Source organism: Nonomuraea sp. NPDC049141 (assembly GCF_040648415.1).
Lineage (GTDB): Bacteria > Actinomycetota > Actinomycetes > Streptosporangiales > Streptosporangiaceae > Nonomuraea.
On sequence record NZ_JBEZDR010000010.1, the window covers coordinates 393,291 to 450,961 of the forward strand.

At 69.5% G+C, this 57,671-nt stretch carries 41 protein-coding genes (2 of these 41 cut by a window edge); 22 read left to right on the forward strand and 19 right to left on the reverse strand.

The window, feature by feature from the left end; all coding sequences use genetic code 11:
• Positions 1 to 275 carry the 5' end (the start) of an FAD-dependent monooxygenase gene (locus AB0B91_RS30895; protein WP_358326994.1) on the reverse strand. The gene continues 784 nt to the left of window position 1, outside the view, so 275 of the gene's 1,059 nt are visible here — the first part of the coding sequence; its start codon is at positions 273 to 275; its stop codon lies beyond the left edge, outside the window.
• A gap of 85 nt (positions 276 to 360) precedes the next feature.
• On the opposite strand from AB0B91_RS30895, the gene AB0B91_RS30900 reads away from it, so the two are divergent.
• Positions 361 to 852, forward strand: coding sequence for a TetR/AcrR family transcriptional regulator (locus AB0B91_RS30900; protein WP_358326996.1), 492 nt, complete (start codon positions 361 to 363; stop codon positions 850 to 852).
• A gap of 171 nt (positions 853 to 1,023) precedes the next feature.
• Here AB0B91_RS30900 and AB0B91_RS30905 read toward each other — a convergent pair whose 3' ends face one another.
• Complete coding sequence (locus AB0B91_RS30905; RefSeq protein ID WP_358326998.1) at positions 1,024 to 4,077, reverse strand: S8 family serine peptidase; 3,054 nt, start codon at positions 4,075 to 4,077, stop codon at positions 1,024 to 1,026.
• Between the two features lie 386 nt (positions 4,078 to 4,463).
• Here AB0B91_RS30905 and AB0B91_RS30910 point away from each other — a divergent pair, with 386 nt between their 5' ends.
• Entirely contained in the window at positions 4,464 to 5,384 is a 921-nt protein-coding gene (locus AB0B91_RS30910) for an ATP-binding cassette domain-containing protein (RefSeq protein WP_358327000.1), read from the forward strand.
• Positions 5,381 to 6,190 (forward strand): ABC transporter permease, encoded by an 810-nt coding sequence (locus AB0B91_RS30915; RefSeq protein WP_358327001.1) that lies wholly within the window; start codon positions 5,381 to 5,383, stop codon positions 6,188 to 6,190. Before AB0B91_RS30910 ends, AB0B91_RS30915 begins: the two co-directional genes overlap by 4 nt.
• A gap of 3 nt (positions 6,191 to 6,193) precedes the next feature.
• Here AB0B91_RS30915 and AB0B91_RS30920 read toward each other — a convergent pair whose 3' ends face one another.
• The 3 genes from AB0B91_RS30920 to AB0B91_RS30930 are packed head-to-tail and all read right to left on the reverse strand — an operon-like array spanning position 6,194 to position 11,351.
• A complete protein-coding gene (locus AB0B91_RS30920; protein ID WP_358327003.1) occupies positions 6,194 to 9,253 on the reverse strand; it encodes a glycoside hydrolase family 38 C-terminal domain-containing protein in 3,060 nt (1,019 codons plus the stop codon).
• A gap of 8 nt (positions 9,254 to 9,261) precedes the next feature.
• Positions 9,262 to 10,602, reverse strand: a complete 1,341-nt coding sequence (locus tag AB0B91_RS30925; protein ID WP_358327005.1) for a 6-phospho-beta-glucosidase — start codon at positions 10,600 to 10,602, stop codon at positions 9,262 to 9,264.
• Entirely contained in the window at positions 10,599 to 11,351 is a 753-nt protein-coding gene (locus AB0B91_RS30930) for a DeoR/GlpR family DNA-binding transcription regulator (RefSeq protein WP_358327007.1), read from the reverse strand. Before AB0B91_RS30930 ends, AB0B91_RS30925 begins: the two co-directional genes overlap by 4 nt.
• A 142-nt stretch (positions 11,352 to 11,493) precedes the next feature.
• Between AB0B91_RS30930 and AB0B91_RS30935 the strand changes: the two genes are divergently transcribed.
• The 14 genes from AB0B91_RS30935 to AB0B91_RS31000 all read left to right on the forward strand — a co-directional run bounded on the left by AB0B91_RS30935 (position 11,494) and on the right by AB0B91_RS31000 (position 32,495).
• Positions 11,494 to 12,474 (forward strand): carbohydrate kinase family protein, encoded by a 981-nt coding sequence (locus tag AB0B91_RS30935; protein WP_358327008.1) that lies wholly within the window; start codon positions 11,494 to 11,496, stop codon positions 12,472 to 12,474.
• A 2-nt stretch (positions 12,475 to 12,476) separates the two neighbouring features.
• Entirely contained in the window at positions 12,477 to 13,766 is a 1,290-nt protein-coding gene (locus AB0B91_RS30940) for an extracellular solute-binding protein (RefSeq protein ID WP_358327010.1), read from the forward strand.
• A gap of 14 nt (positions 13,767 to 13,780) precedes the next feature.
• Positions 13,781 to 14,782: a sugar ABC transporter permease gene (locus AB0B91_RS30945; protein ID WP_358327012.1), complete on the forward strand. Its 1,002-nt coding sequence runs from the start codon at positions 13,781 to 13,783 to the stop codon at positions 14,780 to 14,782.
• Positions 14,782 to 15,609, forward strand: a complete 828-nt coding sequence (locus AB0B91_RS30950) for a carbohydrate ABC transporter permease (protein WP_358044082.1) — start codon at positions 14,782 to 14,784, stop codon at positions 15,607 to 15,609. The genes AB0B91_RS30945 and AB0B91_RS30950 overlap by 1 nt, the downstream gene beginning before the upstream one ends.
• Positions 15,602 to 18,688, forward strand: coding sequence for a glycoside hydrolase family 2 TIM barrel-domain containing protein (locus tag AB0B91_RS30955; RefSeq protein WP_358327014.1), 3,087 nt, complete (start codon positions 15,602 to 15,604; stop codon positions 18,686 to 18,688). The genes AB0B91_RS30950 and AB0B91_RS30955 overlap by 8 nt, the downstream gene beginning before the upstream one ends.
• Positions 18,685 to 19,839: an alpha-L-fucosidase gene (locus tag AB0B91_RS30960; protein WP_358327016.1), complete on the forward strand. Its 1,155-nt coding sequence runs from the start codon at positions 18,685 to 18,687 to the stop codon at positions 19,837 to 19,839. The genes AB0B91_RS30955 and AB0B91_RS30960 overlap by 4 nt, the downstream gene beginning before the upstream one ends.
• A 17-nt stretch (positions 19,840 to 19,856) precedes the next feature.
• Entirely contained in the window at positions 19,857 to 19,997 is a 141-nt protein-coding gene (locus AB0B91_RS30965; protein WP_358327018.1) for a hypothetical protein, read from the forward strand.
• A 77-nt stretch (positions 19,998 to 20,074) separates the two neighbouring features.
• Positions 20,075 to 20,953, forward strand: coding sequence for a hypothetical protein (locus tag AB0B91_RS30970; RefSeq protein ID WP_358327020.1), 879 nt, complete (start codon positions 20,075 to 20,077; stop codon positions 20,951 to 20,953).
• A 375-nt stretch (positions 20,954 to 21,328) separates the two neighbouring features.
• Entirely contained in the window at positions 21,329 to 23,698 is a 2,370-nt protein-coding gene (locus tag AB0B91_RS30975) for a TIM-barrel domain-containing protein (RefSeq protein WP_358327022.1), read from the forward strand.
• Positions 23,695 to 25,002, forward strand: a complete 1,308-nt coding sequence (locus AB0B91_RS30980) for an extracellular solute-binding protein (protein ID WP_358327023.1) — start codon at positions 23,695 to 23,697, stop codon at positions 25,000 to 25,002. Before AB0B91_RS30975 ends, AB0B91_RS30980 begins: the two co-directional genes overlap by 4 nt.
• Entirely contained in the window at positions 24,992 to 25,858 is an 867-nt protein-coding gene (locus AB0B91_RS30985) for a sugar ABC transporter permease (RefSeq protein WP_358327025.1), read from the forward strand. The genes AB0B91_RS30980 and AB0B91_RS30985 overlap by 11 nt, the downstream gene beginning before the upstream one ends.
• Positions 25,855 to 26,667 carry a carbohydrate ABC transporter permease gene (locus tag AB0B91_RS30990; protein WP_358327027.1) on the forward strand — a complete coding sequence of 271 codons (813 nt, stop codon included), beginning with the start codon at positions 25,855 to 25,857 and terminating at the stop codon, positions 26,665 to 26,667. Before AB0B91_RS30985 ends, AB0B91_RS30990 begins: the two co-directional genes overlap by 4 nt.
• 11 nt (positions 26,668 to 26,678) lie before the next feature.
• On the forward strand, positions 26,679 to 29,606 hold the full coding sequence (locus AB0B91_RS30995) for a glycoside hydrolase family 3 C-terminal domain-containing protein (protein ID WP_358327029.1): 2,928 nt from the start codon (positions 26,679 to 26,681) through the stop codon (positions 29,604 to 29,606).
• 177 nt (positions 29,607 to 29,783) lie between these two features.
• Positions 29,784 to 32,495, forward strand: coding sequence for a cellulose binding domain-containing protein (locus AB0B91_RS31000; protein WP_358327031.1), 2,712 nt, complete (start codon positions 29,784 to 29,786; stop codon positions 32,493 to 32,495).
• 44 nt (positions 32,496 to 32,539) lie between these two features.
• On the opposite strand, the gene AB0B91_RS31005 is transcribed toward AB0B91_RS31000, so the two are convergent.
• The 3 genes from AB0B91_RS31005 to AB0B91_RS31015 are packed head-to-tail and all read right to left on the reverse strand — an operon-like array spanning position 32,540 to position 36,091.
• Positions 32,540 to 33,430 (reverse strand): carbohydrate ABC transporter permease, encoded by an 891-nt coding sequence (locus tag AB0B91_RS31005; protein ID WP_358327033.1) that lies wholly within the window; start codon positions 33,428 to 33,430, stop codon positions 32,540 to 32,542.
• Positions 33,431 to 33,432: 2 nt separating this feature from the next.
• Positions 33,433 to 34,449 carry an ABC transporter permease subunit gene (locus AB0B91_RS31010; protein WP_358327035.1) on the reverse strand — a complete coding sequence of 339 codons (1,017 nt, stop codon included), beginning with the start codon at positions 34,447 to 34,449 and terminating at the stop codon, positions 33,433 to 33,435.
• Positions 34,436 to 36,091 carry an extracellular solute-binding protein gene (locus AB0B91_RS31015; protein WP_358327037.1) on the reverse strand — a complete coding sequence of 552 codons (1,656 nt, stop codon included), beginning with the start codon at positions 36,089 to 36,091 and terminating at the stop codon, positions 34,436 to 34,438. The genes AB0B91_RS31010 and AB0B91_RS31015 overlap by 14 nt, the downstream gene beginning before the upstream one ends.
• A 303-nt stretch (positions 36,092 to 36,394) precedes the next feature.
• On the opposite strand from AB0B91_RS31015, the gene AB0B91_RS31020 reads away from it, so the two are divergent.
• From AB0B91_RS31020 to AB0B91_RS31030, 3 genes are all read left to right on the forward strand, one after another.
• On the forward strand, positions 36,395 to 37,579 hold the full coding sequence (locus tag AB0B91_RS31020; protein WP_358327039.1) for an ROK family transcriptional regulator: 1,185 nt from the start codon (positions 36,395 to 36,397) through the stop codon (positions 37,577 to 37,579).
• A 157-nt stretch (positions 37,580 to 37,736) separates the two neighbouring features.
• Positions 37,737 to 40,598: a glycoside hydrolase family 3 C-terminal domain-containing protein gene (locus AB0B91_RS31025; RefSeq protein ID WP_358327041.1), complete on the forward strand. Its 2,862-nt coding sequence runs from the start codon at positions 37,737 to 37,739 to the stop codon at positions 40,596 to 40,598.
• On the forward strand, positions 40,595 to 41,707 hold the full coding sequence (locus AB0B91_RS31030; RefSeq protein ID WP_358327043.1) for a LacI family DNA-binding transcriptional regulator: 1,113 nt from the start codon (positions 40,595 to 40,597) through the stop codon (positions 41,705 to 41,707). Before AB0B91_RS31025 ends, AB0B91_RS31030 begins: the two co-directional genes overlap by 4 nt.
• Before the next feature lie 8 nt (positions 41,708 to 41,715).
• Here AB0B91_RS31030 and AB0B91_RS31035 read toward each other — a convergent pair whose 3' ends face one another.
• Both AB0B91_RS31035 and AB0B91_RS31040 read right to left on the reverse strand, forming a co-directional pair.
• Positions 41,716 to 42,399, reverse strand: a complete 684-nt coding sequence (locus AB0B91_RS31035) for a TetR/AcrR family transcriptional regulator (RefSeq protein ID WP_358327044.1) — start codon at positions 42,397 to 42,399, stop codon at positions 41,716 to 41,718.
• 44 nt (positions 42,400 to 42,443) lie between these two features.
• Positions 42,444 to 43,631 (reverse strand): cytochrome P450, encoded by a 1,188-nt coding sequence (locus AB0B91_RS31040; RefSeq protein ID WP_358327046.1) that lies wholly within the window; start codon positions 43,629 to 43,631, stop codon positions 42,444 to 42,446.
• Between the two features lie 216 nt (positions 43,632 to 43,847).
• Here AB0B91_RS31040 and AB0B91_RS31045 point away from each other — a divergent pair, with 216 nt between their 5' ends.
• A complete protein-coding gene (locus AB0B91_RS31045; protein WP_358327048.1) occupies positions 43,848 to 45,233 on the forward strand; it encodes a glycoside hydrolase family 43 protein in 1,386 nt (461 codons plus the stop codon).
• A 100-nt stretch (positions 45,234 to 45,333) separates the two neighbouring features.
• Here the strand turns inward: AB0B91_RS31045 and AB0B91_RS31050 are convergent, their stop codons facing one another.
• From AB0B91_RS31050 to AB0B91_RS31080, 7 genes are all read right to left on the reverse strand, one after another.
• Positions 45,334 to 46,566: a transposase gene (locus tag AB0B91_RS31050; protein ID WP_358327050.1), complete on the reverse strand. Its 1,233-nt coding sequence runs from the start codon at positions 46,564 to 46,566 to the stop codon at positions 45,334 to 45,336.
• Positions 46,567 to 46,835: 269 nt separating this feature from the next.
• Complete coding sequence (locus tag AB0B91_RS31055) at positions 46,836 to 48,338, reverse strand: Ig domain-containing protein (protein WP_358327052.1); 1,503 nt, start codon at positions 48,336 to 48,338, stop codon at positions 46,836 to 46,838.
• Positions 48,335 to 50,245 (reverse strand): Ig domain-containing protein, encoded by a 1,911-nt coding sequence (locus AB0B91_RS31060; protein WP_358327054.1) that lies wholly within the window; start codon positions 50,243 to 50,245, stop codon positions 48,335 to 48,337. Before AB0B91_RS31060 ends, AB0B91_RS31055 begins: the two co-directional genes overlap by 4 nt.
• Positions 50,246 to 50,258: 13 nt before the next feature.
• Positions 50,259 to 51,161, reverse strand: a complete 903-nt coding sequence (locus AB0B91_RS31065; protein ID WP_358327056.1) for a carbohydrate ABC transporter permease — start codon at positions 51,159 to 51,161, stop codon at positions 50,259 to 50,261.
• Positions 51,158 to 52,039, reverse strand: a complete 882-nt coding sequence (locus tag AB0B91_RS31070; protein ID WP_358327058.1) for a sugar ABC transporter permease — start codon at positions 52,037 to 52,039, stop codon at positions 51,158 to 51,160. The genes AB0B91_RS31065 and AB0B91_RS31070 overlap by 4 nt, the downstream gene beginning before the upstream one ends.
• Positions 52,039 to 53,403, reverse strand: a complete 1,365-nt coding sequence (locus tag AB0B91_RS31075; protein ID WP_358327059.1) for an extracellular solute-binding protein — start codon at positions 53,401 to 53,403, stop codon at positions 52,039 to 52,041. The genes AB0B91_RS31070 and AB0B91_RS31075 overlap by 1 nt, the downstream gene beginning before the upstream one ends.
• A gap of 14 nt (positions 53,404 to 53,417) precedes the next feature.
• Complete coding sequence (locus AB0B91_RS31080; RefSeq protein ID WP_358327061.1) at positions 53,418 to 55,331, reverse strand: beta-L-arabinofuranosidase domain-containing protein; 1,914 nt, start codon at positions 55,329 to 55,331, stop codon at positions 53,418 to 53,420.
• Between the two features lie 115 nt (positions 55,332 to 55,446).
• On the opposite strand from AB0B91_RS31080, the gene AB0B91_RS31085 reads away from it, so the two are divergent.
• Positions 55,447 to 56,460 (forward strand): LacI family DNA-binding transcriptional regulator, encoded by a 1,014-nt coding sequence (locus tag AB0B91_RS31085; protein ID WP_358327063.1) that lies wholly within the window; start codon positions 55,447 to 55,449, stop codon positions 56,458 to 56,460.
• A 307-nt stretch (positions 56,461 to 56,767) separates the two neighbouring features.
• Here AB0B91_RS31085 and AB0B91_RS31090 read toward each other — a convergent pair whose 3' ends face one another.
• Positions 56,768 to 57,112, reverse strand: coding sequence for an Lsr2 family protein (locus AB0B91_RS31090; RefSeq protein WP_214643165.1), 345 nt, complete (start codon positions 57,110 to 57,112; stop codon positions 56,768 to 56,770).
• A 124-nt stretch (positions 57,113 to 57,236) separates the two neighbouring features.
• Positions 57,237 to 57,671 carry the 3' portion of an Lrp/AsnC family transcriptional regulator gene (locus AB0B91_RS31095; RefSeq protein WP_358327065.1) on the reverse strand. The gene runs 42 nt beyond the window's last position, so the window shows 435 of its 477 coding nt (coding positions 43-477); the start codon falls outside the window, past its right edge; it ends in the stop codon at positions 57,237 to 57,239.

The following is a 57,671-nucleotide window of genomic DNA, read 5'->3' on the forward strand; positions in this document are numbered from 1 at the left end:
AACGCCGCTGCGGGCAGTCGCCCGGTCTCCACACCCCGCTCGTCCACCAGGACGGTGCCGCTCATCTTCGTGTCGTGCCCGCGAAGCTCGGCGAGGGTGCCCATCTCCTCCAGCACGTCGAGCGCCTCGCCGCGGAAGTCCACCGCGTAGCCGCTGTCGCGAAGCTCCGGCGCGCGTTCGACCACGGTCACGTCGTACTTGTCGCGGTGCAGAAAGTAGGCCAGGGCGGGTCCCGCCACGCTCGCGCCCGAGATCAGAACTTTCGTCTTGGTCATGGGTACGACCGTAGCCATTTCTTGTCCATTTGGTCAAACCATATGGATAGACCGTTTGGTCAAGCACTCCGATATGCTGCTCTGCATGGGAAACCGAGAGGATCTGCTGGCCGGCGCCAAGCGGTGCCTGATCGAACGCGGCTGGGCTCACACGACCGTCCGGGACATCGCCTCGGCCGCCGGAGTCAGTCACGCCGCCATCGGCTATCACTTCGGCTCCAAGGACGCCCTGCTCACCCAAGCCCTGGTGGAAGCGGTCGACGAGCTCGGCGATGAACTCGCCCGGCGCACCCCGTCCGACGAGCCGGACCAGCGCTGGCAGGCGCTGATCGACAGCTTCACCACCCATCGGGCGTTGTGGGTGGCCCAACTCGAGGCCGTCGTGCAGGCCGAGCGGTCACCGGAGGTACGCGAACACCTCGCCAAAGGGCAGCGCGAGGCACGCCAGGGACTCGGCGGCTCGGTACCGCTCGCCTTGCTGACAGGCCTGATGCTGCAGTGGCTGGTGGACCCGGACCATGCGCCCAGCGGCGCGGATGTGATCGCCGAGCTTCGATCACTCGCCACCGAACTCTGACAGCGGAGCGGTGGGCGTCCTCCTCTCATCGATCAACGGCGCCTGCTCCAGCTTCGGCAAGCACGCCGTACCGGCCCCCGCCAAGTACGGCGTGCGCATCCACCGGAAGGTCGGATGGGCGGGTTCCCAGGCCCGGCCGGTGAGGGCAGGACCTGGGGGTGTGGTCGCCGGTCAGCCGACGGCGTAGGCGCGGGTGATCGTCTGGGTCACCCCGTTGCCGGCGCTGTCGGTGACCACCGCGCGCAGGGAGACGAACCCGGCCGTACGGGGGTTCGGCACCCCGGCGGTCCAGCCCGACTCGGTGCGGGTGACCGGGACGGACCGCCAGCTCTTGCCGTCGTCGGTGGACATCTCCAGCCGGATCGACTTCGCCTCCGCCTTCGCGGCGCCGGGATTGCGCTCAACCCACAGAGGCATGCTGGTCACGCTGCCCGGCTTGGCGCGGTTCGAGGTGTCCAGGCCCTGCGGGCTGTAACGGACCGCGGTCAACGGCAGCGGCTGCTCCTTGGCGGTGGTCGCGGACGGGAACGTCCAGGCCGTGCTCACCTCCGTGGAGAGCGTGGCCTGCCGACGCATCGATGCCGTCAGCGTGTAGGACCCGGACCCGGCGGGCAGGTCGGCGCGCAACTCGCACCCTTCCGGCTCGTAGACCGCGCAGTTGGCGAGGTCGGCGGTGGCCAGCACCTGCCCGTCCTTGGCGAGGGTGGCGGTGCCGGTGGCGCCGGTGTCGAAGCCCGATCTACCAGGCTGCCCGTCGGCGAACAGTCCCGCCGCGGAGAAGGTCAGCTTGTCACCGGTACGGTTACCGCCCGGCAGCAGGAACGACGGCCCGATGACCGCGGCGTTCCAGACTTCGCGGGTTTCGCCGCGCTTGGCGAGCCGGCCGACGTCGAAGATCAGCGAGGTGCCGACCTCGAGCCCACTCTGGTAGGTCATCCCGGGGGTGCGGTAGTGGATGAGCGTGCCGGGCAGGGGGATATTTTCGACCAGCGCTGTCAACGAGCTGGCAGAGGCGTTGTCGCTCCCCAGCGAGACCATCGCCGAGCCCGTCGCCGTCGCTCCCAGGGCTCGGTAGGTTGTGGTGACCTTCGCCAGATCCTGCTGCTTGGCGCGATAGGTGGGATCGTCGGGAATGCCGCCGGTGCGGTGGTCGACGATGCTGTAGACGTACGGGCTGGGCGAGATGTCCTTGCTGAGCCAAACAGTCTCCAGTGTGGAGTCCAGACCCGGCAGACGGATGGGAACGACGAAGAGCTCGCTGTTGGCGTCTCCGTTGGTCGACGCCGAGTCGTTCCAGGCGCCATGCGTCAGCTCGAAGGTGTAACCGCTCTGGAGCGCGGCGCTCGGGTCGTCGAGAGCGACCTTGACCTGCTTGCCCTGGCGCGCGTCCACCGTCACTCGCCGGCCACCGCCGTCGACCTTGAACGGGGAGACGGCGACCGTCCTGATCCGCTTTCCGTCGACCGTCTCCGCGATCTTGGCGAAGAGGTTCCAGTCGCCCTTGGGCAGCCGTACCGTGGCAGATCCGTCGGCGAACAACAGGTCATACTTCTTCCCGGTCTTCGCGTCGTAGATCTGGCTGTCCCTGGGGTTGATCGGCCGGCCCTGCTTGCCGATGACGGTGAGGGTGACGTCGTAGGACTCGGGCTCGACGTAGGCGCCGGCGAGCGTGCGGATCACTGTGTCGCCTGCTTTGGCGGTGACGGTTCCCGGGTAGTCGCCCGGGGCCTTGCCGGTGGCGTCGATGGTGAGCGTGACCGAGGCCTCGCCCTTGGCCGGGACCGTGACCTGATCGGCCGGCAGCTTCAGCGCCTCGCCCTGGGCCGACAGGTCCAGGGTCACCGGGGTGTCGCCCGCGTTAGCATACGTGATCGTCTTGGTGGCCACCCGCTCGCCGGAGGCATTCCAGGGGAAGGCCGCCCAGACGTTGCCCTGCGCTGCCACGACCTGCTGCTTCAGCACCCGCGTCAGGTCGGCCAGCCCGGCGCCCTGCCGGTAAAGCGGGACGCCCTCGGCGGGCGCGGCGCTGCCGATCAGCGCGGCCTTGAGCTGCGCGCCGGTCCAGTCCGGATGGCGCTGCGCCAGGATCGCCGCCGCCCCGGCCACATGCGGGCTGGCCATCGAGGTGCCGCTCTTCGATACGTAGCCGCCCCCGATGGCTGCCGCCGTGATGGCCACACCGGGCGCGGTCACCTCGGGTTTGATCGCGTGGTCGCCCACGCGCGGCCCCGCGCTGGAGTCCGGCGCCATCACGCGCTGCTTGTCCACCGAGCCCACGGCCAGAGCCGCGTCCGCACTGGCGGGGCTGTACATCGACTGCTCGCGGCCGTCGTTTCCGGCCCCCGCGACGAACAGCGTGCCGTACCGCTCCGACAGCGTGTTGACCGCCTGCTCCACCAGGTCCAGCTCGGGGGTGTCCGGAGCGCCGAAGCTCATGTTGACGACCTTGGCCTTGACCTCGGCGGACGCCCACTCCATGCCGGCGATGATGTCCGACTCGATGAGCCCCGCGGCGGTGCCCACCTTCCCGATGGCCAGCGTCGCCTCCGGTGCCACGCCTCGGTACTTCTCGCCCCGGCCCGCCACGATCGAGGCCACATGGGTGCCGTGCCCCTTCGAGTCGCGGATGTCGGGGTCTTTGGTGAAGTTGCGCTCCTGCGCCACCGCGTCCTTCAGGTCCGGGTGGTCGGGGTCGTAACCGCCGTCGAGCACCGCGACCGTGACGCCCTTGCCGGTCATGCCCTGCTGCCACGCCTGCGGGGCGCCGATCAGCTTGACGCTCTCATCCAGCAGGTACGTTCTGCGGCCGTCCAGCCATAGCTTGGTGCGTCCGGCGGCCAGGGCGCGGGTGCTGCCGCCGGTCAGGTCTTTCCAGGTCTGGGCGGCGTTCGCCTTCGGCACGCGGGCCGCGCTCATCCCGAGACCGGATAACTGCCGGACCCGCTGGGCGCCCTGCGGTGCGATGGCCTGCCCGGCGATCGCCTGAGAGATGACCGGGATGTCGGGGGTGTCGGCGTCGCCGTACTTCCAGGCCAGGAGCTGGGTGACGTCGAACAGCCGCCGGTCCAGCACACCCTGGGCGATCAGCGGCGTGGCGTCGGCGGGAATCACGTACAGGTGGCCTCCGAGCACCTGACTCGAGAAATCCACCTGCCTGCCGGGCCCGGGCTTCACCAGGTGCCCCCGCCCGGTGACCACCACCCGATCACCGGTGATCAGAGTCACCCCGTCCCTCTGGGGAGGCGAGGCCGGCGCCGGTGTGGCACTGATTGCCCCCGCCGCGAGAACGGCGATGAGCGACTTGCCTAAAGTCACGAGCTACCTCATAGACGTAGGAGAGCGATCTTCCTCTCCTGTATTCGCCGAAGGCCGCATTCGGGTTCATGGGCGCCGTTTGCACCTGCTAGGGTCGGCTGCGACATCTCACCGTAGGGTTCCGCCCTCGCCATCAAGCCTCCTCGTGTCCAGTGACACCAGGAAGGTGGGAGTCACACCAGATTCTGAAAAGGTGTGCGGCGATGGTTGCGTTTCGGCGAGCAGAAATGGCTTTGGAAGCCGTTGATCTTGTCAAGAGCTACTCGGCAGGCAGGAACAGGCCCCCGGTCACAGCGTTGCGGGGGCTGAGCTTCTCCGCTGCGAAGGGGACCGTCTTCGGGCTGCTCGGCCCGAACGGGGCAGGTAAGTCCACCACGGTGAAGATTCTCTCCACGCTGTCGGTCGCCGACTCGGGATCGGCACGCGTCGCCGGCATCGACGTCGCGGCGAGGCCGGACCGGGTACGCCAGGCGATCGGGTTCGTCGCCCAGAAGCCCGGCACGGACCCGATGGGGACCGCGACCGAGAACCTGGAGCTCGCGGGCCGCCTCCACGGCATGTCCCGCCGGGACGCCAAGGCGCGGGCTCGTGAGCTCATCGAGAAGTTCGGTCTGTCCGAAGCCGCGGACCGGCTGGTGCGCACGTACTCCGGTGGCATGGCGCGCAAGCTGGACGTCGCGCTCGGGCTGATGCACCGCCCGCAGGTGCTGTTCCTCGACGAGCCGACCACGGGCCTCGATCCCCAGGCCCGGAGCGAGATGTGGCACGAGATCGCCAGGATGGCCGGTGACGAGCAGATGACGGTACTGCTCACCACGCACTATCTCGACGAGGCCGATCACCTCGCCGACCGGCTCGCGATCGTCGACAACGGCGCGGTGGTCGCCGCGGGCACTCCGGAAGAGCTCAAGAGCGACCTGCGCGGCGACGCGGTACTGGTGGAGCTCGCCGAGGCCGACAGCACGGCGCCGGCGGTGCTGCGACGAGTGCCGGAGCTACGTGAGATCACCATGGACGGGTGCACGGTCCGTGGCCGGACCGATGACGGAGCGCGGGCGTTGCCGCCGGTGCTGGCCGCGCTCGAAGAAGCAGGCATCGTCGTGACCTCCGCGACGCTCGCCCGCCCCTCGCTCGATGACGTCTACCTCCGGCACACCGGCCACAGCCTTGAGACCGGTGACGCAGAGGGCCCCAAGAGCCTGGAGGTGGCGAAATGACCACGGCGAACGTCTTCGACACGCGTCCGCTGAGCGTGATCACGCACTCCGCGTTCCTCACCGGCCGTCTGCTGCGCACGTTGTGGCGGATGCCCACCTTCCTGGTGATCGGGCTGGTACAGCCGGTGATCTGGCTGCTGCTGTTCGGGCAGCTGTTCCGCTCGGTGGTGAACCTGCCGGGGTTCGCGTACGGCGGCGGGTTCCTGCGGTTCCTCACACCGGGCGTGGTGATGATGACCGCGCTGTTCGCGAGCGCGTGGGCGGGGACGACCTACCTTCAGGACATCGACCGCGGCGTGATGGACCGGCTGCTCACCTCACCTGCCAGCCGAAGCGCCATGATGTACGCGACCATGGCCTACCAGGCGATCCAGACGGTCATCCAAAGCCTGATCATCGTGGTCATCGCGCTGGTCGCCGGTGCCCGCTTCCCTGGTGGCATCGCCGGCGTCGGCGTCACCGTCCTGGCGGCGGTGCTGCTGACGCTGATCTTCTCGGCACTGTCCAATGCCGTCGCCCTGCTGACCCGTCAGCAGGCGACGTTGATCGCGATTTCCCAGTTCACCACGCTGCCGCTGATGTTCCTGAGCTCCGCCGTCATGGACCTCCATCTCGCACCGGGCTGGGTCGGGGACGTCGCCAGGTACAACCCCATGGAATGGGCGGTCGTCGCGGCACGGCAGGCGATGCTCGCGCGCACCGACTGGAGCACGGTCTGGACCCATTTGGGGCTGCTCACGGCGGCAGTCCTCGTGATGGGGTTCCTGGCCACACGGGCGTTCCGGACCTACCGGAAGGCGACATAACGGTCACCGGGACAGCCGCAGCGTGAGCACCTGGAACGGCCGTAGGGAGATCGGAACGGCGCCGTCGGCCGCTACGGCGACCGGCTGTCCGGGCAGCGGACGTTCCAGCAGGTCGGTGATCGTCACACCGGTGACCGGGAAGGAGGCGCGCAGCCGGGTGGTGGCCCGGCCGCCGAGCGCCTCGTAGACCCGGACGATGACATCACCGGACCGGTCGTCGGCGAGCTTGACCGCCTCGACGCAGGCGGCGGTGCCGTCGAGCGTGACGAGCGGTGGCGGCGGCGTGACCGCGCCGCCGCTCGTCACGCGGAGCGGGAGGTTCAGCGCGTAGCCGGCCGCCACGGCGTCGCCGATCGTCGCGCCGGGGACCAGCGAGTAGGTCATCTCGTGGCGGCCCTGGTCGGCTTCCGGATCGGGGCAGCGCGGCGCGCGGACCAGGCTCAGCCGGGCCGTGGTCGTGGTGCCGCCATCGGCCCGGGTGGTGCGCGTCACGTCGTGGCCGTAGGTGGCGTCGTTCGCCAGCGCGACGCCGTACCCCGGCTCCCCGAGATGGATCCAGCGGTGGCAGGAGATCTCGAACCGGGCCGCGTCCCAGCTGGTGTTGGTGTGCGTGGGCCGGAAGATGTGGCCGTACTGGATCTCGGCGGCCGTGCGGTCGGCATGGACGTCGAACGGGAAGGCGACCTTGAGGATCTTCTCTCGCTCGTGCCAGTCGATCTCGGTGGTGATCTCCAGCCGGGAACCGCCCGCCGCGAGGCGGACCGTCTGGACGACCCTGGACGCTCCGAAGGAACGCTCGACGCGTACCGCGCCGATGAGCGGGCCCGACTCGACGATGGTGATCGCGTCGACGTCGGTGAGGTCGGTGCGCTGACGGCGATAGTGCGCGTCGATGTCCCAGGCGTCCCACTGGTTGGGCAGGTCGGTGTGCAACTGCAGCAGATTGCCCCGGGTGCCGGCGGCGAGCAGCTCGCGGCCGGTCGTCAGGTCGAGGACCGACGAGAACAGACCGGCCGCGTCGAACTCGACGCGGATCAGACCGTTGTCGAGCACCGTGCCGGTCCCGCTGGTCGTCACGGTGACGGGAGCGGGAGCCGGGGACGGTGCCGCGCTGAGGCGGACCACGCCGGATGCCGGGACCTCGACGAAGACGGCCGAGCCGTCGGGGGCGGTCACCACTTCGGCGCGCGGCCGTGGCGCGGCGTTGCAGACCCAGGTCGCCTCGCCGTCGCCGGCGATGGCGGAGACGGCCGCGGTGATGATCTCCTCGAGCTCCGTGCGTACGCGGGCGTAGGTGGCCTCGGCCTCACGATGGACCCAGGCGATCGAGCTGCCGGGCAGGATGTCGTGGAACTGGTGCAGCAGCACCGTCTTCCACAGCCGGTCCAGGTCCGTGTACGGGTAGGGGAACTCCGCGTGCACCGCGGCGGTCGCCGCCCACAGCTCGGCCTCGCGCAGCAGATGCTCGCTGCGCCGGTTGCCGGCCTTGGTCCTGGCCTGGCTGGTGTAGGTGGCGCGGTGCAGCTCCAGGTAGAGCTCACCGGACCAGACGGCCGCGTCCCCCAGCTCCGCGCGGGCGGCGGCGAAGAACTCGTCCGGGCTCTGGATCACGACGGCCGGGGAGCCCTCCAGGTCGCGCAGCCGCCGTGCCTTCTCCAGCATCTCCCGGGTGGGACCGCCACCCCCGTCGCCGTGCCCGAAGGGCAGCAGCGAGCGGGTGCCCGCGCCCTTCTCCGCATAGTTGCGTACGGCGTGCGCGAGCTCGGCGCCCTCGAACGTGCCGTTGTAGGTGTCGGCCGACGGGAAGTGGGTGAAGATGCGGGTGCCGTCGATGCCCTCCCACCAGAAGGTGTGGTGCGGGAACTTGTTGGTCTGGTTCCAGGAGATCTTCTGGGTGAGGAACCAGTCCATCCCGGCGAGCCGGGCGATCTGCGGGTAGGCCGCGGTGTAGCCGAAGGAGTCGGGCAGCCACACGCCGCGGCATTCCACGCCGAACTCCTCCATGAAGAAGCGCTTGCCGTGCACGAGCTGCCGGGCCAGGGCCTCCCCGCCCGGCAGGTTGCCGTCGGCCTCCACCCACATGCCGCCGACCGGCACCCACTGCCCTGCCTTGATCGCCTCGCGCATGCGCTCGAAGATCTCCGGGTGACGCTCCTTGACCCACGCGTACTGCTGGGCCTGCGGCCCGGCGAAGACGAACTCCGGATAGTCCTTCGTCAGGGCGGTGACGTTGGCGAAGGTGCGCGAGGTCTTGCGCTTGGTCTCGCGGATCGGCCAGAGCCAGGCGCTGTCGATGTGCGCGTGGCCGACCGCCGAGATGGTGTGGGCGCTGGCATGGGCGGGAGAGGACAGCGCGGCGGCCAGGCGGGAGCGGGCGGCCCCCGCCGTACCGGCCACGTCGTGGAGGTCGAGGGCGTCCATGCTCCGCTCCAGCGCGCGGAGGATCTCGTGCCGCCGGGGATCGCCGATCGGCAGCTCGGCCATCAGTTCGCGCAGCACCTCGAGGTCCAGCCGCAGGTGCCAGACCTCCTCGTCGAGGACGGCGAGCTCGGCGCGGGCGAGGCGGTAGAGCGGCTCGTCGCCGGCCGTGGCCTTGTCGCCCAGGGGGGTCGGCAGGAAGCCGTTCGCGAGGATGTCGGGGTTGGCGGCCATCTCCAGCAGCAGCCCTGCCTGGTCCCCGGCGATCGGGACGTACTGGTTACGCGGTTCGATGCCCTTGATCGGCCGGCCCGTCAGGTCGTACACGAGCGCCTCGGCCTGGTTGCCCGGCCAGTCGCCGACGAAGCCCAGGTCGAAGACGGCCTCCACCCGCCGTCCCGCCCACCGCGCCGGAACGGAGCCGGTGGCCCGCAGCCAGGTCGTCGACCAGGGCCGCCCCCAGCGCGAGCCCACCTCGAACGGCTCGTAGCGGGCGGCCAGCGCCTGCGCGACGGGCACCGGCTCGTCGGGGACGTGCCAGGCGGCCAGCTCCAGCGGCCTGCTTTCGGCGTACAGGGCGGGTGTGACGCGTTCCCGGAGCACCCGGTCGATCCGCTCTTCGACGAGTTTCCTGTCGTCGTGCATCGGGGACGTCAGCTCCTTCCACGGAGGTAGTCGAGCTGGGGGTGCTCGCGCTGGTATCGGTCGAGGAGGCGCTCGGCCACCGCGACGGAGTCGACCAGCGGGTGGATGGCGAAGGCGCGCAGCGCCGCCGCCCGGGAGCCCGTGGCGGCCGCCTCGATGACCGCCTGCTCCACCGCCTTGACGGCGGACACCAGGCCGAGCGCGTGGCCGGGGAGCGGATCGACCGAGAGGGGGCGGGCGCCGTTGGCGTCCACGAAGCAGGGCACCTCGACCACCGCGTCCGGATCGAGGACGCCGATCGCGCCGCGGCCGCGGACGTTGAGGATGAGCGTGGTCCGTTCGTCCAGCGCGATCGCGCGCATGAGGGCCAGGGCGACCTGCTCGTAGCCGCCGGACTCAAGGTCGCCGGGCGCCCGCTCGCCCACACCCGAGGCCTCGCGGGCCTCGGCCATGTAGGTGACCTCCCGCTCCAGCCGGACGCTCTCCCACGCCGCCAGCGCCGGGCCGCCGGTGTCCGCGTAGAAGCGCCGCTGCTGCTCGATGAGCACGGAGCCACGGGTCTGCCGGGCGGCGCGCGCGGCGGCCACCGCCTCCCTGGTGAAGTAGTAGTAGTGCAGGTATTCGTTGGGGATGCAGCCGAGGGCGCGCAGCCACCGGGCGCCGAAGAGCTTGCCCTCCTCGAAGGAGCCCAGCGCGTCGTCATCGCGCAGGAGGCCGGGGAGCAGGTCGCGGCCCTCGACGCGGAGGCCGCGCAGCCAGCCGAGATGATTGAGCCCGGCGTAGTCGAGCCACACCGTCGCGGGGTCCACGCCGAGCGCCCAGGCCGCCCGCCGGCCCAGCGAGATCGGCGAGTCGCAGATGCCGATGACCCGGTCGCCGAGATAGTGGGACATCGCCTCGGTGACCATGCCCGCCGGGTTGGTGAAGTTGATGACCCACGCCTCGGGGGCCACCTCGGCGATGCGCTTCGCGAGCTCGCGGGCGACGGGGACCGTGCGCAGGCCGTACGCGATGCCGCCGGCGCCGACGGTCTCCTGGCCGGGCACGCCCTCGTCGAGCGCCACCCGCTCGTCGATGGCCCGGCCCTCGAGACCGCCGATCCGGATGGCGGAGAAGACGAAGTCGGCCCCTGTGACGGCTTCGGTCAGGTCGGTGGTCGCGTGGACTTCGGGCGCGTCGGGCACGCCCTCCGCCAGCTCGGACAGCACCCGCCGGATCGCCGCTGTCCGGGAGGAGTCGAGATCGTGGAGGGTCACGTGGGTGACCCGGCCCTTGCCACGATCGGCGAGCAGGGCGCGGTAGACGAGCGGGACGCGGAACCCGCCGCCGCCGAGAATGGTCAGCCTCATACTGTGATCACCTTGACTCCCGCCTCCCGCATGGCGGTGAGCGTTTCCTGGTCGCCTGGGGCGTTGGTGACGATGACATCGAGATCTTCGGGGCCGCAGACCCGGGCCATCCCGGTGCCGGGGAACTTTCCGACGTCCGCCACCAGGATCACCTGGTCGCTCGCCGCGATCATGGCGCGCTTGACCGGCACCTCCACCACGGTGGTGTCCATGACGTGCCCGCCGGGACGCACCCCGCTGGTGCCGAGGAAGAGCCGGTCGGCCTTGATCTGGCGGAGGTTGTCCTCGGTCAGGAAGCCCACCAGCGACCGGTAGTCGCGACGGACCATGCCGCCCAGCATGATGAGCTGGATGTCCTCCTCGTCCTGAAGCTCCTCGAAGACGGCGAGGCTGCTGGTGACGACCGTGAGGGACCGGCCGCGCAGGTGGATGGCGACGCGGTGCGCGGTCGTGCCGATGTCGAGTAACACCGTCTCGTCGTCCTTGACCATCTCTGCGCACCTCTGCGCGATCTTGTCCTTCTCCGCTCCGCGTACCGCCGCCACGTCGACGAACGGGTCGTCTCGCTCGTCGATCGGCATGGCGCCGCCGTACACCCGCCGGAGCAGGCCGTCTTCGTGCAACTGGACGAGGTCCCGGCGGATCGTCGCGGGACTGGCGTCGAGGCGCTCGGCCAGCGCCTCGACAGTGGCGGTGCCCTCTGAGCGAAGGATGTGCACGATCAGTTCGTGGCGTCGGTCCCGGAGCATGACACGGACAGTAGCGCGCAAACTCGATCATCTCCAGAGGGGATTGGAAAATTTTCGAGCGAACTCTTGCATAGTCGCTCACCGAGGGTGCACGATCCTGCCTAAATCGAAAGGTGCTAATGCGCCGGAAGTAGGCGAAGTGATGCCATACCACGCGCTCCAGCCACAGCTCGATGTCTTCGTGTCCGGCCTGCTCTTCTTCGACGTGGCCTTCGCCGGTCTGGAGCAGGGGCCCAAGCCGGGAACGGAGATCTGGACCACCGAAATGACCTCGGGACCCGGCGGGATCGCGAACTTCGCGTTCACGCTGGCCAGGCTCGGCCTGCGGACCGGTGTCGCGGCGGCCTTCGGCGACGATCCCTTCGGCCGATACTGCTGGACGGCACTCGGCGTGGAAGAGGGAGTGGATCTCAGCCGGTCCCGGCTGCTGCCTGGCTGGCCCACCCCGACCACCGCCTCCCTGGCCTACGAAGGCGACCGCGCGCTGGTGACCCACGGCTTCCCCCCGCCCATGGGGCCCGACGAGATGATCGGTGATCCTCCGGCGGCCCGGGCGGCGATCGTCCACCTGGGCCCGCAGCCCGTCGCGTGGCCGGCGAAGACCGGTGGTCTGGTCTTCGCCGACGTGGGGTGGGATCCCACGGAGGAGTGGTCGTCGGCGATGCTCGAACAGCTCGCCTGGTGCCACGCCTTCATGCCCAACGCCTACGAGGCCATGAGCTACACCAGAACGGACACCCCCGCGGCGGCGCTGTCCAGGCTGGGGGACCTGGTGCCGCTCGCGGTCGTCACCCGCGGGGGCGACGGCGTCCTCGCGGTCGACGCGACCACCGGCGAGGCGGCGGACATCCCCGCGCTGCCGGTGGACGTCCGCGACCCCACCGGCGCGGGAGACGTCTTCGGCGCCGGCCTCGTCGCGGCGACCCTGGCCGGCTGGCCGCTCGCCGAGCGGATCCGGTTCGCCAACCTCGTCGCGGCCCTGTCCGTACGGCGGGTGGGTGGCGCACCCTCCGCGCCCCGCTGGGCCGACGTGGCCGGCTGGTGGCGCGACCTCACCGACCAGCGGCTGCGCCGCGACTACGGCTTCATCCTCGATGTCATCCCCCATAACCCGGAGGGTTAGAAATGGAACTTTCGCGCAGAGGGCTGATTCGTGCCGGACTGCTCTCCCTCGCGGCGGCAGGCGCAGGGAGCACGGCCGCCTGCGGCGGCTCGGGGGGCAGCGCCGCGAGCGGTGGCGGCGCCGCGGAACTGACCCTCTGGTACTGGGGCGGCGGCCTGAGCGACAAGGTCGTGGCCGACGCCGTCAAGCAGTTCGCCCAGACCAAGATCAAGCCGTCGGTGATCGGCGGCGACTTCAAGCAGAAGCTGATCGCCACGATGAACGGCCGCAAGTTCGTGCCCGACATCACCGGCATCAAGGGCGAGAACATCGCCTCCCTGCTGGCCGAGCCCGACCGGTTCATCGACCTCAACAGCCTCGGCGCCGGCAAGCTGGCCTCACAGTACGTCGAGTGGAAGTGGAAGCAGGGCTCCACCACCGACGGCAAGCTCATCGGCTTTCCGATCGACATCGGACCCACCGCGCTGTTCTATCGCCACGACATCTTCGAGAAGGCGGGCCTGGCCGCGGACCCCGCCGAGGTCGGCACGTCCATGTCCACCTGGGAGGCGTTCTTCGAGGCCGGGGTGAAGCTGAAGAAGGCCAACCCGGAAGCGTTCATCATCGACTCGGCCGAGGGGCTCTTCGACAAGATGCTCGGCCAGGGGACCAAGCGCTTCATCGACGAGAGCAACAAGTTCATCGGCGACCAGGACCACATCCGCCAGGCCTGGGACATGACGGTCAAGGCCAATGAGATGGGCATCGTCGCCCCCAAATACGACGGCCCGGACTGGAACGCCGCCGCCGCCCAGGGCAAGGTGGCCGGCACCGTCGGCGCCGCCTGGTTCGCGCTGGACCTCAAGAGCGGCGTGGAGGCGACGTCGGGCAAATGGCGGGTGGCCCCCATGCCGGGAGGACCGGCGAACATCGGCGGGTCGTTCCTGGCGCTGACCAAGGACTGCCGGGACCCCAAGCTGGCGTTCCAGATCGTCACCTGGCTGCTCAACGCGGAGAACCAGGCCCGCGGCTTCACCGACGCGGCGCTGTTCCCCTCCACGCCGGCCTCCTATGACATGCCGGCGCTGACCGGCGGGGACCCGTTCTTCGGGGGCCAGAAGACGATCGAGGTGTTCGGGCCGGCCGCGAAGAAGATCCCGATCCAGTACGAGGCGCCCGCTGACACGGCCGTGGCCCAGCCCTTCAAGGACGAGATCGTCAACATCTGGACCAAGAACAAGGACTCCGCCACCGCGTGGAACGACGCGGTGAGCGCGGCCAAACAGATCGCCGGGCGGCAGGGCGTGAGCTGAGAAGGGTGTCACGCATGTCCGCCAGCACATCCGCGCCGGCGTCCGCCGGACTGCCGGACCCCGCCTCGGCCGCGTCCGGCCGCGGCGGCCCCGCCCATGCCCGGCGGGCCCGGCCGAAGGGGTTGTTGGGCCGGTACTGGCCGCAGTACCTGTCCATCTCACCGTTCTTCTTGCTCTTCGCGGTGTTCATGCTGGTGCCGGTGCTGTTCTCGTTCTATCTGGCGTTCCAGAAATGGAACGGCCTGGGCGAGATGAAGTTCGTCGGCCTGCAGAACTTCGAGTCGCTGATGCAGGACCAGACGTTCTGGCTCTCGCTGAAGAACACGTTCCTGATCTGGTTCATGTCCACGGTCCCGACGCTGTTCCTGGCCCTCCTCGTGGCGAACATGCTCAACTCGGCCGTCCGGCTGAGCGGGTTCTACAGGATCGCCTACTTCGTGCCGAACGTCACCTCCGTCGTGGCGGTCACGATCTTCTTCGGCTCGGTGTTCAGCACGAACTTCGGCCTGATCAACGCCATCCTGCAGTGGTTGTCGGCCTCGCCGGTCCCGTGGCTGGTCAACGAGTGGACGATCAAGATGGTCATCGCCGCGATCAGTTGCTGGCAGTGGACCGGCTACAACGCGATCATCTACCTCGCCGGCCTGCAGGCGGTGCCCAGCGAGCTGTACGAGGCCGCCAGGATCGACGGCGCGGGCCCCGTGCAGCTCTTCTTCCGCATCACGATCCCCATGCTGCGGCCGATCATCCTGTTCACGGTGGTCGTCTCGACGATCAACGGCATGCAGACCTTCACCGAGCCGCAGGTGCTGTTCGGCATCAACTCCGCCAACAACGCCAGTTCGGGCGGGCCGGGCAGTGCCGGGCTCACCGCGATCCTGTACTTCTACCGCGAGGCGTTCAACAACAACGACTACGGCTACGGCGCCGCGATCGCGTGGGCCGTGTTCGTGGTCATCCTGCTGTTCACCGCGATCAACTGGCGCCTCGTGCAGCGCCGGGAACGGGGCCTGTGATGACCGCCACGCGCCTCAGGGGCGCCGCCCTGCACCTCTGCCTGGTCGCGGGTGCGCTCATCTCGCTGTTCCCGTTCTATTGGACCGCCGTCATGGCGACCAACACCACCAAGGACATGTACCGGATGCCGCCGAAGGTGACCTTCGGCCCGGCCCTGTTCGAGAACATCGGGCGACTGCTCGGCTCCATCGACTTCTTCGGCTCGATGCTGAACACGTTGATCGTCGCGTGCGGCACGACGGCTCTGGTCCTGTTCTTCGACTCGATCGCCGCCTTCGCCTTCGCCAAATACCACTTTCCCGGGCGGCGGATCCTGTTCGGGCTGCTCCTGCTCACGTACATGCTGCCGATGCAGCTCGCCCTCATCCCGCAATTCGTGATCATGGTGGAGCTGGGCTGGGTGGGCACGCTGAACGCTCTGATCATCCCGGCCGCCGCGAACGCGTTCGGCATCTTCTGGATGCGCCAGTACATCACGGGGGCGGTGCCCGACGAGGTGCTGGCCGCGGCGCGCATCGACGGCTGCGGCTTCTTCCGGCAGTACTGGCACGTGGGGCTGCCCGCCATCCGTCCCGGCCTGGCCTTCCTCGGCATCACCACGTTCATCAGCGCCTGGAACGACTACACCTGGCCGCTCATCGTCCTGGTCGACCCGTCGAACCTCACCCTGCAGGTCGCGCTCTCCCAGCTGAACACCGTCCACGCCCTGGACTACAGCCTGGTCCTCACCGGAGCGCTGCTCGGCGTGGTGCCGCTCGCGGTGATGTTCGTCCTGTTCGCCCGAGGCTTCATCCGCGACGCCATGAAAGGCGCGCTGCGTGGGTGATCTTCATGCCGGAGGCCCGGTCCCACTGGCCCGCCCTTGGTCGGCGCCGGAGCTCACGGGCCTGCGGCGCCTGCCCGCCCACGCGGTCCCGCGCACGGGGACGTCGCTGAACGGCCGGTGGCGGTTCCAACTGCTGCCGTGCCCCGAGGCACCCTTGTCGGCCCACTGGACGTCGATCGAGGTGCCGTCCTGCTGGACCATGTGCGACTTCGACGACATTCACGGTGTCAGAGACCTGCCGCAGTACACCAACGTCACCATGCCCTGGCCCGAGCTGCCGCCGGCGCCGCCGCCCGCCAACCCGACCGGCGTCTACGAACGTACGGTGGAGGTGCCCGCCGAGTGGGCCGGGCGCCGGATCGTGCTGCACGTGGGCGCGGCGGAGAGCGTGCTCATCGCCCAGGTGAACGGCGTTCAGGTGGGGATCGGCAAGGACTCCCACCTCGCCGCGGAGTTCGACGTCACGCAGGTCGTACGACCTGGCGAGGTCGACACCGTGCGGCTCACGGTCGTCAAATGGTCCGACGCCAGCTTCATCGAGGACCAGGACCAGTGGTGGCACGGCGGCATCACCCGCTCGGTGTTCCTCTACTCGACCGACCCTCTCCATCTCGCCGACGTGCGCGTCACGGCCCGTTCCGACGGCGAGCTGTCGGTGGAGGCGACGGCGCGCTCGGCGGCCGGGTCGCTGCCCGAAGGCTGGTGGGCTGCCGCGTCGCTGACCGGTCCGGTTCGCCCCACGGGCCCATGTAACGCCGAGCGCGTGTACCTGCGGGTGGACGAGGAGTTCGCCGCGCTGCTCGCCGAGCGCGAGCAGGACTCTCCGTGGCTGGGGCGGACCCGGTTGCGCGCGGGCTTGCCCGGCGTCCAGCCCTGGTCGGCCGAGACCCCCGTGCTGTACGGCCTCACCGTGCGCCTGCACCGTCCCGACGGGACCGTCGCAGACGAGACCCGCCTGCGCGTCGGCTTCCGGGACGTCGAGATCGACGGCCGGGACCTGCTCGTCAACGGCACGCGGGTCCTCCTGCGAGGCGTCAACCGGCACGACTTCCACCCCGTCACCGGGCGCGTGGTGTCCGTCGAGGACATGCGGGCCGATCTGGTGACCATGAAGCGTTTCGGCTTCAACGCCCTGCGCACCTCGCACTACCCGAACGATCCGGCGCTGCTCGATCTGGCCGACGAGCTCGGGCTGTACGTCGTGGACGAGGCCGACATCGAGAGCCACGCCCATGCCGTCGAGATCGCCGATGATCCGGCCTATCTGCCCGCCTTCCTCGACCGGGTGTCCCGGATGGCCCTGCGGGACGGCAACCACCCGAGCGTCATCATCTGGTCGCTCGGCAACGAGAGCGACTTCGGAGCCAACCACGCCGCCGCGGCCGGCTGGTTGCGCCACCATGACCCGACGCGGCCCGTGCAGTACGAGGGCGCGATCAAGTACGACTTCACCGACGGCGCGGCGGCCAGCGACATCGTCTGCCCCATGTACGCGTCGATCGAGGAAATCGTCTGCCACGCCCGGTCAGGCCGGCAGAACCGGCCGCTCATCCTGTGCGAGTACTCCCACGCGATGGGCAACAGCAACGGCTCGCTCGCCGACTACTGGACGGCGATCGAGTCCACGCCCGGCCTGCAAGGCGGTTTCATCTGGGAGTTCTGGGACCACGGCCTGTCGCAGCGGCTGTCGGACGGCCGCCCGGGCGTCGAACCCGATGCCGGTGGAGGTGCCGAGGGCGTCGCGCCGCCCGGCCATCGCTGGGCGTACGGGGGAGACTTCGGCGACGTGCCCAACGACGGCGGTTTCTGCGCCGACGGTGTGGTGTTCCCCGACCGCACACCCAAGCCGGTGATGTACGAGCACCGGGAGCTGGCCACGCCGATCCGGTTGACGCTCGTCGGCGACGGCCTCGTGCGTGTGCACAATCGGCAGCAGTTCCGCGACTTGTCCTGGCTCGTGGGTGAATGGAAGCTGGTGACGGACTCACCCGACCGGCGAGGGGACGGCCTGACCTGGGCCGCCGACCTGCCGGCGATCCCGCCGGGCGCGTCCGCGGTCGTCGAGTTGCCCGCCCGGCTGATGGCCGCTCTGCCCGCCAGAGGCGAAGCCTGGCTCACGCTCGTGGCGACCACCCGCGATGACGAGCTCTGGGCGGGCGCGGGAAGCGTCGTCTGTATGCCCCAGATCCGCCTGCGGGCGGAGGATCGTGACCTGCTGACCAGGGCGGGGACGGTCCACGCCCGCGACACCGGGGCGGGGGCGGTCCACGCCCGTGACAGCGGTATTCCCTGGCAGCCGGTCGAGGTCGATCACGACGGGCTGATCGCGCATCCGCTGCTCGCGAGCCCTCCGATGCTCAGCCTCTGGCGCGCGCCGACCGACAACGACCGCCTCGGCGGGCACGCGGCCCGCTGGGCGGCACAGGGCCTGCCGGAGCTGTCCCGCTCGCTCGTCGAGGTCGTACGGCGGGACGGCCGGATCACCGTTCGTGCTGATTACCGGACCGGTGCCGGGATCGTCGTCCCGCACGAACAGGTCCTGGTCCCGCTGCGCGACGGCCTGCTCATCCATGAGCTCGCCATACTGCCCGGCGAGCTCGACGACGTGGCCCGCGTGGGCGTCGTCTGGGAGACGGTGGCCGGGTTCGACGAGGTCGAGTGGTTCGGACGGGGCCCGTGGGAGAGCTACCCCGATCGGTGCACCGGAGCGCCGGTAGGCGGCTACCGGGCCCGCGTCGACGACCTCTTCACGCCGTACCTCCGGCCGCAGGAGAGCGGTGGACGGCACGCCGTACGCCGGTTCGAGCTGAGGGGGAGCGGGCGGGGCATCGCGGTGCACCTTGACGAGCCGGGGCAGGTCGGCATCACCCGCTTCCGGGCGGCCGACCTCGACGCGGCCGCCCACCATGACGAGCTCGTCCGGCGCGAGCGGTGCGTGGTGCACATCGACGCCGCCCACCGCGGCCTGGGCACCGCCTCCTGCGGTCCCGACACGCTGCCGCCGTACCGTATCGGGCCCGGTGCGCACCGATGGTCCTGGATCCTGTCCTGGAGTGATGGAGAATGGGGCGCGCCATGACCGTTCCCGGCTGGTTCACCGACGCCAAGTTCGGGGTGTTCATCCACTGGGGTCCGTATTCGGTGCCGGCGTGGGCCGAGCCCACCGGTGAGCTGGGGGCCGTGGACCCGGAGAGGTGGTTCGCCCACAACCCGTACGCCGAGTGGTACTGGAACACCAGCCAGATCGAGGGCAGCCCCGCCTGCGAACACCACCGCGCCGTCCACGGCGGCCGCCCCTATGACGACTTCCTTGACGCGTGGCAGGCCGAGTCCTTCGACCCCGCGGACTGGATCGAGCTGTTCGCCCGCGCCGGCGCCCGCTACGTCGTGGCGACCACCAAGCATCACGACGGCGTGGCCTTGTGGGACGCTCCCGGCACCGGCACCCGCAACACGGTTCGCCGCGGCCCGCACCGCGACCTGGTCGCCGATCTCGCCACCGCCGTCCGGGCCCGGGGCCTGCGTTTCGGCGCGTACTACTCCGGCGGCCTCGACTGGTACGCGGGACGCCGGGCCGTCATCCGGCACGAGGATCGGATCGACGACTACGGCCGTCCCCACGAGGCCGCCTACGCCGCCTACGCGCTGCGTCAGGTGCGCGACCTGATCGACCGCTACCGGCCGGACGTGCTGTGGAACGACATCGGCTGGCCCGACATGGGCATGGCCGACCTGCCGGACCTGTTCGCCCACTATTACGCCACCGTCCCGGAGGGCGTGGTCAACGACCGCTGGGACGGTGCCCACGCCGACTACCTGACCAGCGAATACCAGGCGAACCGCCAGAACGAGGCGGCCGCCCACTGGGAGAACTGCCGGGGCATCGGCCTGTCCTTCGGCTACAACCGCAACGAGGGCCCAGAGCACCTGCTGGACCCGGCGGCCGCCGTCCGCCTGCTGGTGGACGTCGTCTCTCGCGGCGGCAACCTGCTGCTCAACGTCGGCCCGAAGGCCGACGGCACCCTGCCCGGCGAGCAGCGCGCCGTCCTGGAGGGCATCGCGTCGTGGACGGCCGGCCACGCGGGCGCCGTGTACCGACCAGGCCGCTGGCGCCCGATGCGGCCATGCCTCGCGATGGCACCCCGTGGATCCGCTGGACCCGCGACGACCGTCATGCTTACGCGTTCCTGGCCGACGTCCCGGTCGCGGCCCGCGGCCAGGTCCTGCTGAGGGCCCGGCCGGGACTGGTGGATCCCGCCACGGCGGTCCGCCTGGACAGCCGTCCCGTACAGGCCGACGCCGTGCCGGAAGGCATCCTGGTCACGTCCGCCGGACTCGGCGGACCGCTGCCCGCGGTGGTTCGATTCGCCCTACTAAGGGGTGAGTAGCCACCGGCGGCGCCTTGTCAGGTGGCGGGCCGTGGACGATGATCTCCCCGACGGCGATCTGGCGGGGGTGGCGGGACGTGAGCAGCAGGTTATGGACGGTAGCGGCCCTCGTGGCGGTCGTCATGACCATGCCGTCCTGTAACGCTGACACCCCGCCCAAGGACACGCCCAAGCCCTCCGCCGCGAGCTCGCTCCCGCCGAATCCGCCCCCGTCCCCCACCCAGCCGACCACCTGGGCGGCCGGGCTCTGCCTCGACGTTCACCTGCCCAAGCCGGACAGCCAGGTCCCCGCGCTTGCCGACTGCTCGACGGCCGGAGCCCAGATCACCAAGCTCGTCTACCAGGGCAACGGCCCGGTGGAGTGCCCGAAGGACACCGACGGGATGCTGGACACCCCGACCGGCCAGCAGCCGCCGCGTACGGCCTGCCTGCGCAACCGCCGCGCCCCGCACCCCGGGGACGTCGGCAAGGGCGGTGGGATCCTGCGCGTCGGTGACTGCACGCTCATCGAGGACGAGCCTGTCGTCAGCGTCGAGGAGCGGGCCTGCTTCGACGGTCACGGCCCCGGCAGGGTCAGGTCCTTCACCAAGACGAAGAAGGCGTGCACGCGCAAGATCTGGTCCTACGCCTACAAGTGGCAAGGCTCCTACGTGTGCGTCGGTCCGGGCGAGGACGCCAAGAAGGTCGGCCCCCAGTACGAGCTCGCGACCTGCCTGACCGCGCCCAAGACCAAGAAGCGCAAGACGGTCTTCGGCACCGAGAACGCCATCGTCGGCGGGCTGAAGAAGGTGTCCTGCAAGGCCAAGAAGGCGTGGGGCAAGGTCGTCGGGTACGTCAGCATCGAGCTGGAGTGCCGGCGGCCCGCCGACTACTCGGTGACGAGCTCGACCACCACGTACGGGCTGCCTTTCGGCCCCGATCCCTACCCGGCGATCACCTGCATCCGGAGACTCTGACCGCGCCTACGGCGAGGACCCGCGTCTGTGTCGAGCACCCACCGTCGGGGTGAGGACCCGCGCCTACGGTGAGGACCCGGGCGTTGCGCGAGGACCCATGCGTCCAGCGCGGCCTGGGTGGTCAGCTCGCGGTGGTCCAGTCGCCTGCGGGTGTGCGGGTGTGCGGGTGTGCGGGTGTGCGGGTGTGCGGGTCTGCGGACCTGTGCGCCCGTGCGCCCGTGCGTCTGCGGGCCGCGCGCCGAAGTCCGGGCCATCGCATGACCTCTTCCTTTGTTTGGCTGGCATCTAAACTAATGGGCGGACGACCGTTGACGTTTGTTCGTTGGGACGGAAAACTAACTCGCGAGCCTGTGCCGGTCAGTTGAAGGAGCTTTCATGCCCTACCGCCCGCCCTTGGTCGCGCACGAGTACTTCGTCGCCGACCCACCGGAGCTGCCGGTCCGTACACGTGGCGAACAGGGCCTGTCCGCGTTGACCGCCGCCGAGCCGGTGGCGGTGGACGACTCGGGGGTGACGCTGAAGGGCGTGACCTCGGCGGAGGAGAGCCTGGTCGTGCAAGTGCGGGTGGCGGGCGAGGGGGTGATCCGGGTCCGGCTCGGCCAGGACGTGGACGCCCGCACCCGCTCGGCGCGGGCGATCTCCCTGGTGACCCCGGGCACGTACGCGCAAGCCCGGGTGGAGACCCGGTCCGGCGGGCTGACCATCGACGCGGGCTCGTTGCGCGCGGAGATCACCCTGGACCCGTGGCGGCTGCGGTTCACCGACGCGGCCGGTGCCACGCTGGTGGAGCAGGACCCGGGGCACACCGACATCAGCGGGCGGATGCGCACGCTGCCGTTCGGGCGCTCCCACGCCGACGGCGTCACGGTGGCCTACCACGAGAGCTTCGCCGCACCGGCCGACGAGGCGTTCGCCGGGTTCGGGGAGTCGTTCACCCCACTCAACAAGCGCGGCCAGCGGCCCGTCATGTGGAACTTCGACGCCTTCGGCGCCGAGTCGCAGCGCGCCTACAAGAACGTGCCCTTCTACCAGTCGAGCAGGGGATACGGCATCGTCGTCGACAGTGGGGCGCCGACGGAGTTCGACGTCTGCCAGTCCACGCACAGCGTCGTGCAGATCGTCGTCCCCGACGACCTGATCGACTACTACGTGCTCGCCGGGCCGACGCCGCCGGAGATCCTCGACCGCTACGACCGGCTGACCTGCCGCCCGGCGCTGCCGCCGAAGTGGGCGTTCGGCACCTGGATCTCCTCGGGCTTCTTCGTGGACAGCCAGGAGCGGGTCATGACGCGGGCGCGGAAGATCCGCGAGCGCGGCATCCCGTGCGACGTGCTGCACCTGGACACCTACTGGCAGACCGACGGCCACTGGTCCGACCTGCGCTGGGACGAAGCCCGCTTCCCGGACCCGGCCGGGATGCTCGACGAGCTCGACGGGATGGGCTTCAAGGTCTGCCTCTGGATGAACCCCTACATCTCCCACCTGAGCCCGGCCTTCACCCCCGCCGCCGAAGCCGGATATTTCCTGAAGAATCCGGACGGCGAGGCGTACGTCGCCGACTGCTGGCACGGCTCCTACCCGGCCTGCGGCATCGTCGACTTCACCAATCCGGCCGCCGTCGCGTGGTTCCAGGGCCTGCTCCGCCCCCTGCTCCAGCAGGGCGTCCAGGCGTTCAAGACCGACTTCGCCGAGGGTGTGCCGCACGACGCGACGGCCTTCAACGGCATGACCGGCACTGACCTGCACAACGTCTACACACTGCTGTTCAACGACGCCGTCGCCGAGGTGACCCGCGAGATCAACGGGCACGGCCTGGTCTGGGCCCGCTCGTCGTTCCTGGGCGGCCAGCGGCACTCGGCCCAGTGGGGCGGCGACACCTACACCAGCTACCCGGCGATGGGCAGCACGCTGCGCGGCGGCCTGGCCCACGGCCTGTCGGGCGTGCCGTTCTGGAGCCACGACGCGGGCGGCTTCACCGGCCGCCCGGCTGACGACCTCTATGTCCGCTGGACTCAGTTCGGCGCGCTCTCCCCGCTGCTTCGGCTGCACGGCACCACCAGCCGGGAGCCGTGGGAGTTCCCCGAGGTGGAGGCCGAGGCGGTGGCCGCGCTGCGGCTGCGGTACCGGCTCATGCCCTACCTCTACTCGGCGGCCGTGGAGGCGGCGCGGACCGGTGCGCCGATGATGCGGGCACTGTGCGTCGACCATCCGGGCGACCCCGTCGCCTGGCAGGCCGACCTGGAGTATCTGCTCGGCCGCGACCTGCTGGTCGCGCCCATGACCTCGCCCGACGGCACCCGGCAGGTGTACCTGCCGGAGGGTCGGTGGGTCGACTACTGGACCGGAGAGGTGCTGGAGGGCGGGCGCTACCGTGCCGTCTCCGCGCCGCTGGACCGGATCCCGCTGTTCGTCCGGTACGGCGCGCTCATCCCGGTTACGGCGTCCGGGAAAACGCCCGGGGACATGTCCGGGAAAACGCCCGGAGACGTGTCCGGGAAAACGCCCGAGGACACGCCTGGGGACACCGTGGACGTCCCCTCGGAGATCACGCTTGTCGCCTTCGGGGGCGGCGACAGTCGTACCACAGTCCACGATCTCGACGGCGAGACCGTCGTCGACGCCACCCGCGACGGCGACACCCTGCACGTCACCGTCACCGGGCCGAAGCGGATCGCCGGGGTCGAGTTCGCCCCCGTGGCGGGCGCCCCGGTCCGCGCGGTCATCACCTCCCAGGAGACACCATGATCAAGCTGAGAAGTGCCGCGGCGGCGCTCGCCGTCGCGGCCTTGACCCTGACGGCCTGCGGCTCCGGCTCGGACAAGCAGGAGCCCGCCGCGAGCGGCCAGCCGCGCGTGCTCAAGCTGTGGCACTACGAGAGCGCCGAAGGCGCGATGGGCAAGGCCTGGGCGGCGGCGATCAAGAAGTTCGAGGCGACCCATCCCGGTGTGACGGTGAAGTTCGAGGAGAAGGGCTTCGAGCAGATCCAGAAGACGGCCAGCATGGTGCTCAACTCCGACGAGGCGCCCGACATCATGGAGTACAACAAGGGCAACGCCACCGCCGGACTGCTGTCGAAGCAGGGCCTGCTGACGGACCTGTCGGAGCAGGCGACGAAGCGCGGCTGGGACAAGCTGCTCTCCGCCAGCCTGCAGACCACCGCCAAATATGACGACCGGGGCATCATGGGCTCGGGCAAGTGGTTCGGGGTGCCGAACTACGGCGAGTACGTGATGGTCTACTACAACAAAGACCTGTTCAAGAAGAACGGCGTCACGGTACCGACGACCTTCGACGAGTTCACGGCCGTGCTCGACAAGTTCGCCAAGGCCGGCGTCACGCCGATCTCCACGGCTGGCGCCGAGTACCCGGCCCAGCAGATCTTCTACCTGCTCGCGCTGAGCAAGGCCAACCGGGCCTGGGTCGACTCCTACGAGCTCTACAAGGGCAAGGTCGACTTCCACGGTCCCGAGTTCACCTACGCCGCCGACACCATGGCCGACTGGGTGAAGAAGGGCTACATCGCCAAGGACTCGGCCGGGATCAAGGCCGAGGACATGGCCACCGCGTTCATCGGCGGCAAGTTCCCGATCATGGTGTCTGGAAGCTGGTGGTACGGCAGGTTCCAGACGGAGATCAAGAAGTTCGAGTGGGGCTCGTTCCTGTGGCCCGGCAACCAGCTCGCCCCCGGCTCCAGCGGCAACATCTGGGTCGTCCCCGAGAAGTCCAAGCAGAAGGACCTGGCCTACGACTTCATCGACATCACGATGAGCAAGGAGATCCAGAACCTGCTCGGCAACTCCGGCGGCGTCCCGGTCGCGGCCGACGCCGCCGCCATCACCGACCCCAAGAGCAAGGAGCTCATCGACAACTTCAACAAGCTGACCTCGCAGGACCAGCTGGCCTTCTACCCCGACTGGCCCGCCCCCGGCTACTACGACGTCCTCGTGGCCGGCGTCCAGAACCTCATCAACGGCAGCAAGCCCCCGGCCAAGGTGCTCGACGAGATCGCCCAGCCCTACACCGAGAACCTCGCGGACCTTGGCAACTAGAGCGGCACGCGGCTACTGGCCGTACCTGATCCCCAGCGCGGTGCTGTTCACCGCGGTCATCGTCGTGCCGTTCGTGATGAACGTCGCGACGAGCTTCACCCGCTGGTCAGGGGTGGGCACCCCCACCTGGATCGGAGTGGACAACTACACCCGGTTGTTCCGGGACGAGCGGTTCTGGACGTCGTTCGCCAACAACGTGGCGCTGATCGTCGCCATGGCGATCATCCCCACGGTGCTCGGCCTGGTGCTGGCCGCCGCGTTGTTCGACTACATCGGCAAGAGGTTCGGCCCCCGCACGGCCTCGGCCCTGCGGGCGGCCTACTACCTGCCGCAGGTGCTGCCCGTCGCGGTGGCCGGGGTGGTGTGGGGCTGGATGCTGCACCCGACCTACGGCGCGGTGAACCAGATCTTCGGGCTGAAGGTCAACTGGCTCGGCGATCCGGACTTCGCGCTGGCCACCGTGATGGCGGTGATGGTGTGGTTCCAGCTCGGCTACCCGGTCGTCATCTTCATGGCCGGGTTGCAGCGGGCCGATCCCGCGCTGCACGAGGCGGCGGAGATCGACGGGGCCTCGTGGTGGCGCAGGTTCTGGCACATCACGATCCCGCAGATCCGTCCTGAGATCTTCGTCGTGCTGCTGACCTGCACGATCGCCGCGCTCAAGGTGTTCGGGCCGATCTTCGTGCTCACCAGGGGCGGGCCGGCCAACGCCACGATGGTGCCCTCGTACTTCTCGTATCTGAACTTCTTCCAGAAGTCCAACGTCGGGTACGGCTCGGCCATCGCCACCATCCTGGCGCTGATCATCGTCGTGGTGACCTTCGCCTTCCTGCGGGTCCAGGAGCGGGAGTCGTGAGACGCTACCCGATCCTGGCCGCGATGACGGTGCTCGCCGCCGTCATGCTGTTCCCGTTCGTCATCGTCACGTTCAACGCCTTCAAGACGCCCGCCGAGTATTCGGCGGGCAGCCCGCTGAGCCCGCCGCAGGGCCTGGACCTCGACGGCATCATCGCGTTCTGGACCCGGGTCGACTTCGGCGAGAAGCTGCTGAACAGCCTCGTGATCAGCGGCTCCGTCGCCGTGCTCGCCGTGGTGCTGTCGGTGCTCAACGCCTACGCCCTCGGCATCGGCCGGGTCCGGGGGCGGCTCTGGATCCTGGTGCTGTTCCTGGTGGCCAACACGCTGCCGCAGGAGGCGCTGGCCTACCCGCTCTACTACCTGGCCAAGGCGGCCGGCCTGTACGACTCCAAACTGGCGGTGATCATCGTGTTCACCGTCATCCAGGCCGCCTTCGGCACCTATCTGCTCAGCGCCGTGCTCGGCCAGTTCCCGCGCGAGATCCTCGAGGCGGCGCGGATGGACGGCGCGGGGCGGTTCCTGGCGCTGTGGCGGATCGTCGTGCCGATCAGCCGGCCCACGCTGTCGGTCCTGGTGATCTTCTTCTTCATCTGGACCTGGAACGAGTTCTTCCTTCCGCTCATCTTCCTGGTCTCCAACGACACCCAGACGGTCCCCGTCGCCCTCGGCGTGCTGCAGGGCGAGAAGTACATGGACGCCACCATGTCCAGCGCCTCGGCGCTGCTCGGCATCGTCCCGGCCGTCGCCTTCTTCCTCATCTTCCAGCGGACGCTGACCCGGGGCATCACGGTCGGCGCCATCAAGTAGGAGCTTCCACAATGAAGCGAGTCCTAGCGGCCGTCTTACTGGCGGTCACCATGGGCGGGGCGCCCGTCAACGCCGCGCGTGCCGCCGACGTCCTGCCGTACCAGAACCCGGCCCTGCCGCTCGACCAGCGCGTCGGCGACCTGCTGGGCCGGCTCACCCTCGACGAGAAGATCTCGCTGCTGCACCAGTCGCAGCGGGCGATCCCCAGGCTCGGCATCCCGTACTTCAAGGCCGGGACCGAGGCCCTGCACGGCGTCGCCTGGTCCAACGACCACAACGACGCCTGGAACCAGAAGCTGGCGAGCGGCACGGTCTTCCCACAGGCCGTCGGCCTGGCCAGCACCTGGGATCCGGAGTTGATCAAGCGGGTCGGCTCGGCCGTGGGCGACGAGGTGCGCGGCTACAACGCGATCGACCCGGTCCTGTGGGGCACCCAGGTATGGGCGCCGGTGGTCAACCTGCTGCGCGACCCACGCTGGGGGCGCAACGAGGAAGGCTACTCCGAGGACCCGCTGCTGACCGGCGCCATCTCCACCGCCTACGGCAAGGGCCTGTCCGGCGACGACCCCGTCTACCTCAAGACCGCGCCGGTGCTCAAGCACTACCTGGCCAACAACAACGAGTACCTGCGCGGCCTCACCTCCTCCAACCTGCGGCCCCGGGTCAAGCACGAGTACGACGAGGCCGCCTTCAAGCCGGCCATCTCCGCCGACGCCGCCACCGGCGTCATGGCCTCCTACAACCTGGTCAACGGGCGCCCGAACACGGTCAACCCCGACCTCGACGAGGTCGTGCGCTCGTGGACGGACAAGGACCTCTACAACGTGAGCGACGCCTGGGCGCCCGACGCGCTCCAGGAGTACGAGCACTACTACGACACCAAGCCCGAGGCCGTCGCCGCGACGCTCAAGGCCGGGCTCGACAGCTTCACGGTCAACAGCGACGACCCCGCCCCCATGACCGCGAACCTGACCGCCGCCCTCTCCCAGGGCCTGATCACCGTGGCCGACATCGACCAGGCCGTACGGCACGTGCTGTCGATCAGGATCCGGCTCGGCCAGCTCGACCCGGACGGCGGGCCGTACGCGAAGATCACCAAGGACGTGATCAACTCGGCGGCGAACCAGCGGCTCAACAGGGAGACCGCCGGCAAGGCGATGGTCCTGCTCAAGAACTCCGGTAAGACGCTGCCGCTCTCGCCCGGCCTGAAGAAGGTCGCGGTGCTCGGGCCGCTGCAGGACACCCTGTTCAGCGACTGGTACGGCGGCACCATGCCCTACCAGGTGACCCCGCTCGACGGCATCAAGGAGCGGCTCGGCGCGAACGCGGCGGTGACCGGCGCCGACGCGCTGGACCGGATCGCGCTCAAGGACCTGGCCAGCGGCAAGTACGTGACCGCGACCGGCACCACGGGCCAGAACGTCGTCGTGTCGGACACCGCCCCCGGCGGCGCCTCGACCTGGGACCAGACCGACTGGACCGGTGACGTCTCGACCCTGCGCAACGCGGGCAACGGCAAGCTGCTGACCGGCAACTTCGGGCCGTACGTCACCAACTCCGACATACCGGGCGGCTGGTTCGTCCAGCAGCAGTTCCGGATGGAGCGCCAGGCGGACGGCACGTACCTGATCCAGTACGTCGGCTACGAGGTCAACGAGGGCTGGTGGCCCTTCCCCGAGCACTACGTGACCGTCGGCGCGGACGGCACGCTCGGCACCGGGACGAAGGCCGCCGCGGCGCACTTCGCCAGGGAGGTCGTCCAGAGCGGCGCCGAGACCGCGGCGGCCGCGGCCAAGGGCGCCGACGCGGCGGTGGTCGTGGTCGGCAGCAACCCGTTCGTCTACGGCCGGGAGAACCACGACCGGTCCAGTCTCGCGCTCGGCCAGGGCCAGCAGGAGCTGATCAAGGCCGTACGGGCGGCCAACCCCAACACCGTGGTCGTCCTGGAGGACAGCTACCCCACCACGATGAACGTGGACACCCCGTCCCTGCTCTGGACCACCCACGCCGGTGCCGAGACCGGGCACGCGCTCGCCGACGTGCTCTTCGGCGACCGCGACCCGGGCGGCCGGCTGACCCAGACCTGGTACCGGTCCGACGACCTGCCCGACATTTTGAACTACGACATCACCAAGACCGGGATGACCTACCTCTATCACCGGGGTGACCCGCTCTACGCCTTCGGCCACGGCCTCAGCTACACCAGCTTCGGCTACCAGGGCCTGAAGGTGACCCCGCGCGGCGACTCCTACGACGTCACCGTCAAGGTCACCAACACCGGGTCGCGGGCCGGTGACGAGGTCGTCCAGCTCTACACCCACCAGCAGAGCTCGCGCGTGAGCCAGCCGATCAAGCAGTTGCGCGGCTTCACCCGTGTCTCGCTGCGGCCCGGCGAGAGCCGTACGGTGAAGCTGACCGTGAAGAAGGCCGACCTGGCTCTGTGGGACGTCACCCGTGGCAAGTGGGCCGTGGAGACGGCCACCCACGACGTCCTGGTCGGCTCCTCCTCCTCGGCCATCAGGCAGCGCACGACGCTCCAGGTGAGCGGCGAGCGGATCCCGCCCCGCGACCTGACCAGGAGCACCCGGGCGATCGACTTCGACGACTACTCCGGCGTCGACCTGGTCGACACCTCGAAGGAGCGCGGCGAAGCGATCGGGGCGTCCGCCGGCGACTGGCTGAAGTTCGCCGGCGCCGACCTGCGCGGCGGGCTCACCGGCATCACCGCCGGCGTGTCCTCGGTGGCCGGCGGCTCCTTCGAGGTCCGCTCGGGCTCTCCGTCGGGGGCGCTGCTCGCCACCGTCGCGGTCCCGGCCACGGGCGGCATCTACCAGTACGGCACGGCGTCGGCGAGGTTGTCCGGAGCCACCGGGGTCCGGGACCTCTACGTGGTCTTCAAGGGCGACCTGCGGATCAGGGATCTGGCACTCACGAAGTAAGTTTGGTTAATAACCAAACTATTGACCTCACTCGGAGGCTGTGTGAGCCTCTGAGTGAGGTTTCGGGGCCTCGATACCATGCGCGCTGGAACGGCGACGGCAGGGTCCTGTACCCGGTCGTGCATGGCGGTCATCTGCTGCTGTGGGGCCCGCACGCCCCGGAGAGGGAAACCGCTCATGCGAAGAAGGTTGTTCAGCCTGCTCGCGATGGCCGCCGTCGTCGTGACGATGGTGGTCGTGCGGATGGCGCCGGTCGGCGCCGTCGCCGCGGATCCGTACGCGTTCAAGGGAGTGAAGATCGGCGGCGGCGGCTTCGTCCCCGGCATCATCTTCAACCAGAAGGAAAAGGACCTCATCTACGCCAGGACCGACATCGGCGGCGTCTACCGCTGGGACAAGACCAAGTGGGTGCCGCTGCTCGACTCGATCGGCTGGGACAAGTGGAACTGGGTCGGCGGCGTCAGCGTCGCCACCGACCCCGTCGACCCGAACCGGGTCTACGTCGCCACCGGCATGTACACCAACGACTGGGACCCCAACAACGGCGCGATCCTGCGCTCCACCGACCGGGGCGCCACCTGGGCCGCCACCGAGCTGCCGTTCAAGGGCTTCGGCAACATGCCGGGCCGCGGTATGGGTGAGCGCCTGGTCATCGACCCGAACAAGAACAACATCCTGTTCTACGGCACCGCCAACAAGAACGGCCTGTGGAAGAGCACCGACTACGGCGTCACCTGGGCCAAGGTCACCAGCTTCCCGAACGTCGGCAACTTCGCCCAGGACCCGAACGACACCACCTACAACTACAACACGATGACCCAGGGCATCCCCTGGATCACCTTCGACCCGCGCACCGGCTCGGCGGGCACCGCCACCAAGACGATCTACGCCGGGGTAGCGGACAAGGACAACAACGTCTACCGCTCCACCGACGGCGGCGCCACCTGGAGCCGGGTGGCCGGACAGCCGACCGGCTACATCCCGCACAAGGGCGTGCTCGACGCCGTCAACGGCTACCTCTACCTGGCCACCGGCAACACCGGCGGGCCGTACGTGGGCGAGGACGGCGAGGTGTGGCGCTACGCCACCGCCACCGGCACCTGGACCGAGATCACCCCGACCCCCGACGCCGACCGCTACTACGGCTTCAGCGGCATGACCATCGACCGGCAGAACCCGAGCACCATCATGGTCGCCAGCCAGGTGTCGTGGTGGCCGGACAACATCATGTTCCGCAGCACCGACAGCGGCGCCACCTGGACGCGGATCTGGGACTGGAACGGCTACCCCAACCGGACCTTCCGCTACACCCAGGACGTCTCCTCGCATCCGTGGCTGGCCATGGGCAACCCGCAGCCGCCCGAGATCACCCCCAAGCTCGGCTGGATGACCGAGGCGATGGAGATCGACCCGTTCGACTCCAACCGGCTGCTGTACGGCACCGGCGCCACCATCTACGGCACCACCAACCTTAAGCAGTGGGACGTCGCCGGCGGCAAGATCACCATCAAGCCGTTCATCGAGGGGCTGGAGGAGACCGCCGTCCTCGACCTGATCAGCCCGCCGTCCGGGGCGCCGCTGCTCTCGGCGGTCGGCGACATCGGCGGCTTCGTGCACAGCAACCTCGACGCCGTGCCGCCCATGATGTACACCCAGCCCAACCACGTCACCACCAGGAGCATGGACTACGCCGAGCTCAGCCCGTCGAACATGGTCCGCGCCGGTGACAACGACACGGCCGGGGTGACCCGCCTCGGCTTCTCCTCCAACGGTGGCGCCAACTGGTGGCAGGCCAGCAGCGAACCGGGTGGGGTCACCCAGGGCGGCAGCGTCGCGATCTCGGCCAACGCCGGCGCCACGGTGTGGTCGCCCACCGGCGGCGCGGTGAGCCGCTCGACCGACTCGGGCAGCTCGTGGACCGCCTCCACCGGCATCCCGGCCGCCGCGCAGGTGCGCTCCGACCGGGTCAACCCGAACAAGTTCTACGGCTGGTCCGGCGGCAAGTTCTACGTCAGCACCAACGCGGGCGCCGCCTTCACCCAGTCCGCCGCCACCGGTCTGCCCACCGGCGCCGCCACCGTCAAGTTCAAGGCCGTACCCGGCAAGGAGGGCCACATCTGGCTGGCCGGCGGCTCCCCGTCGACCGGCAAGTACGACCCGGCGGGCACGTACGGCCTGTGGCGCTCGACCGACTCCGGCGCCACCTTCACCAGGCTCGCCAACGTCACCGCAGCCGAGAACGTCGGCTTCGGCAAGGCGGCACCCGGCGCCTCCTACCTGTCGATCTATCTGGTCGGCCTGGTCGACGGGGTGCACGGGCTGTTCCGCTCCGACGACGCGGGCGCCTCGTGGGTGCGGATCAACGACGACAAGCACCAGTACGCCAACATGGGCGAGGCGCTCACCGGCGACCCGCGTATCTACGGCCGCGTCTACTTCGGCACCAACGGCCGCGGCATCATCTACGGCGACCGCACCGGCCCCATGCCCACCCCGACCCCGACGCCCACCCCGACCCCGACGCCCACCCCGACGCCGACACCCACGCCCACCCCGACACCCACGCCGACGCCGGTTCCGGGCAAGGCGTGCGCGGCGACCTACGCGCCGGGCACCCAGTGGCAGGGCGGCTTCTCGGCCGGGGTGACGGTGAAGAACTCCGGCACGGTCGCCATCACCGGCTGGACGGTCAACTGGACCTTCCCCAGCGGCCAGACGATCACCCAGCTCTGGAACGGCGTCCACACCCAGACCGGCGCCGCCGTCAAGGTCGTCAACGCCGGCTACAACGGCGCGCTGGACTCCGGTGCCAGCACGACGTTCGGCTTCAACGGCAGCTGGACCACTGCCAACAACCCACCCACCACAGTCACCTGCACGCCCGCCTGACAACACGAAGAGGGAGGGGCCCGTCCCCGGCGCCCCTCCCTCGGTCAGCCCTTGACGGCCCCGATGATGACGCCCTTGGTGAAGTGCTTCTGCACGAACGGGTAGATCACCAGCACCGGGATCAGCGCCAGCGTCACGATGGCCATCTGGATGGCCAGGCTCGGCGGCAGCGCGTGCCCCCCGACGGCGGTGTCACCCGTCTGGCCGACGAACATCGACTGCCCCTGCAGGACGAACTGCCGCAGCACCACCTGCAGCGGCCATTTGGTGTTGTCGTTGAGGTAGAGGGTCGCGTTGAAGAAGGCGTTCCAGTAGCCGACCGCGTAGAACAGCCCGATCACCGCCGTGACGCCCTTGGACATGGGCAGCACGATCCGCCACAGGATGCGGAACTCGCTCGCCCCGTCGATCCGCGCGCTGTCGGTGACCTCCTCCGGGATGTTCATGAAGAAGGCCCGCATGACGACCAGGTTGAACGCGGTGACGGCGGTCGGCAGGATCAGCGCCCAGTACGAGTCGATCAGCCCCAGCGAGCTGACCAGCAGGTAGCTCGGGATCATGCCGGGCCCGAACAGGAAGGTCAGCAGCACGAGGAACAGCATCGGCCGGTGCAGCAGCGAACCGGGCCGCGACAGCCCGTAGGCCGCCAGGACCGTGACCGACAGGCTGAGCAGGGTCCCGACGACGGTCACCCCGAGGCTCACCGCGATCGACCGGGTCACCACCCCGCCCGCGAACAGCTGCTCGTAGGCGGCGAAGGACAGCTCGCCCGGCACGGTGACCAGGCCACCCGCCTTCGACACCGTCTCCTGCGTGGACAGGCTGGTCAGCACGACCATGTAGATCGGGAACAGCACGGCGGCCACGATGAGGGCCAGCACCAGCCCCTTGACACTCGCGCCGAACCGGGTGGGCCGCTCGGCCCAGGCAGGCATAGTCATGATCGTTTGTAGATTCCCTGCTCGCCGAACCGATGGGCGACCTTGTTGGCTATGAGGATCAGGATCAGCCCGGCCACGCCCTTGACCAGGCCGGCCGCGGCGCCGTAGCTCCACTCGCCGGTCAGCAGTGTGCGCCAGTACATGAACGTGTCGAGCACCTCGGCGGCGTCCCGGCCGACGGCGTCGCGCTGCAGGAAGAACTGCTCGAAGCCGACGTTGAGCGCGTCGCCCAGCCGCAGGATCAGCAGCAGCACGAACACCGGGCGCAGGCCGGGCAGCGTGATGTGCCACAGCCGCCGCCAGCGGGAGGCGCCGTCCACGGCGGCGGCCTCGTAGAGGTGGGGGTTGATGGCCGCCAGCGCCGCCAGGAAGATGATCGTCCCCCAGCCCGCGTCCTTCCAGACCGTCTCAGCGGTGACCAGCAGCATAAACGTGTCCGGATTTGTCATGATGTCCAGGCCCGAGAAGCCGTGGTCGCGCAGGATCTGCGCGAGCAGCCCCGCGCCGCCGAACATCTGCTGGAACAGGGTGACGACCAGGACCCACGAGAAGAAGTGCGGCATGTACACGATGCCCTGGATGAACAGCCGCAGGCGGGGACGTACGACGCTGTCGAGCAGGATGGCCAGCAGGATCGGCAGCGGGAAGTAGAAGATGAGCTGGAACGTGGTGATCGACAGCGTGTTGATCGTCGCGTCCCAGAAGCTCTCGTCGAACATCAGCCACTGGAAGTTCGACATCCCCACCCACGGGCTGTCCTTGATGCCGACGTAGGGGGAGTAGTCCTGGAAGGCGATCACGTTGCCGAGCAGCGGCACGTAGTGGAACAGCAGTAGCAGCCCGATCGCCGGCACGGTCATGAGCAGCAGCTGCCAGTCGCGCCGGAACCGGGTCCGCAGCGAGCCGTGCTTGGCCCGCTGCTGAGCCCTTGTCCGGGTGGTGCGCGGGCGGCCGGGTGAAGCCGGAGTTCCGGCCGGGGAACGCTCGACCGCGACGTGGTCAGGCGCGGCCATTGTCCCGCAGGACCTTCATGTAGAACTCGCGCGCCTCGTCGCCGCCGTCGCGCCGCCACTCCGCCGCGATCTGCTTGGCGTCGCTGACCGGCCGGCGGCCACGCATGATGTCGGTGAACTTGTCCTCGGTCGGCACCTGCAGACCCGCGTACTTGGCGGGCCGCTGGATCCTGATCCCGTCGAACGGCGTCTTCTCGATGTACTTGAAGGAGGCGTTCTGCCACTCGATGTTGGCCTTGGCCGCCTCGGGGAAGGGCCAGTCCACGTAGAGGGGGCGGCCGCCCAGGAAGCCGTAGGTGTAGGCGACCTCCTTGCGGCCCAGGTCCGTGCTCTGCGGGATGCCCTTGGCGTCCAGGGTGAAGTGCTTGTCCTTGATCCCGAAGTTGGAGAGCTCGTACTCCTTGGTCCCGTACGGCGCGGCGCACCAGTTGAAGATGGACAGGATCTCCTCCACCTTCTCCTTCGGCAGCCCCTTCTTGATGAAGGTGAACATGCCCGCCGCGTTGTTGTGGTACATGATCGGCGTGCCGCCGTCATGCGCGAACAGCGGGAGGACGCCCAGCGCGAAGTCGGGGTTCTTGGCGGTGTGCTGCTGGAGCAGTTCCTTCCAGGCGCCGACGCCGTCCCGGTAGACCGTGATCTGGCCCGCGCCGATCAGGTCCTTCTCGTTGGCGCCCTTGCTGCTGGCGACGTTCGGATGGATGAGCCCCTCGGCGAAGAGCTTGCGCATCCACGCCAGCATCTCCTCGAACTCCGGCGTCTCGTACTTGTTCACCAGCTTGCCGCCCGCGTAGCGCCACTCCTGCGGGACCCCGAAGATGGGCCAGGCCATCTCGTGGATGTCGCCGAACGCCCAGCGCTTGGCCTTCGGGTCGGTGATCGTCTTGCCGAGCTGGTAGAGCTCGTCGGCGGTCTTGGGGTTCTGGTTCCAGCCGTTCTTCTCGAACAGGTCCTTGCGGTAGAGCAGGCCGTACGGGAAGGGCTCGGTGGGGTAGGGGACCGCCATCAGCTTGCCGTTCCACACCGACCACTCCCATGAGGCGGTCGGCAGATTGGCCAGCAGCGGGTACGGCTTGATCTTGTCGCCCTGCAGGTAGGGGGTGAGGTCCTCGAACGCCTTGTCCACGGCGGTGTTGAAGTCCGCCATCTTGTCGATGTCCCAGTTCGGGAGGGCGAAGATGTCCGGCAGGTCGCCGGAGGCCAGCCGGGCGATCGCCTTGTCGGCGTAGGTGTTGCCGTCGGCGATCTGGAACTCGAGCGTCGCGCCGATGTCGGCGTTGACCGCCTGGAAGTAGGAGTTGCTCGCCAGTCCGGGCGGCGGCGGCCCCCACAGCGGGGTCATCGCCTTGTAGCTGCCGCCCTTGCCCGCCTTCTGGGTGAGCGCCGCGGTGGGGCTGGCCGGGTAGGTGGTGAAGCCGCCGGCGATGCCGGGCACACCCGGCAGGTTGGAGACCGTACCGGCCAGGTCGGGCTTGACACCGGCGAACTCGATGTAGGCCGGCGCCAGTTTGGTCAGCTTGTCGGCGGCCGCCGCGGTCGCGCCGCTCGAGCCGGGCCTGGTCCCGGTCGGGGCGGAGCAGGCGGCGAGTGTGGTGAGACCGGCCAGGCCGAGAAATCCACGGCGAGTCATCGACGGTGTCATGACGGCTCCCTTCGTTCGTCGGAGCAGGATGAGGGGTGTCGGAACCGGATGCCTACGGGCTAGAATTAGTTCGTCTAATGACCAAACAAACTAAACCCGAGGCCACGCTCACCACAAGGTGTGCCGCCGGTCACAGATTGATGTCGGGAGTGAGATGAGATTCCCTGCCGGCTCCCTCCGGGGAGCTGCCGCCGCCCACGAGGGCCCGCCCGGCTCTCGCCGATGGCGTGGGAACACCCGGGAACGGCGCACACTGGTAGCGCGGCATGACCGCCCGCGACGGCCTGACGGACGGGACTGACTGTGATCACCTCATCGACCGACCCGCAGCCGGCCGACTTCGCCGATGTGCGGGCCACCAACCTGGCCGTCGTGCTGCGCTTCGTCCGCGAGCACGCGCCCTGCTCCCGGGCCGACATCGCGGCCTCCACCGGCCTGAACAAGGCGACCGTGTCGAGCCTGGTGGCCGACCTGATCGACCGCCGGCTCGTCCGGGAGACCGGCCTGACCGAGAACCGGGTGGGGAGGCCGGCCACGATGCTGGTGCTGGACGGCTCGCCGTACGCGGCGATCGGGCTGGAGATCAACGTCGACTACGTGACGGCCGTCGCCGTCGACCTGGCGGGGGAGCGGCTGCTGTCCTGGCGGCGCGCCTTCCCCGGCTCCGTGGCCGCCGTCGCCGCGATCGTCCGGCGGGTGGTCAACCGCATGGCCAAGGAGGACAAGCAGATCCTCGGCCTGACCGTGGCCGTGCCCGGCCTGGTCGACGGACAGGGCGTCGTACGGGTGGCGCCCAACCTCGGCTGGCTCGACACCGACGTGAGCGGCGACCTCGCCAAGGCGCTGCGCGATCCCGGCTTCCCCATCCAGGCCGACAACGACGCCAACCTCGGCGCCCTGGCCGAGCACCGGTTCGGCCCCCATGGGGCGGTCTCCGACCTGGTCTACCTCACCGGTGAGATGGGCGTGGGCGCCGGGGTCATCCTCGACGGGCGGCTGCGGCGCGGCGGTCGCGGCTACAGCGGCGAGATCGGCCACATCCAGATCGACCCGCAGGGCCCGGAGTGCCGCTGCGGCCGGATCGGCTGCCTCGAAGCGGTGGCCGGCATCGGCGCGGTGCTGGAGCACGCCTCGCCCTCGCCGGTCGAGGTGGAGCTGGAGATCGAGGAGGTCGTCCGGCGGGCCCGCGCGGGCGACGCCCGCACCCTCGCCCTGCTCGCCGACGTGGGCCGCGACCTCGGCCGCGGGGTGGCCATCCTGGCCAACCTGCTCAACCCCCAGGTGGTGATCCTCGGGGGCTACTACGTGCCGCTGGCGCCCTGGCTGCTGCCCGCGGTCCAGACCGAGGTACGCGAGCGCACGATCGCACCGGAGGCCGGTGGCTGCCAGGTGGTGATGTCGTCCCTCGGCTATGACGCGGCCGCGCTCGGCGGGGCGGCCCGGGTGCTCGACTCCGTCGATTCAGGAAGATTGCCGCGAATCTCTTGACCCCGCTCGCGGACGCGTGCACCCTTCAGAAGAACTCCGTTCCGAAACACTCGTGTAACCGGGCGGGGTTTTTCTGGACCGGCTATCGAAGCGCTTCGACAGAGGCGCGCTCCCGCCCGCTAGTCGAAGCGTTTCGACGCTCTCAGAGGATGGCTCCATGAACGAACCGTTCCGCGACCCGGACCTCCCCCTCGCCGAGCGGATCGCCGATCTGCAGGCCCGGCTGACCGTGACCGAGAAGCTCGGACTGCTCCACCAGTACCAGGCGCCGGTCGAACGGCTCGGCGTGGGCGCCTTCCGCACCGGCACCGAGGCCCTGCACGGCCTGGCCTGGCTGGGTCCGGCGACGGTGTTCCCGCAGGCCGTGGGGCTGGCCTCGACCTGGGACCCGGAGCTGGTGCGCAGGGTGGGGGAGGCCGCGGGCGAGGAGGTCCTGGCCTTCCACCACAAGGACCCGTCGGGCGCCGGGCGCAATGTGTGGGCCCCCGTGGTCAACCTGCTGCGCGATCCCCGCTGGGGCCGCAACGAGGAGGGCTACTCCGAAGATCCGCTGCTGACCGGGGTCATGGCCACGGCCTACGCGCACGGACTGCGTGGGAGCGCTCCCGTGATGCGGACCGCGCCCACCCTCAAGCACTTCCTCGGCTACAACAACGAGACCTACCGCTGCGTCACCTCCAGCAACCTGCCGCCGCGGGTGCTGCACGAGTACGAGCTGCCCGCCTACCGGCCGGCCCTGGAGAGCGGTGCCGCCGTCGCGATCATGCCCTCCTACAACCTGGTCAACGGCCGCCCGGCGCACCTCAGCCCGCTGATCGAGCAGGTGCTGCGGGCCTGGGCGCCGGACGACCTGCTCGTGGTCAGCGACGCCTACGCCCCCGGCAACCTCACCGGGCTGCAGGGCTACTACGACGACCCCGCCGAGGCGTACGCGCATGCCGTACGGGCCGGGCTCGACAGCTTCACCCAGGACGACGACCGCGCCGAGGCCACCCTCGGCCACCTGCGCGCGGCGCTGGAGCGCGGCCTGCTGACCGAGGCCGACATCGACACCGCCGTGCGGCACACGCTGTCGATCCGCTTCCGGCTCGGCGAGTTCGACCCCGCCACGCCGTACGACGACATCACCGAGGCGGTCGTCAACTGCCCCGAACACCAGGCTCTGGCCCGGCGGGCGGCCCGCGGCTCGATCGTGCTCCTGAAGAACGACGGCCTGCTGCCCCTGGGGACCCCGGCCCGGATCGCGGTGATCGGCCAGCTCGGCGACACCCTGATGGAGGACTGGTACAGCGGCACGCTGCCGTACGAGGTGACCGCCCGCGCCGGTCTGGCCGAACGCGGCGAGACGATCTTCTGCGAGGCCGTCGACCGCGTCACACTCACCGCCGACGCGGGCCCGGTGGTGGCCGGCCTCGACGGCGGCCCCCTGGGCATCGGCACGCCGGGCGGCCGGTTCGACCTGTTCGACTGGGGCGGCGGGTCCTTCGCGTTCCGCGCGGTCGCGACCGGCCGCTTCCTGTCCGTGGACGACGACGGCGTGCTGGTCAACGACCAGCCGGGCCCCAACGGCTGGGAGGTGCGCCAGACGTTCCGGCTGGAACAGCGCACCCGCGGCGCCGTCGTCCTGCGCCACATCTCCACGGGCCGCTATATCGGCCTGGCCTCCGACGGGGTCTTCCGGCTGGTGGACGACGCCGACGCCGCCACCTGGCTGACCGTGGACGTCGTCGAGAGCGGCGCCGCGGCGGCCGCCCGGCTGGCGGCCACCGTGGACGTGGCGGTCGTGGTGGTGGGGGACCACCCGCTGGTCAACGGCCGCGAGACCGAGGACCGTGCGGACCTGGCCCTGGCCCCGGCCCAGGACGCGGTCGTCCGGGCGGTACGGGCGGCCAACCCGCGCACGGTCATGGTGATCACCAGTGGCTACCCCGTCACCTGGACGGACCCGGACGTGCCCGCGGTGCTGTGGTCCGCCCACGGCGGCCAGGAGTACGGCCACGCGCTGGCCGACGTGCTGTTCGGCGACGCCGACCCGGAAGGGCGGCTCACCCAGACCTGGTACCGCTCGGCCAGCGAGCTGCCCGACCTGCTCGACTACGACGTCATCGCCACGGACGCCACCTATCTCTATTACCGGGGCACCCCGCTGTACCCGTTCGGCCACGGCCTCAGCTACACGACGTTCGACTACTCCGGCCTGACCGTCGCCGTCGACGGCGAGAGCGTCACCGCCACGGTCACGGTCACGAACACCGGCTCGCGCCCCGGCTCCGAGGTCGTGCAGTTCTACACGCATCAGCGGCGCTCCCGGGTCAAGCAGCCGCTGCGCCGGCTGCGGGGCTTCGAGCGGGCCCGCCTGGCGGCCGGTGAGAGCCGTACCGTCACGCTCACCTTCCCCGTACGGGACCTGGCCTTCTGGGACGTCACCCGCGGCAGGTTCGCCGTCGAGGACGCGCCGCACCAGCTCATGGTCGGCCGCAGCGCGACCGACCTGCGGCTGAGCGCGGCCTTCCACGTCGAGGGCGAGACCATCCCGCCCAGGAGGGGCGCTCTGCCCGCGGCGGACCACGACGCCTACGACGCGGTCGCCTTCGTCGACGCGGCCAAGGTGGCGGGCGACGCCGTGCGGTCCGAGGCCGAGGGGGCGTGGATCCTGTTCCGCGACGTCGAGCTCACCGGGGCCGCCGCGTGCCTGATCGAGGCCGCGAGCACCGAGGGCGGCGTCGTCACGCTCCGGCTGGACGACCTCCTGCACGGCCCCACGCTGGGCGCGATCCCGGTGCCCCCGGCCGGGCGCTACGCGCCGGCGGCCACCTCGGCCGAGCTTGCGGAAGCCTCGGGGGTGCACGATCTTTATGTCGTGTTCGAGAACGTGGGCATCACGCTGGGCCGTCTGGAGCTGACCGGCACCGGACGGGCGGGCCTCAGAACGACCGGCGCCGCACGCGCCGACCGGGGACGAGCAGGCAGGGGGCGCATGGGCAGAGGCCGCGCCGGCACCGGACGGGCGGCTACATGACGGACGGTCACCCGGCGGACGGCCACGTGCCAGGTCACGGGGCGGACGGCCACGTGCCAGGCGGTCACGGGGCGGACGGCTCGGCAGGTGGGCCCGGCGAGGGCGGGCACGCGACCGGCAGGGCGGTCACCATCGTCGAGGTCGCCCGGCACGCGGGCGTCGCGGTGAGCACGGTGTCCTACGTGCTCAGCGGCAAGCGGGCGATCTCGGCGGGCACCCGGCGGCGGGTGCTCGACAGCGTGCGGACCCTCGGCTACCACCCCCACGCCGGCGCCAGGGCGCTGGCCAGCAAGCGGGCCAACGTGATCGCGCTGGTGCTGCCGCTGCGGGCCGGGATGCACGTGCCGGTGCTGATGCGCTTCGCTACCTCGGTGGTCACCGCGGCTCGCCACTTCGACCACGACGTGCTGCTCCTGACCGCCGACGAGGGCCTCGACGGGCTGCGCAGGGCCGCGGCCAGCGCGCTGGTCGACGGCCTGGTGCTGATGGACGTCGAACTCGACGACCCCAGGGTGCCGCTGCTGCGCCGGCTCGCCGAGCCCAGCGTGCTGATCGGCTTCCCCGCCGACTCCGCCGGGGTGACCTGCGTGGACCTCGACTTCGCCGCCGCCGGGGAGCTGTGCGTGGCGCACCTGGCCGAGCGCGGGCACCACGAGGTGGCCCTGCTCGGCGCGCCGTCGGTGGTCTACGAGCGGGGGACCGGGTTCGCCCGCCGCACGCTCGAAGGCTTCACCGCCGCCCTGGCCGAGCACGGGCTCGACGGCACGGCGCTGCCGTGCGAGGAGACCTTCGAGGAGGTGCACGCCACCGTGAGCGGACTGCTGGCGGCCCGGCCCGGCCTGTCGGGGCTGGTCGTGCACAACGAGGCGGCCGTCAACCACGTGCTGAGCTCGCTGCGGCAACTGGGGCGCAAGGTGCCGCAGGACCTCGCGGTGGTGGCGATCTGCCCCGACGACATCGCCGAGCCCGCCCGGCTCACCTCGGTGCTGATCCCGGCCGAGGAGGTCGGCAGGGAGGCGGTCGGGCTGCTGATGGAGAAACTGGCGGGCCGCACGGTGCCGGCCGCGACCCTGCTGGTCCCGCGCCTGACCGTACGGGCGAGCACCTGAGCATCGGCTCAGGCGCGGCGGTGCCGCGTGGCGCCCTTCGCCGGGCAGCGGTCCGTCGTCTCGGGGGAAAACGTCTCGGAGGGAAACGCCTCGGGGGGAAACAGGGAGACGGCGGAGGGGTGGGGGAGCGGCACGTCCGACGGGCGGGTGCCGTCGAGGAGCAGCGCCAGGTAGCGCTGCTGGTCGGCGCCGTCGTCGGCCCCTCGGTGGACGGTCGTCGCCATCACCATCACCACGATCGCGGCCAGGTCGCGGACCTGCAGATCGTCGCGGACCAGCCCGCGCTCCCGCGCGGTGGCCAGCACATCGCCGAGCGGTCCCATGAACCGCTCGGCGATACCGATCGTGAACGCCCCGGCCTCCTTCGCCGCGGACAGGAGCGACCGGTGGCCGGCCAGCGTGCCGACCGTGGCCGCCAGCGCGTCGGCCAGCCCCTGTCTGGGGTCGGCGGCCACGCGGGCGGCCTGGACGACCGGCTCGATCTCCTCGGCGAAGTAGGTCTCGAAGGACGCCCTGATCACGCCGTCGCGGTCGCCGAAGCGCCGGTAGACGGTGGCGATGCCGACCCCGGCGCGGCGGGCGATCTCCTCCAGCGGGACGGCCGTGCCCGACTCGTGCAGGGCCGTGATCGCCGCCCTGACGATCCTGTCGGAGTTACGCAGTGCGTCCGCACGACGTCGCTGCTCTGGCACACGCCGAACGCTAGCAGCATCCACGCGGTCACTCCATGGCAGCGTTACCAGGCCACCTCGAGTGACGCCACGCCGTACACGAGGTGGAAGGAGCGGAAGTCCGCGACGGGCGTGACGGCACGCAGCGTGGGGAAGCGCTGGAACAGGGCGGGGAAGGCGATCCGCATCTCCATCCGGGCCAGCGGCGCGCCCAGGCAGTGATGCACGCCGTGGCCGAAGGCGAGGTGGCCGGGCGCGCCGCGGGTGATGTCCAGCCCCTCGGCCTCCTCCATGAAGGCCGGGTCGCGGTTGGCGAGGGGCAGCGAGCAGACCACCACCTCGCCGGGCTTGATCGTCTGACCGGCTATCTCGGTCTCCGTGGTGCACACCCGGGCGAGGCTGGCGTGCAGGATGCTGAGCCAGCGCATCAGCTCCTCCACGGCGGCGTCGATCCGCTCGGGCTCCTTCAGGAGCAGGTCGAGCTGGTCCGGCTGCCGGAGCAGGGCCAGCGTGCCCAGGCCGAGCATGTTGGAGGTGGTCTCGTGCCCGGCGATCAGGAGGAGGTTGCCGATGCCGATCAGCTCGTTCGTCGTCAGGTCGTCGCCGTGCTCGCGCACCAGCATGCCCAGCAGTTCCTCGCCGGGGTCGGCCTGGATGCGGGTGACCAGCTCGGTCATGTACGCGCGCGACTCCAGCTGCAGCTTGAAACGCTCCTCCATGGGCAGCGACACGTCGAGCAGCCGGCCGGTCCTGCGCTGGAAGTCCGCGCGGTCCTCGTACGGCACGCCCAGCAGCTCGCAGATCACCAGCGACGGGATCGGCAGCGCGAACGACTGCACCAGGTCGACGGGCGAGCCGGCCTGTTCCATGGCGTCGAGGTGCTGCTCGACGATGTCCTTGATCCGCGGTTCCAGCCGCCGCATCCGCCGGATGGTGAACTCCGGCGTCAGGAACCGGCGCAGCCGGGTGTGCTCGGGCGGGTCGAAGGCGAGCAGGTTGCCGGCGCGGAGCGCGGCGATCTCCTCCTCCGACGCGCCGGGCGGCTGGAAGAAGGTCTGACGGGCGCTGCTGAACCGCTCGGCGTCGCCCAGTACCGCACGCGAGTCGGCGTAGCGGGTCACCATCCAGGCTTCGATGCCGAAGGAGGTGGTGACGCGGGTGATCCCTTCCTTCTCCCGCACCTCCGCCAGCTCGGGAACGGGATCGAACTGCGCTCGCCGCATGTACAGAGGCAGCGTCGAGATGTCGCTCATACAACCCCCAGGAATGACCAGTCGTCATGAAGTGCCCTGACAAGAAACGATAGCAACCTATCGCTTAGCCGCAAGAGCATCGAGCGCAAACATTAGGCCTTGACGATCTTTGTGGTATCGCTAACACTCAACACGCCCCGACACCGCCGCATATCCGGCAGTCAAAATGTTAGCGCTAACCAAGCTACCGCTAGCTCTAATAGGGAGTTCGTTGCCATGTTACGCCTGAGAGCCGTGACCCTCGCCGCGGCCGCCGCCGGGCTGGTCCTCATCACCGCAGCTCCGGCGCCCGCCGCCGCGCCGATCACCACCTCGATCTACACCGCCGACCCGGCCGCCCTGGTGGTCGGCGACACGATGTACCTCTACACGGGCCACGACGAGGCCCCCGCCGGTGGCACGAACTTCGTCATGCGCGACTGGCACGTGTTCACCTCCGGCGACGCGACGGCCTGGACGGACCAGGGCGCGAAGCTGAAACTTTCAGATTTCCCGTGGGCGGGCGCCGACGCGTGGGCGGGCGAGGTCGAGCCGCGCAACGGCAAGTACTACTGGTACGCCCCCGTCAACGGAAACGGCGCCGGCTGGATGGACATCGGCGTGGCGGTCGGCGACAGCCCGCTCGGCCCCTTCCACGACGCCAAGGGCGGCCCGCTGATCAGCGACAGCACCCCGAACTCCTCCCCGCTCAACATCGACCCGACCGTCTTCACCGACGACGACGGCCAGGCCTACATCTACTGGGGCTCCTACTACGGCCTGCGCGCCGCCAAGCTCAAGCCCGACATGATCAACCTCGACGGAGGGGTGGTCACCCCGAGCGGCGTGTCGAACTTCTGGGAGGCCCCCTGGATGTTCAAGCGCAACGGCACCTACTATCTCGCCTACTCCGCCAACGACTCGGCCTGCTCCGCGCCCGGCTACGCATGCATCCGCTACGCCACCGCGAGCAACCCGCTGGGGCCGTGGACCCACCGGGGCGTGGTGCTCGACCAGGTCACCTCGACCACCAACCACCCGGCGATCATCGAGTTCAAGGGCCAGTGGTACATGGTCTACCACAACGCCAACAGCCCCGGCGGTGGCAACTTCCGCCGTTCCGTCACCCTGGACAAGCTCTACTGGAACGCCGACGGCACCATGCAGAAGGTCGTGCAGACGACCGGTCCCACCAGCTCGAACCTGGCGCTGAGCGCGACGGCGTCCACCTCGTACGTCTCGCCGTGGGAGACCCTCGGCGCGATCAAGGACGGCTTCACCCCGGCGAACTCGGCCGACCACAGCCACGGCGCCTACGGCAACTGGAACCACCAGGGCACCGAGTGGCTGGAATACCAATGGCCGTCCGCGCAGACCGTCGGCCGGGTCGGGGTCTACTGGTTCGACGACGACCAGGGCATCGACCTGCCGACCTCCTGCAAGGTCCAGTACTGGAACGGCAGCGCGTACGTGGACGTGCCGGGACAGTCGGCCTGCGGGGTGGCGGCCAACACCTTCAACACCACGACGTTCCCGGCGGTCTCGACGACCAGGCTCCGGCTCAGCATCACGTCGAGGAGCGGCTTCTCGACCGGCGTCCTGGAGTGGACCGCTCAGGCATGACCCCCTCACCAGAGGTGCGATGAAACTGCTTCTTCCCACGCAGGGTTCGGTCTGGATGACTTCTACGACTGGACTCCCATGGGGGTGTGCTGCTTCCTGGTCAACTACCACCGGTTGAAGCCGGTGGTTTGCTCTCGCGGTCCCGTCTGGGTGAGGGGAGGCCGGTTGCGTGTGGCTGGTTGACAGCAGCCCAGCCCGCTACGCCGCGTGTGGCGATGTTGCGGGCCGCGATGTGGTCGGCGTGCCCAGCGAGGCCGCACCGGGTGCAGACGAACCGGCCCCGCGCCGGCCGATTCGCCCTGGCCACGTTCCCGCACTCCGGACACCCCTGCGAGGTGTAGGCGGGGTCGACCAGGACGAAGGCGACTCCGGCTCGTGCGGCTTTGTAGCGGGTGAAGGTGATCTGCTGGGCGAAGGACCAGGTGTGCAGGGTGCGCCGCTGGAGCCGGTGAGCCCTTGCCCGCCCGCGGATGCCTTGGAGGTCTTCCAGGGCGACACCGCGGCCGGTGCGTTCGGCTTCACGCACCACAAACGTGCTGATCTGATGGTTGAGGTCGGTCATCATCCGATGCTCACGCCCGGCAAGGCGGCGCAGTACCCGCCGCGCCGCCGACGTTCCCTTCTTCTGCAACCGTCGGCGTTGCCGGTGCCGTCGCTCCCGCAGGGTGCGGACGTGGCCGTTACCACCAATCGGCCCCGGCAGCGCGGGGCCGGGCAGCACCGCGCCGTCGCAGGTGACCGCCAGGTTCGCCACCCCTTGATCCACCCCGACGAAGCCGTTTGCGGGCTCACGCACCGCCGGTGCGGGCAGGGTAAGGGCGACCTGCAGCAGCCACACGCCGCGCCGGCAGATCAGGTCGGCCTCTCCCACCGGCAGCGTATCCACGGCCTTGAGATCTTCTGGTCGGCCGGTGTAGGGGACGGTGACGCGGCCGGTGGGAGTCCACAGCGATACCGTGCGGGCGTCACGGTTCCAGCTGAGCAGCCGGGCGTCGTAGGGGACGGCGCCGTGCGGCCGGAAGATGTGGGCGCGTTTCTTGGTGGCGCGCCGGTTGGTGTACGCGCCGGCGACCCGGGCGATCGCCCGCACCGCCGCTTGCGCGCCGAGCCCGGCCACCTGCGCCCGCACCTCGTAGTAGGCCAGCCGGTGCAACTCCACCACGGCGAAGGTGCGGTGCTGCCAGGCCAGCCGGGACACGACAGTGGCCGCCTGATTGCACAGCAGCAGCACCGCCGCAGCCAGCGCCTCGGCCTGAGCCAGGGTGGGTGTGAGCCGCAGTTGCACGACGGTGGGCAGGCCGTGGCGTTTGGTGGCGGAGCGGCGGATCGCCATTGCGCACCTCCTGTCACATTGCTCTCACCCACCGCACACATTACCGAATGTGACCGAGTCTTTCCATACTGTTTTCGAAAGGAGGCGTGACGCTTCCTCCCGGCCCTGAAAGGCCGAGTCTCCGCGCCACAATTCAGATGAAAGCGGCAGCGCCACTTCGATCACCGAGTTCGACGCGTGGATGCTCCGCGACTGGTGGCGGCACCTGAAGAGCCGCTACGGGCTGTAGGACCAAGGAGGGGCGGCGGCCACTGGGGCCACCGCGCTTCTCAGGCGCTGACGCTGAGCGAGTACTCGCGGGTGACCGGCGTGCTCAGCTTGTCGTAGTCCCTGAGCTGGACGGTGAAGGCCGACGTTCCCGCCTTGACGGGCTTGCCGGTGATCGCGCCGGTGAACCGGTCGAGCGTCAGCCCCTCGGGCAGCGCGCCGCCGGTGACCTGCCAGTCGTAGAACGGCACGCCGCCCTTGGCCTGGAGCCGCTGGTCGTAGGCCGCGCCCGCCTTGCCCGCCTTGACCGAGGCGGTCTCGATCGAGGGCGCCAGGAACGGGGTCAGCTTCCTGTTCAGCTTCCAGCCGGCGTTCTCCGCGATCAGCAGCGTCAGCTTGGTCAGCTCCCACTGCCTGGTCGGGAAGACGTGCCGCCAGCCGCCGCTCTGGCCGCTCAGCCGGTCCCAGTACGGCTCGTCACCGGGCACGTGATAGCTGGTGTCGAGCGGGACGGGGTAGCCCTGGTAGTCGATGACCTCCTGGTCGTCCCTGCCCTTGCTCTCGACGTACTTCGCCATCCCCTCCCAGTCGCTGTGGAAGGCGACCGCGTGGCCGTACTCGTGCATGACCAGGCCGTGCACGTCGATGACCTGGCCGAGGTCGGTCTTGTACCAGTCCTCGTCGGCCAGCGAGCTGACCAGCTTCATGAGCTGCTCGTCGTACTCCAGGATCATGCTGGTCGAGCGGTGGTAGGGGGTGGGCTTGCCGTTCTGGGTGTGGAACTTGCCGTTGATCGTCGGGTAGCCGGTCGAGTACGGCGTCTGGATGCCACGGAAGAAGACGTACATGCCCTTGTACGGCTTGGCGTTGGTGGCCTCGACCTCGTTCTGCCAGTCGTCGCCCGGCAGCTTGTTGACCTCGTCACCGGCGGGCACCGTGTCGAACGGCTTGAGGTCGAAGAAGGCGAACCAGTTCCGGACCGCCGTCTCCGCGGCCGTGCGCACGCCCGGGTCGGAGAAGTAGCGGGTGATCGTGTCGTAGCGGTAGTCGAAGTCGATGGGGATCGTCGGCTCGAGCTTCTTCTTCTCGTCCTGCTGGACCATGATCGGCATGCTCTGGGTGATCGTGGCGCCGGTCGCGTCGGTCGTCCGCATCACCCACTTGTGGCGTTCGTCCTGGCCGGGGCCCTGCTTGGAGTGGATGGCCAGCCGGACGACCTCGCGGTCGGCCGGGCCCGTGAGGGTGAAGGTCTTGGTCGCGCCGGTCGCCGTCAGCTCGCTCGGCATGTTGAGCATCAGCCTGGAGGTGCCTTCGGCCTTCAGGTCCACGGTCAGCGGGTAGGCGATGCCGGGCGTCTTGGGCGCCCTGACCGTCAGCTCGACGTACGGATTGGCCAGGTAGCCCTGCCAGTCCACGAGCTTGACGCCGTAGTCCTTGACGTTGCGGTAGAAGATGTCGAACACGTCCAGCGCGGGGGCGGCCTGGCGGGCCGCCAGGCCGGGGGAGGGCACGGAAAGCGCGCCCGCCAGCCCGGCCAGGACGGTGGTGATGATGATCTTCCTCAAGCGAAAGCCTTCACTTCCAGGAGTCCGACGGACGCTTGTCCGCTCTGCAGGGCCACGCGCAGCCGCGTGGTGGAGACCGGTCCGAAGTTCACGTGGTTGTAGGCGTTGAGCGCCGTGGGGTACGTGCCGGGGATGTCCACGTACGCGGTGCCGTTCCAGTACTGGAGCTTCCAGGAGGCGGGCAGGCGCACGCCGTCGTTGTCGTCGAAGAAGTACACGTCCGCCGAGCGGATCGTCTGCGCGGCCGGCCAGGTCAGCTCGGCCCACTGCGCGCCGGTGTTGGGCCAGGTGCCCCAGCGGCGGTTGACGGTGTCGTTCGAGCTGGGCGGGTCGATGCCGTCGTTGATCGCCGCGACACTCTCCCACGGCGAGGTGTACGACGCGGACGGCGTCGCGGTCCTGGCCAGGTTCGTCGGGGTGGTGGTGCCGCCGACCTGGAGCTGGAACGACCTGGTCACCGGCGTGCTCCGGCTGTCGTAGTCACGCAACTGCACGGTGAACGTCGAGGTCCCGGCCGTGGTCGGCGTGCCGCTGATCGTGCCGGTGAACCGGTCGAGGCTGAGCCCGGCGGGCAGCGAGCCGCTGGTCACCTGCCAGTCGTAGAAGGGCACGCCGCCCTTGGCCGACAGCGTCTGCTGGTAGGCGGTGCCCGGCGTGGCCTGGGGCAGCGAGGTGGTGACGATGGACGGCGCCAGGAACGGGGTGAGGTTGCGGTTGAGCTTCCAGCCCGCGTTCTCGGCCACCAGCAGGGCGAGCTTGGTCAGCATCCACCTGCGGGTCGGGAACAGGTGCGTCCAGCCGCCGCTCTGCCCGCTGAGCCGGTCCCAGTTGGGCTGGTCGCCGGGGATGTGGTAGCTGCTGTCCAGCGGCACGGCGCGGCCCTGATAGGCGACGACGTCGGGGTCGTTGCCGCCGCCGGCCACGTAGGAGCGCATCCCGGCCCAGTCGCTGTGGTAGGCGACCGCGTGGCCGTACTCGTGCATGACCAGGCCGTGCACGTCGAGCACCGAGCCGGCGATGTCCGTCTTGTACCAGTCCTCGTCGGCCAGGGAGGTGAAGAGCTGCTTGTTCGCCTCGTCGTACTCGAAGATCATCGCGGTGGACCGGTGCATCGGGCCCGCGACCTGCTGGCCGTTCCGGGTGGAGTACTTGCCGTTCGCGGCGGGGTAGCCGGTCGAGTAGGGCGACTGGATGCCCCTGAAGAAGACGTACATGCCGTTGTAGGCCGCGTTGTTGGTGACCGTGATCTCGTTCTGCCAGTCGTTGCCCGGCAGGTGGTTGTTCTCCGTCCCGGCCGCCACCGTGTCGAAGGGTGCCACGTCGAAGAACCTGAACCAGTCCTTGACGGCCTCCTCGGCGGTGGTCCTGAAGGCCGGGGCGTTGAAGTAGCCGGTGATCGTGTCATAGCGGTAGTCGAAGGTGATGGGGATCGTCGGCTGCAGGGCGGTCTTCTCGTCCTGCTGGACCCTGATCGGCATCGACTGCTGGAGGGTCGCGCCGCTCCCGTCCCTGATCGCCAGCCGCAGCGTGTGCAGCTCGTCCTGGCCCGCGCCGCGCTTGGAGGCGATCTCCAGCTTGAACGTCTTCTGCTCCGACGCGTTCGCGAACGTCAGCGTCTTGGTGGCGCCCGTCGCGGTCAGCTGGCTGGGCAGGTCCATCATCAGCCGGGAGGTGCCCTCGGCCTTGAGGTCGATCGTGACGGGGAACTGGGCGTCCTGCGGGGGTTTGACGGTCAGCTGGATGTACGGGTTGGCCAGGTAGCCCTCCCAGTCGACGAGCTTGACGCCGTAGGTGTTGACGGTCCTGCCGAACATGTCGACGACCTGGGCCGCCGACAGGGCGTGCGCGGGCTGCACTCCGACGAACAAGGAGCTCAGCAACAGGAGCGCGACGGTTAATCGCTTCATGGTGTGCCACCTCTCAGTTCTTGATGCCGGTGAGTGTGACTCCCTCGATGAAGTAGCGCTGGAGGAAGAAGAACAGCGCCACGATCGGCACGATGACGGCCGCCGAGGCCGCCATCAGGTAGCCCCACTGCGTGATGAAGACGCTCTGGAACGAGGCCAGCCCGAGCGAGAGCGTGTACTTCTCCTCGTCCTGCAGGTAGAGCAGCGGGCCGAGGAAGTCGTTCCACGTGCCGATGAAGGTGAAGATGGTGACCACGATGATCGCCGGCTTGGACAGCGGCATGACGATCGTCCAGTACACCCGCCACGGCGACGCCCCGTCGATGTAGGCGGCCTCGTCGAGCTCGAAGGGGATCGTCAGGAAGAACTGCCGCAGCAGGAACACGTTGAACACGCCCCCGCCCGCCCCGGCGAACCAGGCCGGCACCGTGAGCGGGACGAACGTGTCCAGCGCGCCCAGCTCCTGCCACATGACGAACGTCGGGATGATCGTCACCGCGTACGGCAGCATGACGCCGCTCAGCAGCAGCGCGAACACGACGTTGCGCCCCCGCCAGCGCAGCCGCGAGAAGCTGAAGGCCGCCACCGAGCAGGTGAACACGGTGCCGAGTACGCAGATCACCGCGATGATCACCGTGTTGACCAGGTAGAGGCCGAACGGCTGGGCGGTGAGCGCCTCGCTGAAGTTCGACCACTGGAACGGGCGCGGGATCCACTCGGGCGGGGCGACGAACATCTGACTGTCGGCCATCAGCGCGCTGCGCACCAGCCAGACGAACGGCAGCAGCGTCGGGATCGAGCCCGCCACCAGCGCCACGTACAGCAGCGCCCTGCCGTACTTGCGTGGCCGCCGCAGGCCCTGGGTCGGCGCCACGCCCTTCGCGCGGGTCCTCTCCCGCGCCGCCAGCGTGGTCATCGGGCACCTGCCATCTCGTAGTAGACCCAGCGGCGGGCGTTGCGGAACATCAGGAACGTCACCACCATGATGATCATGAAGAGCACCCAGGCGAGCGCGCTGGCGTAGCCCATCTCGCTCTCGGTGAAGGCCTTGCGGAAGAGGTAGTAGACGTAGAAGAGCGTGGCGTGGTTGGGGCCGCCCTCGGTCATCACGTACGCCTGGTTGAACACCTGGAACGTGCCGACCACGCCCACCACCAGGTTGTAGAAGATGGTCGGCGTCATCATCGGCAGCGTCACGTGCCAGAAGCGGCGCAGCGGGCCGCCCCCGTCGATCGAGACCGCCTCGTACAGGTGGCGCGGCACGCCCTGCAGCCCGGCCAGGAAGATCACCATGGTGTTGCCGAAGCCCCACGTGCTCATGATGATCAGCGACGGGATGGCCATCTGCTCGCTGTAGACCCACTGGGAGGTCGGCAGCCCGGCCTGGCGCAGCAGCGAGTTGAGGAGCCCGAAGTCCGGGTTGAAGATCCAGATCCAGAGCACCACGTTGGCGATCGCCGGGACCAGCGTCGGCAGGTAGAAGATCGTCCGCCAGAGTGACAGACCGCGGGCCTTCTGGTTGAGCAGCATGGCGACCGCGAAGCTGACGATCAGCGTGAGCGGCACCGCGCCGAGCGTGTAGTACGTCGTGGCGCTCAGCGACTTCCAGAACAGTTCGTCGTTCACCATCGCGGTGTAGTTGTCCAGGCCGACGAACGACGGGCTGCCGCCGATCTGCCAGTCGGTCAGGCTGAAGAAGAACGAGGCGACCATCGGGCCGATGGTGAAGATGGCGAACCCGAGGATGGCCGGCAACGCCATGAGGATGCCCCATCGCGTCTCGAACCTGCGCATCAGAGCGCCTGCGTGTGCTGCCAGCCCTGCAGCATCCCGGTGATCTTCGGCGCGGTGGCCTTGAGGATCTCGGCCGCCGGGCGCTTGCCGGACTCGATCTCCTGCAAGGCGGGGGTGAGCACGTCGGTGCTGATCACGGACATGTTCTTGATCCGGTTGCCGAAAGTCGGCACCCCGTGGTCGCGCGCGAAGTCGACGACCGCGGTCCTGAACTCCGGCGGATGCAGGTCGTTCTTGGTCCAGGAGTCGACGGACGCCTGGTCCTCGTAGTACTTCTTCTCCTGCGGCATCCACAGGCCCTGCTTGTAGAGGTCGACGTAGCGCGGGTCGTTGTGGAAGGCGAACAGCTCCACCGCCTCCTCCACGTGCTTGGTCCCGGCGAACACCGCCGACGCGCCCGCCACCTGGGTCGCCGTGAACGGCTCTCCGTACTTGGGCAGCACGCCGATGCCGTAGTCGGCCTTGCTCTCGTTCATGTCGAGCAGTGACCAGTGGCCGTCGACCACCATGGCCACGCGCTTGGTCTTCAGCAGGATGTTCGTGCCGGGCACGTCGTCGCCGGTGGCCGCGAGCTGGCCGGGGCCGGGCATGACCCGGTGCTTGTAGATGAGGTCCTGCAGGTTCTGGAACACCTTGATCGCCTCGGGCGAGTCGAGCAGGCACCGCTTGCCGCTCTCGTCGGCGAAGTCGCCGCCGTTGCTGCGCAGGAAGCCGTACCAGGCCGCGCCGTAAGTGATGCTGCTGGAGATGCCGAACTGCTTGATCTGCTTGGGGTCGAAGCCCGACTCGTCGGGATGCTTGCCGTTCTGGTCGATGGTCAGCTTGTAGGCGTTCTGGACAAGCTGGTCCCAGGTCCAGGCAGAGGCCGCGTCGGCCGGCGGGGGAGCGATGCCGGCATCCGCGATGGCCTGCTTGCCGTACCAGAGCAGCTCGACCTCGTTGGCCGTGGCCAGGCCGTGCAGCTTGTCCTGGCCGTACCAGAGGTAGGCGTCCGGCAGATAGCCGGCCAGCTGCGGATACTTCTTCAAATAGGGGAACAGGTTGACCAGCTTGCCCTGCTCGGCCAGGCGGAACGACATGGCCATCGGCACGTAGCCGACGTCCGGCACCCGGCCGCTGGCCACCAGGGTGTTGAGCTTGACGTCGTACTCGTCGGGGGTGAACAGCGCCTTGACCTTGATGCCCGGCTTCTTCTGCTCGAACTGCCTGAGCATCTTCTCCACGGCCTTCTGCTCGAAGGTGGAGCCCCAGTACATGAACTGCAGCTGCGTCGCGGCGCTCGATCCGCCGCCGCTCCCGCACGCGGACGCCGCCGCGCCGAGGGCCGCGAGACCGCCGATCTTGAAGAGGTCACGTCTATTCATGGGGGGTGCTTCCTTTACGCGAGGGGGATCCAGACCCGCATTCCGCGGCCGTCGCGGTTGTCCCACTGGTAGTAGGGGATCGCCGTGGCGGTCACGGGGGAGCCGGTCGCGAGTTCCGAGGGGGGTGCGGTGGTGTACGGCAGGCCGCCCACCGGCTGGGAGACGGCCAGGGCGTCGGTCTCGATCAGCACGGTGCGCCCGATGCCGTCGAGGTCGTCCTTGTCCAGGACGCGGAGCTCGGCCCCCGCGGCCAGCGCCAGGTCCGGGAGGTGCACGCCTTCGGGCTGGTCGGCCTGCTCGAAGGCGTAGACGAGCGGCCCCCGCTCGACGGCGACGCATCCCCTGACGGCGTCGACATTGCGGTGCGGGTGGACCAGCCGGGGCGCCATGTCCAGCTCCAGCTCGACGGTGTCGCCCGCCCGCCACTCGCGGGTCAGCACGACATAGCCGCGCTCGTCCGGTACGGCGGGCGCCGACTCGCCGTCGATCGTCACCGTGGTGGCGGCGCTCCACGAGGGCACCCGCAGCGCCAGCGACCACGGGGTCCCGGGCGCGCGCTCCACGGTGAACGTGATGCGGCCGTGCCAGGGGTAGTCGGTGGCGACGGCCAGCGTGAGGTCGCCGTCGGAGATGGTGCCCGGCACGTACTGGTGGACGAGCAGGGTGTTCCCGGCGGAGGTCGCGACGTACCCGCCGAGGGAGGAGACGAGCCGCATGATGTTCGGCGGGCAGCAGGCGCAGGCGAACCACTCGCGCCGGCGACCGGCGTAGGCTCCCTCGACGTGGTCGTCCCGGCGCTGAAGCGGGTTGACGTAGAAGAAGCGGATGCCGTCGGCCGAGGTCGAGGCGGCGAAGGCGTTGTAGAGCGTGCGCTCGATCAGGTCGGCGTAGCGGCCGTGGCCGGTGGCCAGGAGCAGCCGCCAGTTCCAGTGGATGCTGGCGATGGCCGCGCAGCTCTCGTTGTAGGCGCGGTCCGGCGGCAGCTCCCAGCGGTCGCCGAACGCCTCGTCGGAGTGGCGGCTGCCCATGCCCCCGGTCAGGTGGGTCTTGGTGGCGACCAGGTCCTCCCAGCGCCGCACCGAGCACTCCAGCAGCGACTCGTCGCCGGTCTCCAGGTAGACGTCGACAATGCCCGCCTCCAGGTACAGCTGGCGCACCGCGTGCCCGACCGCCGTGTCCGCCTCCCTGACCGGCAGGTGGTCCTGGGCGTACAGGATGCCGAGCCCGCTGTCGCGGATGTGCCCCCTGCCCCTGCCCTCGATCAGCTTGGCGGCCAGGTCCAGGTAGGAGCGCTCGCCGGTGACCCGGTAGAGCTCCACCAGCGCGGTCTCGACCTCGGCGTGTCCGTCGATGCCGTCGTTTCCGCCGCGCAGGAAGACGTCCGCCAGCTGGTCGGCGAACTTCCGGGCGACGTCGAGCAGCTCCGTGCCGGTGCCCGCGCGGGTGGCGGCGACCGCGGCCTGGAACAGGTGGCCCGCGCAGTACATCTCGTGGCTGTACTCGAGCTCGGCGTAGATCTTGTCCGGCTTGACGATCTGGTAGTGGGAGTTGAGGTAGCCGTCGGGCCGCTGAGCCCGCTTGAGCACCTCGGACGCCTGCTCGACGAAGTCGGTGTACTCCGCCGACGGTCTCCTGGCGTGCTCCCAGGCGATGGCCTCCAGCTGCTTGTACAGGTCCGAGTCCTGGAAGCGGTATCCCCGGAACTCACCCCCTTCCTCGCCGCCCGCTCCGGCTCCGGCCAGGCGCAGGTTCGGCAGGCTGCCCGCCTGCTCCATCTGCTCCAGCCCGAGCGGGATGCTGGCCGCGCGGTTGACGCTCTGCCAGCGTCCGAACGGCCCACCGGTGATCACCACGTCATGGATGCCCAGCGGCCGCTGCACGGCCTTCGATTCTGCGGTCGGTACGGCGGGGCCGCAGGCCTGGTCCATCGAACTCCTTGCACAGGGAATAGGCTTTCCTCCGCGAACAGTAAGGTGTTACACATCACTGGTCAAGCCTCCATGGAGTTGTATCCTGACCAGGACGTAAGAGAAGGGAAACCGTTTGTCTGAGTTTTCCCGGCGAGCCGTGACCATCCGCGAGGTCGCCGCGGCCGCCGGAGTGTCGATCGGCACGGCGTCCAAGGCGCTCAACGGCCAAGGCCGGCTGCGCGAGGAGACCAGGGCGCGGGTGATGGCCGCCGCCGAACGCCTGGAGTTCCGGCCGAACAAGCTCGCCCAAGGGTTGTTGCACGGCCGCACGTTCACCGTCGGGCTGGTGACGTGCGACAGTTTCGGCCGGTTCAGCATCCCCGTCATGCTCGGCGCCGAGGACGCGCTGGGCGCCGGCCAGATCTCGGTGTTCATGTGCGACACCCGAGACGACCCGATCAGGGAGCGGCACTACGTCGAGCGCCTGCTGGCCAGGCGGGTCGAGGGCATCATCGTCACGGGCCGCCGCACCGAGCCCCGGCCGAGCATCGGCACCGGCCTGCCGGTCCCGGTCGTCTACGCCATGACCCAGTCGACGGAGCCCGCCGACTTCTCGGTGATCCCCGATGATCTGGGCGGGAGCATGCTCGCCGTACGGCACCTGCTGGCCACCGGGCGGCGGCGGATCGGCCACATCACCGGGCCGCAGCGGTTCCTGGCCGCGCGGACCCGGGCCGCGGGGTTCGCCGACGCGCTGGCAGAGGCGGGGGCGACGGCCGCGGGCGACCCGCTGTTCGGGGAGTGGTCGGAGGAGTGGGGACGCCAGGGAGCCGACATCCTGCTCCGCACTCAGCCGGACGTCGACGCGGTGTTCTGCGGCAGCGACCAGATCGCCAGGGGGGTCGCCGAGACGCTCCGGGATCGTGGCCGGCGCATTCCCGATGACGTGGCGCTGGTGGGTTTCGACAACTGGGCGCCGATGGCGCTCGGCTCCCGGCCGCCGCTCACCACGGTCGACCTGAACCTCGGAGAGATCGGCCGCGCCGCCGCCACGCACCTGCTGGACGTGATCGGCGGTGTGCCGCACCAGGGCGGAGTACGGCGCATGCCGTGCAGCCTGGTGCTGCGGGAGTCGACCCGCGTCTGAGTCAGTCGTCGTCGTCTCGCGGGCCCCGCGTTTCGAAGCTGACGTTTCGGAGCTGATCTGGGCGTGTCTGGGCACCGTCGGACAACGGCTGCGCCACCGGTCCCCTCGCCTGGACCGGCGGGCCGTTCGGGCCTCGAAGGCAGCCGGCCGATTCTGATCGTCATCCTCCCGATACGGCTCCGGCGGCGAAGCCGCGGAACCTGCCGCGAACCCGCCATCGCGGCGGCCAAAGGCCGGTGGGCGGGCCGCATTTCGAATTCAGGAGGTGACGGTCATTATCGCCGTCATGATTGCCGGAGCGGCAATCTCAGTGGGCTGCCTCGTACTGCTCCACGATGGTCGCGGCGATACGGCCGCGCTCGCTCACAGGTAGTCCCGCCTGCTTCGCCCACTGGCGAATTTCGGTGGACTTGTCGCGGCTCACCGAGCGCGCCGAGCCCACTCCGCGGCGGACCTTGCCGCCGCGCTCCTTGCGGACCTGACGGGCCTTGACCAGGAACGGGGCAAGCGCTTTGCGCAACTTCTCCTCGTTCTTATCCGACAGGTCGATCTCGTAGGCAAAGCCGTCGAGCCCGAACCTGATTGTGTTCTCGGACGACAAGGCGCTTCCGTCGAGGTCGTCAAGGAAGATCTCTTGAATTTGCTTGGCCATGCTGGTGCTCCGAATTCAGAGGCGAGAAGACAATCAGTACTGTAGCGTATGGCGTCGTTGTTCGGCGCACCCCCGGGACGGCGGGTGGCCAGGACAAAGAAAGCTCGCCTAATTGTTAGCGGAGCTATTTCATTCCCGCTATCCGGGACACTCGCGGCGCGAGCGCGTCACGGGTCCACGAGCCCAGCACCAACAGCGTTTTGGTGCCCGTGACGTTCCCGGCATGGCGCAGATGATCAATGACCTGCTGGAGATGGCCGAGGTCGCGGACGCGGACGTGGATCAGCGCGTCGGGGTCGCCGGCGATGGTGAACACCGTCTGGACCTCCGCCACGTCGGTGGCCGTACGGACGATCTCGCTCACCGGTGTCGCACCCGCGTAATGCAGCTCGGTGAACGCCTCGATGCCCCACCCGAGCTTGCCGTAGTCGATCTGCACGGTGAAACCGGTGATGACGCCGAGCTCTTTGAGCCGGTCCACCCGCCGTTTGACCGCGGCAACGGAAAGGCCGATCGTGCCTGCCATCTCCGAGAAGGTCCGGCGCCCGTCCTCGCGCAA

Coding starts and splice junctions, on each gene's coding strand:
- AB0B91_RS31000 (WP_358327031.1), top strand. CDS start 29,784: ATGCGAAGAAGGTTGTTCAGCCTGCTCGCGATGGCCGCCGTCGTCGTG.
- AB0B91_RS31010 (WP_358327035.1), bottom strand. CDS start 34,449: ATGGCCGCGCCTGACCACGTCGCGGTCGAGCGTTCCCCGGCCGGAACT.
- AB0B91_RS30915 (WP_358327001.1), top strand. CDS start 5,381: ATGACCACGGCGAACGTCTTCGACACGCGTCCGCTGAGCGTGATCACG.
- AB0B91_RS30935 (WP_358327008.1), top strand. CDS start 11,494: ATGCCATACCACGCGCTCCAGCCACAGCTCGATGTCTTCGTGTCCGGC.
- AB0B91_RS31015 (WP_358327037.1), bottom strand. CDS start 36,091: ATGACACCGTCGATGACTCGCCGTGGATTTCTCGGCCTGGCCGGTCTC.
- AB0B91_RS31060 (WP_358327054.1), bottom strand. CDS start 50,245: ATGAAGCGATTAACCGTCGCGCTCCTGTTGCTGAGCTCCTTGTTCGTC.
- AB0B91_RS30945 (WP_358327012.1), top strand. CDS start 13,781: ATGTCCGCCAGCACATCCGCGCCGGCGTCCGCCGGACTGCCGGACCCC.
- AB0B91_RS31005 (WP_358327033.1), bottom strand. CDS start 33,430: ATGCCTGCCTGGGCCGAGCGGCCCACCCGGTTCGGCGCGAGTGTCAAG.
- AB0B91_RS30930 (WP_358327007.1), bottom strand. CDS start 11,351: ATGCTCCGGGACCGACGCCACGAACTGATCGTGCACATCCTTCGCTCA.
- AB0B91_RS31070 (WP_358327058.1), bottom strand. CDS start 52,039: ATGCGCAGGTTCGAGACGCGATGGGGCATCCTCATGGCGTTGCCGGCC.
- AB0B91_RS30995 (WP_358327029.1), top strand. CDS start 26,679: ATGAAGCGAGTCCTAGCGGCCGTCTTACTGGCGGTCACCATGGGCGGG.
- AB0B91_RS31050 (WP_358327050.1), bottom strand. CDS start 46,566: ATGGCGATCCGCCGCTCCGCCACCAAACGCCACGGCCTGCCCACCGTC.
- AB0B91_RS31090 (WP_214643165.1), bottom strand. CDS start 57,112: ATGGCCAAGCAAATTCAAGAGATCTTCCTTGACGACCTCGACGGAAGC.
- AB0B91_RS31040 (WP_358327046.1), bottom strand. CDS start 43,631: ATGAGCGACATCTCGACGCTGCCTCTGTACATGCGGCGAGCGCAGTTC.
- AB0B91_RS30950 (WP_358044082.1), top strand. CDS start 14,782: ATGACCGCCACGCGCCTCAGGGGCGCCGCCCTGCACCTCTGCCTGGTC.
- AB0B91_RS30980 (WP_358327023.1), top strand. CDS start 23,695: ATGATCAAGCTGAGAAGTGCCGCGGCGGCGCTCGCCGTCGCGGCCTTG.
- AB0B91_RS31080 (WP_358327061.1), bottom strand. CDS start 55,331: ATGGACCAGGCCTGCGGCCCCGCCGTACCGACCGCAGAATCGAAGGCC.
- AB0B91_RS30920 (WP_358327003.1), bottom strand. CDS start 9,253: ATGCACGACGACAGGAAACTCGTCGAAGAGCGGATCGACCGGGTGCTC.
- AB0B91_RS30900 (WP_358326996.1), top strand. CDS start 361: ATGGGAAACCGAGAGGATCTGCTGGCCGGCGCCAAGCGGTGCCTGATC.
- AB0B91_RS31030 (WP_358327043.1), top strand. CDS start 40,595: ATGACGGACGGTCACCCGGCGGACGGCCACGTGCCAGGTCACGGGGCG.
- AB0B91_RS30925 (WP_358327005.1), bottom strand. CDS start 10,602: ATGAGGCTGACCATTCTCGGCGGCGGCGGGTTCCGCGTCCCGCTCGTC.
- AB0B91_RS30940 (WP_358327010.1), top strand. CDS start 12,477: ATGGAACTTTCGCGCAGAGGGCTGATTCGTGCCGGACTGCTCTCCCTC.
- AB0B91_RS31025 (WP_358327041.1), top strand. CDS start 37,737: ATGAACGAACCGTTCCGCGACCCGGACCTCCCCCTCGCCGAGCGGATC.
- AB0B91_RS31075 (WP_358327059.1), bottom strand. CDS start 53,403: ATGAATAGACGTGACCTCTTCAAGATCGGCGGTCTCGCGGCCCTCGGC.
- AB0B91_RS30960 (WP_358327016.1), top strand. CDS start 18,685: ATGACCGTTCCCGGCTGGTTCACCGACGCCAAGTTCGGGGTGTTCATC.
- AB0B91_RS31065 (WP_358327056.1), bottom strand. CDS start 51,161: ATGACCACGCTGGCGGCGCGGGAGAGGACCCGCGCGAAGGGCGTGGCG.
- AB0B91_RS31045 (WP_358327048.1), top strand. CDS start 43,848: ATGTTACGCCTGAGAGCCGTGACCCTCGCCGCGGCCGCCGCCGGGCTG.
- AB0B91_RS30975 (WP_358327022.1), top strand. CDS start 21,329: ATGCCCTACCGCCCGCCCTTGGTCGCGCACGAGTACTTCGTCGCCGAC.